Origin of the sequence: Pseudomonas rhodesiae (assembly GCF_007858255.1) — a bacterium.
Taxonomy (GTDB): domain Bacteria; phylum Pseudomonadota; class Gammaproteobacteria; order Pseudomonadales; family Pseudomonadaceae; genus Aquipseudomonas; species Aquipseudomonas rhodesiae.
On record NZ_VFEU01000004.1, the window covers coordinates 173,015 to 229,664 of the forward strand.

At 60.9% G+C, this 56,650-nt stretch carries 55 protein-coding genes (2 of these 55 cut by a window edge); 14 read left to right on the forward strand and 41 right to left on the reverse strand.

What is annotated here, in order from left to right; all coding sequences use genetic code 11:
* The 29 genes from fliM to FIV35_RS07860 form a co-directional block, all read right to left on the reverse strand.
* On the reverse strand, positions 1-348 hold the start of the coding sequence (gene fliM, locus FIV35_RS07720; RefSeq protein WP_034138840.1) for a flagellar motor switch protein FliM. Its footprint begins 621 nt before the window's first position; 348 of the gene's 969 nt are visible here — the first part of the coding sequence; its start codon is at positions 346-348; the stop codon falls past the left edge of the window.
* Positions 349-357: 9 nt separating this feature from the next.
* Positions 358-861: a flagellar basal body-associated protein FliL gene (fliL, locus tag FIV35_RS07725; RefSeq protein WP_034138841.1), complete on the reverse strand. Its 504-nt coding sequence runs from the start codon at positions 859-861 to the stop codon at positions 358-360.
* A 331-nt stretch (positions 862-1,192) separates the two neighbouring features.
* Positions 1,193-2,539: a flagellar hook-length control protein FliK gene (locus FIV35_RS07730; RefSeq protein WP_034138842.1), complete on the reverse strand. Its 1,347-nt coding sequence runs from the start codon at positions 2,537-2,539 to the stop codon at positions 1,193-1,195.
* A gap of 102 nt (positions 2,540-2,641) precedes the next feature.
* A complete protein-coding gene (locus tag FIV35_RS07735; protein ID WP_034138843.1) occupies positions 2,642-2,986 on the reverse strand; it encodes an Hpt domain-containing protein in 345 nt (114 codons plus the stop codon).
* 30 nt (positions 2,987-3,016) lie between these two features.
* A complete protein-coding gene (locus tag FIV35_RS07740) occupies positions 3,017-4,735 on the reverse strand; it encodes a fused response regulator/phosphatase (protein WP_034138844.1) in 1,719 nt (572 codons plus the stop codon).
* A complete protein-coding gene (locus FIV35_RS07745) occupies positions 4,732-5,037 on the reverse strand; it encodes an STAS domain-containing protein (protein ID WP_034138845.1) in 306 nt (101 codons plus the stop codon). The genes FIV35_RS07740 and FIV35_RS07745 overlap by 4 nt, the downstream gene beginning before the upstream one ends.
* Positions 5,038-5,115: 78 nt before the next feature.
* Positions 5,116-5,565 carry a flagellar export protein FliJ gene (gene fliJ, locus FIV35_RS07750; RefSeq protein WP_034099491.1) on the reverse strand — a complete coding sequence of 150 codons (450 nt, stop codon included), beginning with the start codon at positions 5,563-5,565 and terminating at the stop codon, positions 5,116-5,118.
* 3 nt (positions 5,566-5,568) lie between these two features.
* Positions 5,569-6,927: a flagellar protein export ATPase FliI gene (fliI, locus tag FIV35_RS07755; protein ID WP_034099493.1), complete on the reverse strand. Its 1,359-nt coding sequence runs from the start codon at positions 6,925-6,927 to the stop codon at positions 5,569-5,571.
* Positions 6,917-7,681 (reverse strand): flagellar assembly protein FliH, encoded by a 765-nt coding sequence (gene fliH / locus FIV35_RS07760; RefSeq protein WP_083377786.1) that lies wholly within the window; start codon positions 7,679-7,681, stop codon positions 6,917-6,919. Before fliH ends, fliI begins: the two co-directional genes overlap by 11 nt.
* A 10-nt stretch (positions 7,682-7,691) precedes the next feature.
* Complete coding sequence (fliG, locus tag FIV35_RS07765) at positions 7,692-8,711, reverse strand: flagellar motor switch protein FliG (protein WP_034099497.1); 1,020 nt, start codon at positions 8,709-8,711, stop codon at positions 7,692-7,694.
* Positions 8,704-10,482: a flagellar basal-body MS-ring/collar protein FliF gene (gene fliF / locus FIV35_RS07770; protein WP_034138847.1), complete on the reverse strand. Its 1,779-nt coding sequence runs from the start codon at positions 10,480-10,482 to the stop codon at positions 8,704-8,706. Before fliF ends, fliG begins: the two co-directional genes overlap by 8 nt.
* A gap of 16 nt (positions 10,483-10,498) precedes the next feature.
* Complete coding sequence (fliE, locus tag FIV35_RS07775) at positions 10,499-10,828, reverse strand: flagellar hook-basal body complex protein FliE (protein ID WP_034099500.1); 330 nt, start codon at positions 10,826-10,828, stop codon at positions 10,499-10,501.
* 128 nt (positions 10,829-10,956) lie between these two features.
* Positions 10,957-12,333 (reverse strand): sigma-54-dependent transcriptional regulator, encoded by a 1,377-nt coding sequence (locus FIV35_RS07780; protein WP_034138848.1) that lies wholly within the window; start codon positions 12,331-12,333, stop codon positions 10,957-10,959.
* A 6-nt stretch (positions 12,334-12,339) separates the two neighbouring features.
* A complete protein-coding gene (locus FIV35_RS07785; RefSeq protein ID WP_034138849.1) occupies positions 12,340-13,551 on the reverse strand; it encodes a sensor histidine kinase in 1,212 nt (403 codons plus the stop codon).
* 110 nt (positions 13,552-13,661) lie between these two features.
* A complete protein-coding gene (locus FIV35_RS07790; RefSeq protein ID WP_034099504.1) occupies positions 13,662-15,137 on the reverse strand; it encodes a sigma-54 dependent transcriptional regulator in 1,476 nt (491 codons plus the stop codon).
* 169 nt (positions 15,138-15,306) lie between these two features.
* Positions 15,307-15,603, reverse strand: a complete 297-nt coding sequence (fliT, locus tag FIV35_RS07795; RefSeq protein ID WP_034138850.1) for a flagellar protein FliT — start codon at positions 15,601-15,603, stop codon at positions 15,307-15,309.
* 25 nt (positions 15,604-15,628) lie between these two features.
* A complete protein-coding gene (gene fliS, locus FIV35_RS07800; protein WP_034138851.1) occupies positions 15,629-16,033 on the reverse strand; it encodes a flagellar export chaperone FliS in 405 nt (134 codons plus the stop codon).
* A gap of 140 nt (positions 16,034-16,173) precedes the next feature.
* Positions 16,174-17,580, reverse strand: a complete 1,407-nt coding sequence (gene fliD, locus FIV35_RS07805; RefSeq protein ID WP_034138852.1) for a flagellar filament capping protein FliD — start codon at positions 17,578-17,580, stop codon at positions 16,174-16,176.
* An 81-nt stretch (positions 17,581-17,661) separates the two neighbouring features.
* Positions 17,662-18,012 carry a flagellar protein FlaG gene (locus FIV35_RS07810; protein ID WP_034138853.1) on the reverse strand — a complete coding sequence of 117 codons (351 nt, stop codon included), beginning with the start codon at positions 18,010-18,012 and terminating at the stop codon, positions 17,662-17,664.
* 74 nt (positions 18,013-18,086) lie between these two features.
* The gene (locus FIV35_RS07815; RefSeq protein WP_034138854.1) at positions 18,087-19,502 is read right to left on the reverse strand and encodes a flagellin N-terminal helical domain-containing protein; all 1,416 of its coding nucleotides are present in this window, start codon (positions 19,500-19,502) and stop codon (positions 18,087-18,089) included.
* Positions 19,503-19,777: 275 nt separating this feature from the next.
* Positions 19,778-20,707 (reverse strand): ketoacyl-ACP synthase III, encoded by a 930-nt coding sequence (locus tag FIV35_RS07820; protein WP_034138855.1) that lies wholly within the window; start codon positions 20,705-20,707, stop codon positions 19,778-19,780.
* Between the two features lie 280 nt (positions 20,708-20,987).
* Complete coding sequence (locus tag FIV35_RS07825) at positions 20,988-22,592, reverse strand: flagellar hook-associated protein 3 (RefSeq protein WP_034138856.1); 1,605 nt, start codon at positions 22,590-22,592, stop codon at positions 20,988-20,990.
* A gap of 14 nt (positions 22,593-22,606) precedes the next feature.
* On the reverse strand, positions 22,607-24,655 hold the full coding sequence (gene flgK / locus FIV35_RS07830; RefSeq protein WP_034138857.1) for a flagellar hook-associated protein FlgK: 2,049 nt from the start codon (positions 24,653-24,655) through the stop codon (positions 22,607-22,609).
* Positions 24,656-24,668: 13 nt separating this feature from the next.
* Complete coding sequence (gene flgJ / locus FIV35_RS07835; RefSeq protein WP_034138858.1) at positions 24,669-25,940, reverse strand: flagellar assembly peptidoglycan hydrolase FlgJ; 1,272 nt, start codon at positions 25,938-25,940, stop codon at positions 24,669-24,671.
* 4 nt (positions 25,941-25,944) lie between these two features.
* Positions 25,945-27,033: a flagellar basal body P-ring protein FlgI gene (locus FIV35_RS07840; protein WP_034139004.1), complete on the reverse strand. Its 1,089-nt coding sequence runs from the start codon at positions 27,031-27,033 to the stop codon at positions 25,945-25,947.
* A 27-nt stretch (positions 27,034-27,060) separates the two neighbouring features.
* Entirely contained in the window at positions 27,061-27,756 is a 696-nt protein-coding gene (gene flgH, locus FIV35_RS07845; RefSeq protein WP_034099521.1) for a flagellar basal body L-ring protein FlgH, read from the reverse strand.
* 52 nt (positions 27,757-27,808) lie between these two features.
* Positions 27,809-28,594: a flagellar basal-body rod protein FlgG gene (gene flgG, locus FIV35_RS07850; RefSeq protein WP_034099522.1), complete on the reverse strand. Its 786-nt coding sequence runs from the start codon at positions 28,592-28,594 to the stop codon at positions 27,809-27,811.
* 68 nt (positions 28,595-28,662) lie between these two features.
* Complete coding sequence (locus FIV35_RS07855; RefSeq protein ID WP_034138859.1) at positions 28,663-29,403, reverse strand: flagellar basal body rod protein FlgF; 741 nt, start codon at positions 29,401-29,403, stop codon at positions 28,663-28,665.
* A 415-nt stretch (positions 29,404-29,818) separates the two neighbouring features.
* Positions 29,819-31,381 (reverse strand): sigma-54-dependent phenylalanine hydroxylase transcriptional regulator PhhR, encoded by a 1,563-nt coding sequence (locus tag FIV35_RS07860; protein ID WP_034138860.1) that lies wholly within the window; start codon positions 31,379-31,381, stop codon positions 29,819-29,821.
* Positions 31,382-31,639: 258 nt separating this feature from the next.
* On the opposite strand from FIV35_RS07860, the gene phhA reads away from it, so the two are divergent.
* From phhA to FIV35_RS07875, 3 genes are all read left to right on the forward strand, one after another.
* Positions 31,640-32,431: a phenylalanine 4-monooxygenase gene (gene phhA / locus FIV35_RS07865; RefSeq protein ID WP_034138861.1), complete on the forward strand. Its 792-nt coding sequence runs from the start codon at positions 31,640-31,642 to the stop codon at positions 32,429-32,431.
* Between the two features lie 99 nt (positions 32,432-32,530).
* Complete coding sequence (locus tag FIV35_RS07870) at positions 32,531-32,887, forward strand: 4a-hydroxytetrahydrobiopterin dehydratase (RefSeq protein ID WP_034099530.1); 357 nt, start codon at positions 32,531-32,533, stop codon at positions 32,885-32,887.
* Positions 32,887-34,080 carry an amino acid aminotransferase gene (locus tag FIV35_RS07875; protein ID WP_034138862.1) on the forward strand — a complete coding sequence of 398 codons (1,194 nt, stop codon included), beginning with the start codon at positions 32,887-32,889 and terminating at the stop codon, positions 34,078-34,080. The genes FIV35_RS07870 and FIV35_RS07875 overlap by 1 nt, the downstream gene beginning before the upstream one ends.
* Positions 34,081-34,200: 120 nt before the next feature.
* Here FIV35_RS07875 and FIV35_RS07880 read toward each other — a convergent pair whose 3' ends face one another.
* Entirely contained in the window at positions 34,201-35,019 is an 819-nt protein-coding gene (locus FIV35_RS07880) for a UDP-2,3-diacylglucosamine diphosphatase (protein WP_034099534.1), read from the reverse strand.
* Between the two features lie 137 nt (positions 35,020-35,156).
* Between FIV35_RS07880 and FIV35_RS07885 the strand changes: the two genes are divergently transcribed.
* The 3 genes from FIV35_RS07885 (at position 35,157) to FIV35_RS07895 (ending at position 37,303) form a co-directional block, all read left to right on the forward strand.
* On the forward strand, positions 35,157-35,906 hold the full coding sequence (locus tag FIV35_RS07885; protein ID WP_034138864.1) for a helix-turn-helix transcriptional regulator: 750 nt from the start codon (positions 35,157-35,159) through the stop codon (positions 35,904-35,906).
* Positions 35,907-36,006: 100 nt separating this feature from the next.
* A complete protein-coding gene (locus FIV35_RS07890) occupies positions 36,007-36,891 on the forward strand; it encodes a DMT family transporter (protein WP_034138865.1) in 885 nt (294 codons plus the stop codon).
* 130 nt (positions 36,892-37,021) lie between these two features.
* Complete coding sequence (locus FIV35_RS07895) at positions 37,022-37,303, forward strand: hypothetical protein (RefSeq protein WP_034139005.1); 282 nt, start codon at positions 37,022-37,024, stop codon at positions 37,301-37,303.
* Positions 37,304-37,339: 36 nt separating this feature from the next.
* Here the strand turns inward: FIV35_RS07895 and FIV35_RS07900 are convergent, their stop codons facing one another.
* Entirely contained in the window at positions 37,340-37,627 is a 288-nt protein-coding gene (locus FIV35_RS07900) for an Rdx family protein (protein WP_034138866.1), read from the reverse strand.
* A gap of 84 nt (positions 37,628-37,711) precedes the next feature.
* On the opposite strand from FIV35_RS07900, the gene FIV35_RS07905 reads away from it, so the two are divergent.
* Complete coding sequence (locus FIV35_RS07905; RefSeq protein WP_034138867.1) at positions 37,712-39,901, forward strand: patatin-like phospholipase family protein; 2,190 nt, start codon at positions 37,712-37,714, stop codon at positions 39,899-39,901.
* 86 nt (positions 39,902-39,987) lie between these two features.
* Here the strand turns inward: FIV35_RS07905 and FIV35_RS07910 are convergent, their stop codons facing one another.
* Complete coding sequence (locus tag FIV35_RS07910) at positions 39,988-40,422, reverse strand: MarR family transcriptional regulator (protein ID WP_034099546.1); 435 nt, start codon at positions 40,420-40,422, stop codon at positions 39,988-39,990.
* Between the two features lie 123 nt (positions 40,423-40,545).
* Positions 40,546-42,672 (reverse strand): DNA helicase RecQ, encoded by a 2,127-nt coding sequence (gene recQ, locus FIV35_RS07915; protein WP_034138868.1) that lies wholly within the window; start codon positions 42,670-42,672, stop codon positions 40,546-40,548.
* Positions 42,673-42,946: 274 nt separating this feature from the next.
* Here recQ and FIV35_RS07920 point away from each other — a divergent pair, with 274 nt between their 5' ends.
* The 3 genes from FIV35_RS07920 (at position 42,947) to FIV35_RS07930 (ending at position 47,528) form a co-directional block, all read left to right on the forward strand.
* The gene (locus FIV35_RS07920) at positions 42,947-43,534 is read left to right on the forward strand and encodes a UPF0149 family protein (RefSeq protein WP_034099550.1); all 588 of its coding nucleotides are present in this window, start codon (positions 42,947-42,949) and stop codon (positions 43,532-43,534) included.
* Positions 43,535-43,554: 20 nt separating this feature from the next.
* A complete protein-coding gene (locus FIV35_RS07925; protein WP_034099551.1) occupies positions 43,555-43,938 on the forward strand; it encodes a YbaN family protein in 384 nt (127 codons plus the stop codon).
* Positions 43,939-44,057: 119 nt separating this feature from the next.
* Positions 44,058-47,528 carry a hybrid sensor histidine kinase/response regulator gene (locus tag FIV35_RS07930; RefSeq protein ID WP_034138869.1) on the forward strand — a complete coding sequence of 1,157 codons (3,471 nt, stop codon included), beginning with the start codon at positions 44,058-44,060 and terminating at the stop codon, positions 47,526-47,528.
* A gap of 20 nt (positions 47,529-47,548) precedes the next feature.
* Here the strand turns inward: FIV35_RS07930 and FIV35_RS07935 are convergent, their stop codons facing one another.
* Together FIV35_RS07935 and FIV35_RS07940 are read right to left on the reverse strand one after the other, a co-directional pair.
* Entirely contained in the window at positions 47,549-48,913 is a 1,365-nt protein-coding gene (locus tag FIV35_RS07935; RefSeq protein WP_169868058.1) for a DNA recombination protein RmuC, read from the reverse strand.
* Positions 48,914-49,088: 175 nt separating this feature from the next.
* On the reverse strand, positions 49,089-49,412 hold the full coding sequence (locus tag FIV35_RS07940) for an SEL1-like repeat protein (protein ID WP_034138870.1): 324 nt from the start codon (positions 49,410-49,412) through the stop codon (positions 49,089-49,091).
* 456 nt (positions 49,413-49,868) lie between these two features.
* Here FIV35_RS07940 and FIV35_RS07945 point away from each other — a divergent pair, with 456 nt between their 5' ends.
* From FIV35_RS07945 to FIV35_RS07965, 4 genes are all read left to right on the forward strand, one after another.
* Entirely contained in the window at positions 49,869-50,174 is a 306-nt protein-coding gene (locus tag FIV35_RS07945; RefSeq protein WP_034138871.1) for a hypothetical protein, read from the forward strand.
* Between the two features lie 441 nt (positions 50,175-50,615).
* Positions 50,616-50,840 carry a hypothetical protein gene (locus FIV35_RS07955; protein ID WP_007898912.1) on the forward strand — a complete coding sequence of 75 codons (225 nt, stop codon included), beginning with the start codon at positions 50,616-50,618 and terminating at the stop codon, positions 50,838-50,840.
* A gap of 280 nt (positions 50,841-51,120) precedes the next feature.
* Positions 51,121-51,603 carry a hypothetical protein gene (locus FIV35_RS07960; RefSeq protein WP_034138872.1) on the forward strand — a complete coding sequence of 161 codons (483 nt, stop codon included), beginning with the start codon at positions 51,121-51,123 and terminating at the stop codon, positions 51,601-51,603.
* Between the two features lie 146 nt (positions 51,604-51,749).
* The gene (locus tag FIV35_RS07965) at positions 51,750-53,030 is read left to right on the forward strand and encodes an OmpP1/FadL family transporter (protein WP_034138873.1); all 1,281 of its coding nucleotides are present in this window, start codon (positions 51,750-51,752) and stop codon (positions 53,028-53,030) included.
* A gap of 66 nt (positions 53,031-53,096) precedes the next feature.
* Here FIV35_RS07965 and FIV35_RS07970 read toward each other — a convergent pair whose 3' ends face one another.
* The 6 genes in view from FIV35_RS07970 to cobC are tightly spaced (at most 54 nt apart) and all read right to left on the reverse strand, a layout consistent with a single transcriptional unit that may run on beyond the window.
* Entirely contained in the window at positions 53,097-53,648 is a 552-nt protein-coding gene (locus tag FIV35_RS07970) for a glutathione peroxidase (RefSeq protein WP_034099565.1), read from the reverse strand.
* Positions 53,649-53,683: 35 nt separating this feature from the next.
* A complete protein-coding gene (locus FIV35_RS30085; RefSeq protein WP_259743746.1) occupies positions 53,684-53,806 on the reverse strand; it encodes a hypothetical protein in 123 nt (40 codons plus the stop codon).
* Positions 53,803-55,011 carry an MFS transporter gene (locus FIV35_RS07975; RefSeq protein ID WP_034138874.1) on the reverse strand — a complete coding sequence of 403 codons (1,209 nt, stop codon included), beginning with the start codon at positions 55,009-55,011 and terminating at the stop codon, positions 53,803-53,805. Before FIV35_RS07975 ends, FIV35_RS30085 begins: the two co-directional genes overlap by 4 nt.
* Before the next feature lie 54 nt (positions 55,012-55,065).
* The gene (locus tag FIV35_RS07980) at positions 55,066-55,470 is read right to left on the reverse strand and encodes a MarR family winged helix-turn-helix transcriptional regulator (RefSeq protein WP_034138875.1); all 405 of its coding nucleotides are present in this window, start codon (positions 55,468-55,470) and stop codon (positions 55,066-55,068) included.
* Between the two features lie 42 nt (positions 55,471-55,512).
* The gene (locus tag FIV35_RS07985; protein WP_034138876.1) at positions 55,513-56,241 is read right to left on the reverse strand and encodes an adenosylcobinamide-GDP ribazoletransferase; all 729 of its coding nucleotides are present in this window, start codon (positions 56,239-56,241) and stop codon (positions 55,513-55,515) included.
* A gap of 2 nt (positions 56,242-56,243) precedes the next feature.
* On the reverse strand, positions 56,244-56,650 hold the 3' portion of the coding sequence (gene cobC / locus FIV35_RS07990; RefSeq protein WP_034138877.1) for an alpha-ribazole phosphatase family protein. Its footprint extends 169 nt past the window's final position; only the last 407 of its 576 coding nucleotides appear in the window; its start codon lies off the right edge, out of view; it ends in the stop codon at positions 56,244-56,246.

The following is a 56,650-nucleotide window of genomic DNA, read 5'->3' on the forward strand; positions in this document are numbered from 1 at the left end:
GAACAGCGCGGTGCCGCGCAAGGGCTTGATCTTGACCAGGTTGAGGCTGGTGGGCACGTACAGCGAGTGCACGTATTCGCCGAACTTCATCACCTGCACGCCGCCCACCGCCACGTCCGCCGAGCGGCGCAGCATGTTGAACATGCTGATACGGGTGTAACGGGCGAAACGTTCGTTGATCATTTCCAGGGTCGGCATGCGTCCACGGACGATGCGATCCTGGCTGGTCAGGTCATAACTTTTGACACTGCCAGGCTCGGCAGCCATTTCGGTCTGTACCAGACCATCGTCGACGCCATGCAACAGCGCATCGATTTCATCCTGGGACAGCAGGTCCTGCACGGCCATGTCGTGATCCTACTGCAATACGAAGTTAGTGAAGAGCGCCTGTTCGACCACCGTTTTGCCCAGCTCTTTCTGGGCCACTTCCTGCACGCTGGCAGTGACCTTCTGGCGCAGCATTTCCTGGCCGACCGGCGTGGCCAGGGTGTCGAAACTCTGGCTGGAGAACAGCATCACCAGGTTGTTGCGGATCACCGGCATATGCACCTTGAGTGCATCCAGGTCCGACTGGTTGCGCGCCAGCAAGGTGATGCTCACCTGCAGGTAGCGCTGACGACCGTTCTGGTTGAAGTTGGCGACAAAGGCCGGAAGCATCGGCTCGAAGATTGCCGGTTGCTTGACGTTGGTGGCGGTTTCGGCGGCGGGTGCCGGTTTGCTTGCACTGCTGTGCATGATGTACCAGGTGCCACCCACCGAGGCGCCGATGGCCAGGAGCAGGCCCACGACTATCAACAGAATAAGCTTGAGCTTACCTTTGCCTGCGGGTGCTTTTGCTGCTGCGTCGTCGCTCTTCGCCATGCCAATAATCCGTCACTATTCGGGGATTCATAGATCTACGGGAAGGCAAGAGCAAGTGTTATGCCAGAGTTGTCTGGCTGAACACAGACAAGAGAACACCATAAAGTGTGGGAGTGGGCTTGCCCCCGGATAGCGGCGTATCAGTCAACTGATGTATGAACTGACACACACTCATCGGGGGCAAGCCCCCTCCCACATTTTGACCTCGTTTCGTCAATTGCCACTCAAGCTGGAATGCGATTCGAGTGGGACGGGGCTTGCCCCCGATAAGGGTCTGTCAGCTTATACATCGGCGGGCCGATACAGCGTTATCTAGGCAAGCCCCCTCACATCAGGCGTAGTAATCGACGGCACTGGAGCCGATCACTGTCGACGTCACGGGCGCCACAGCTTCAGCCACATCTACGTGACCACCGCTGTCGCCGATGTCACCACGCCCACCCCCACTGCTCACACTGCGGGTTTGCGCCTGCTGCTGTTGCTGCTCCTGGCCACGGGACTGGTCGGAGACGTTGACGTCCACCTGCCCCATGCCCTGTTGGGCAAACATCTCACGCAAACGCCCGGACTGGTTTTCCAACGCTTCGCGCACCACCGGGTGGGCGCTCATAAAGTTGACCTGGGCCTGCTGGTCGGCGGTCATGTTGACCTTGATATCCAGGCGTCCAAGTTCGGCCGGCTGCAACTGGATCTCCGCCGACTTGAGGTTGGCGCTGGAGAGGTACATGACGCGGTTGACGATCTCGTCGGTCCAGCCGCTCTGGTGCATGGCCAGCGGCGCATTCGCGACGGGCGGTAAGGCATTGGCGGTTTTCGGCGTGGCAGCCTGGGTCAGGGCGGCGAGGCGGTTGGCGAAGTCATCGACCCGGGTGTCGCTGCTAGCGCTCTTGAGATCCTTCAACCCCTCGTCGATCAAGCCGCTGAAAGCTTTGTCGCCGCCTTGGTCAGTGCTGTCCTTGGTGGCTTGCTGGTCGACCATATTGGCCAGGCCAGCGGCGAAGTTCTGCGCGGCGGTGGGTTGTTCCTGGGTTGGTGCCGGGGCGGTTTTCGCCGGGGCCTGGCTGCTGGCGGACACATGGCCGCCCTGCTCCATGGCCAGGCGCACGGCTGGCATTGCATCCAGAGGGTCGGCCTCGGGGTCGAAAGCGGGCTTGACCTCTTCACTGGCCGCCACCGGCGCGAGCGGCGCAAGCGGCGCGGCAACCGGCGGCTGCGTCTTATCATCGGCAGTGTCAACGACCGGAGCCGGGGTTTCCACCGGCACAGGCACCGCGACCGGCACGACAGCGGCGATCAACGCGGGGTCAACCGCAGGCTGCTGCGCCAGGCTCGGGTCGGCTGCGGCGGCGTCGTCCTGAGCGGCATCATCATCGGCTTTGGCCGGTGGATTAGCGGCAGGCAAGGTATTGCCGCTATCGGCAACCGCCGGTGTCTTGGCGGCAGGCTGATCACCCCCGGCGGCAGGTTTGGCGCTGGCATCGGCGGACTTGTCGCGAGAGGGTTTGACGCTGTTGTCATCGCCCTTGAGGCTGGGCTTGGAACCCTGGCTGGCGAACACTTGAGCGAAGCCAGGGCCCTTGTCCCGTGGCTCCGCCGCCACCGCCGGCGAGTTGGCGGCGGGCGCTTGGGCCTTGGCTGCGGGGGCAGCCTGAAGAAGCGAATTCGTGGCGACTGGCATGATAAAGGTCTCCACTGCATGGGGATCGAGGGATGCAGTATCGAGAGCTAAAGCAAGAGTCGGGCCAAGTATGGTTTCTGCCTTCGGACTGCGGGTTGACCGCTACACCTGAAACCGCTGACGCTCCGACTCATACAGCGGCTTGACCACCGCAAACTCATGATCGATCTGATCCACCAGCGCCTCCAGATTCGCGGTCGGCTCGCCGGATTCCAGCTCCAGCCGCTCGCACAACTGCGCCAGACGTACAGCCCCCAGGTTGCCGCTGCTGCCCTTGAAGCTGTGGGCGATCTTGCCTAATGCCTTGGCGTCATCCCGCGCCGTGCGCAGCGCTTCGATGCGTTTTTGCGAATCGTCGAGAAAGGTTTCGAGCAGCTTGGGGTACTCGCCTTCCATCACTTCCTGCAAACCCGACAACACGTCAGGGTCCAGATGAACATCGACCACTTGCTCGCTCCTTGATCAAGAATCGGCGGATTATGCCAGAGCCTCCCAGGAAAACTCCACGCAGACACAGCGCCCGCCATCGGACCAGCGTATGTCGCGGCTGAGCTGACGCACCAGGCCCAAGCCCCGACCGGACAGACGATCGATATCCATTGGCTGCGCCAGCACTTTTTCCACGTCAAACCCGGGGCCGCTGTCTTCGATCCGCAAGGTCATCGTCCCGCCCGCTCCATTGGGCACCACCTGCACCTGCACCCGCACGTAACCACTGTCCAGTTGAGCCAGGCGCTCGTTGCGCTGGCGATAATATTCGGCAAAGCCCTGGGCATCGCGCTTGAGCAAAGAGTCCAGGCCGAGTACGCCGTGCTCCAGCGCGTTGGAGTACAGCTCGGCCATCACGCTGTAGAGCGCGCCGCTCTGTGCACGCAGGCCGTGGATCTCCAACAGCAGTTGCAACAGGTAGGGCAACGGGTTGTAGCGCTTGAGGGTTTCGGCGCGAAATTCGAAATTCACCGACCAATCCCGTGGGCACGACTGGCCGCTGTCGGCATACAACGGCCCGGTGGCGCGCGTCGCCAGACCCGACCGCAAGGTGATCTCCACCATGCTCACGTCATCACGGGCTTCACCGCGAAACGCGACCAGGGCCTGTTCGATGTCGTCGAACAGACGATCGGGCTCGCGGTTGGTGTCGAATACTTGTTGCAGGCGTTCAACCCCAAACAATCGATCATTGGCGTCGGCGGTTTCCAACACCCCATCGGACAGCAGAAACACCCGATCGCCCAGGGCCACGGGCCAGACTTCAGTGCGGTCGTCGAACAGTTCCGCCGACAGTACCCCCAGCGGCAAATGCCGCGACGCCAATGGCGTGCGTTTGCCGGTGGTCACTTCAAGCACGTAGCCCTCGGGCATGCCGCCGTTCCACACCTCGACCACGCGCCGATCGGTACTCAGGCACAGCAGGGTGGCGCAGCAGAACATGTCCACCGGCAGGATGCGTTTAAGCTTGGCGTTCATCTCGCGCAAGATCTGCGTCAGGCCGTAGCCTTTGGCGGTCATGCCGTAGAACACTTCCGCCAGGGGCATGGCCCCCACCGCTGCCGGCAAACCGTGGCCGGTGAAATCGCCGAGCAGCACATGCATATCACCCGAAGGCGTGTAGGCCGCCAGCAGCAAGTCCCCGTTGAACAACGCATAGGGCGATTGCAGGTAGCGGATATTCGGCGCGGCATTGATACAGCCCGAATGCGCGACCTTGTCGAACACTGCCTTGGCCACCCGTTGCTCGTGCAGCAGGTAGTCATTGTGCTTGGCGATCAGGTCGCGCTGCTGCAAGACCGTGGCTTGCAGGCGGCGCAGGCGGTCCATGGCGTTGATCTTCGCGGCCAGGAGCAAGGGGTTGTAGGGCTTGGCCAGGAAGTCATCGCCGCCGGCGTCCAGGCACTCGGCCAGGTCGGCGCTGTCGGTCAGGGAGGTGAGGAAGATGATCGGCACCAAGGCTTCGCCGGACAGCTGCTTGATCCAGCGCGCGGCTTCGAAGCCGTCCATCACCGGCATCAGCGCATCCATCAACACCAATTGCGGACGCGCGCGCGTGAATACCTCGACCGCTTCGCGCCCATTGGCGGCGGTGAGCACTTGATGCCCCTGACGTCGCACAATGGTCGACAGCAAGAGCAAGTCAGTGGCGCTGTCATCGGCGATCAGGATCGTAAGCGCCTCATGGGCGGGGGCCAGGGCGCTCAATTGATGTCGAACAGCTTGTCGAAGTTGGAGATGGCGAGGATTTTGCGCACGTCAGAGTTGCTGTTGATGACCCTGACCTCAGATTCGTCGCCCCCCGCGTGGTCCCGCAGCAACAGCAGCATGCCCAGGGCGGAACTGTCCAAATAGGTAGTGTCTTTGAGGTCGACGATATAGGTATCCGGTGCCTTGTAGAACGGCTCGTAAGCGTCACGAAAGAGCTGGTGGCTGCTGAAATCGAAGCGGCCTTTGATAACGATGGTCAACTTCTTCCCGTCCGGGGATACAACTGACTCGACTGACATATGACTGCTTCCTTGTCGTGGGGGGCGTACACACAAGGTTTAGCAGTTGAACCGAGTACGGGCAACACAGCCCGTCATTTAGAACTGTTCCGGACGCGGCAGGCGTTGGGACAGTTCATCCAGCAACTTCTGCTCGCGCTTGTCTTCAATCGCCCGCGCTTCATCGATATAGCGCTGCACCAGTTTGCGCAGACCTTCGACGCGGGCGAATGCCTGCTGCCAGCTCTCACGGGCCTTGTCGAGGTTGTTCTGGTGCCAGGCCAGGCTTTGACGCTGCTGGCCGACGGCGGTTTCCAACTGGTTGAGAAAGCCCTGATAGCCCATCAGCCATTGGCCCGATACGCCTTTGGCGCCGCGCTCGATCCACTGCTGCTGGTACTCGCCGCGAAAGCGCTCCAGGTCGCCCAGCTTGCTTTCGGCCAAGCGCACTTGGCCCTGGAAATACCCCAGGCGCTGCACCGCGGTTTTTTCGGCCTTTTCGGCCATGTCCACCACCGGGGCCAAGCGTGACGCGCGACTGCTGGCCATGGCTTAGCCGCCTGGCGCCGGGGCGAAGATCGACTGCAAGTGCGCTTCGCTTTCGCCCATGCTGATCTTGTCGTTGAGGCCCTGGCGCAGGTACGTCACCAACTGCGGTTGCAGGGCGATGGCCAGGTCGGTATCGCGATCGCCGCCGGCCACATAAGCGCCGACGCTGATCAGGTCGCGACTCTGCTGATAACGCGACCACAGCTGCTTGAACTGCTGCGCACGGGTCATGTGCTCGGGCGTGACCACCGCCGGCATCACCCGGCTGATGGATGCTTCGATGTCGATGGCCGGGTAGTGCCCCTCCTCCGCCAGGCGCCGCGACAACACGATATGGCCGTCGAGTACGCCCCGGGCCGAGTCGGCGATGGGGTCCTGCTGGTCGTCGCCTTCGGACAGCACCGTGTAGAACGCGGTGATCGAGCCCCCACCGGCCTCGGCGTTACCGGCGCGCTCCACCAGCTTAGGCAGCTTGGCGAACACCGACGGCGGGTAACCCTTGGTGGCCGGCGGCTCACCGATGGCCAGGGCGATTTCCCGCTGGGCCTGGGCGAAACGGGTGAGCGAGTCCATCAGCAACAGGACGTTCTTGCCCTTGTCGCGAAAGTATTCGGCGATGCGCGTGCAATACATGGCGGCGCGCAGTCGCATCAGCGGCGCATCGTCGGCAGGGGATGCAACCACCACCGAGCGTTTGAGACCTTCCTCGCCGAGGCTGTGCTCGATGAACTCCTTCACCTCCCGGCCCCGCTCGCCGATCAGCCCAACCACGATGATGTCGGCCTCGGTAAAGCGCGTCATCATGCCCAGCAACACCGACTTACCCACGCCGGTACCGGCGAACAGGCCCAGACGCTGGCCGCGACCGACCGTCAATAAACCGTTGATGCTGCGAATCCCCACGTCCAGCGGCACGCTGATGGGGTTACGGTTGAGCGGGTTGATGGTGGGACCGTCCATCGGCACCCAATCTTCGGCCTTCATACCGCCCTTGCCGTCCAGCGCGCGCCCGGCGCCGTCGAGCACGCGACCGAGCATGCTCATGCCCATGGGCAGGCGGCCGGTATCGGCCAGGGGCACCACGCGGGCACCGGGGGCGATGCCCGCCAGGCTGCCCACGGGCATCAGGAAAATCTTGCTGCCGGAAAACCCCATGACCTCGGCTTCAACCTGCACCGGGTGATAACTGTCGTCGTTGATCACCATGCAGCGGCTGCCCATGGCGGCGCGTAAACCTTCGGCTTCGAGGGTCAGGCCAACCATGCGCAACAGCCGCCCTTCCAGGATCGGCTGGCCGGGCAATTCAGTGGCTTCGGTGTAAGCGCTCAAGCGCTTGGTGAAGCTGGTGCGATCAAGGCGCATCGGGGGCGTCCAGGTCAATGCTCAGGTCAGGTTCGGCCGGGTTCAGCACCTGCTCGTGCTGTTGATCGAGCAACTTGGCCATGATCTGGCTGATGCGGGTTTCCACCGTGGCATCGATGCGGCTGTGCTCGGTCTCGACGCGGCAACCGCCGGGCTGCAACGCGGCGTCTTCGACGATGCGCCAGGTTTCTTCATGGCGCTCGCGCAGGGCTTTGACCTGTTCGAAATCCTGCGGGTTGATGTACAACCGCACATTGCCGACGCCCAGGGGCAGCAGCTTGAGGGCTTCGCGCATGACGCTTTCGATCTGGCTGGAGTCCAGCGCCAACTCACGCTGAATCACCTGACGCGTCATGTGCTCCACCAGGCGCACCATGGCTTTTTCGATCTGGGTGTCCTGTTCGGCGATAGGCTCGAACAAGCTACCCATCAAGCGCTCCAGGCTGGCCAGTTTCACCGCCAGCGCGGCCTCGGCTTCCTGGCGCACCTTGAGGGTGGTGCTGCGAAAACCGTCTTTCTCACCGGCAGTGAAGCCCTCGTTGTAAGCCTCCTGACGGATGCTTTCCAGCTCTTCCAGGGTCAGTGGCTGGACTTCTTCCAGCGGCACTTCTTCCATTTCCACCGGCGGCTCTTCCACCGGTTCCGGCTCGGGCTCAGGCACATGCGGGTCGAAGCTGGGCAGCGACCAGATGTCGAACCCGCCGACATCCCGTGCGCGAATCAGATCGCTGGGTGCCTCATCTTTGCTCGACATGGACAACGCCTTAGATCATTTCTTCGCCGCCCTTCCCACCGAGAACGATTTCTCCGGCTTCGGCCATACGGCGGGCAATGGTGAGGATTTCTTTCTGCGCGGTTTCGACGTCGCTGACGCGCACCGGGCCCTTGGCTTCCAGGTCGTCGCGCAACAGTTCGGACGCGCGCTTGGACATGTTCTTGAAGATCTTTTCCTTGACGCCGTCGTCGGAGCCTTTGAGTGCCAGTACCAGTACGTCGGAGGACACTTCGCGCAGCAACGCCTGGATGCCACGGTCGTCGACATCGGAGAGGTTGTTGAACACGAACATAAGGTCTTCGATCTGGCCGGACAGGGTGTCGTCGATCTCGCGGATCGAGTCCATCAACTGGCCTTCGACCGAGCTGTCGAGGAAGTTCATGATGTCCGCCGCGCGCTTGATGCCACCCAGGGTGGTACGCGAGGCATTGGAGTTGCCCGAGAACTGCTTCTCCAGGATGGTGTTCAGTTCTTTCAGGGCGGCCGGCTGCACGGTATTGAGCGACGACACGCGCAGGATGATGTCCAGACGCACTTTATGGTCGAAGTGGCCCAGCACTTCACCAGCCTGGTCGGGGTCGAGGTACGCCACCACGATGGCCTGAATCTGCGGGTGCTCGTAGCGGATCACATCGGCCACGGCGCGCGGTTCCATCCACTTGAGGCTGTCCAGGCCGCTGGTATTGCCGCCCAGCAGGATGCGGTCGATCAGGCCGTTGGCCTTGTCTTCGCCCAGGGCCGAGGTGAGCATCTTGCGGATGTAGCTATCGGAGCCGACGCCCAGGCTGGTCTGATCGCCGACAATCTCGACGAACTCGCTCATCACCTGTTCGACTTGCTCGCGGTGCACATTGCGCATTTGCGCCATGGCCACGCCCACCCGTTGAACCTCTTTGGGCCCCATGTGGCGCAGCACTTGGGCGGCGTCGGTTTCCCCCAGCGACAGCAGCAGGACTGCGGCTTTGTCGACCCGGGAGAGCTTGGCAACAGCGGCTCGATTATCACTCATCTGCGTTAATCCACTCTTTCACGACCTGAGCCACACGGCCCGGGTCTTCTGCTACCAGACTCTTGATTGCGTTCAACTGCGCGTCATAGCCTTCGCTCGGGCTTGGCAACAGAATGCTTTGCGGGCCGCCGAGGCTGACGCGGTCGTTGGCCAGTTCGCCGTCCAGGCCGCCCATGCCACCCAACTCGACATCGCTGCCGCCGGCCAGGGCCAGTTGCTTCTTGCCGTTGCCGGTGATGTTGTTGAGCACCGGGCGCAGCACGCCGAACACCAGTACCAGGATGAACAGCACACCCAGCACTTGCTTGACGATGTCCCAGAACCACGGCTGCGAGTAGAACGCTGGCTCGGCAATCACTTCGCCACGCTCGGCGGAGAACGGCATGTTGATCACGCTCACGCTGTCGCCACGGCTGGCGTCGAAGCCGACGGCGTCCTGCACCAGGCGGGTGAAGCGCGCCAATTCGTCGGCGCTCCACGGGGCACGGGTGACCGCGCCGTCTGCGGCATTGACCTTGACTTGATCGTCGACCACCACCGACACCGACAGGCGATTGACACGGCCCTGCTGCTGCTTGGTGTGGCTGATGGAACGGTCCAGCTCGAAGTTCTTGGTGGACTGGTTACGCTTGTCCGCCGGGTACGGGGCGAGCATCGGCTGGCCGGTGGCCGGGTCCATGATCTGCTGACCGTTGGCGTCCAGCAGCGGTTGCCCAGGCTGGATCGCGCCGGCGGTAGCGGCGGCGCCACCGGTGGTTTGCGGGGCCGAGGCTGGCGATGGCGGCTGATTGCTCAGGGCCCCCGGCACACCTTGCGGGCCATTGCTGGCGGTACGTTGTTCGCTGGTGGACTGCTCGCTGCGCAGGGCCGGCTGGTCCGGGTTGAACTGCTCGGAGGTGGACTCCACAGCGCTGAAATCCACATCGGCGGAGACTTCGGCTTTATAGCGATCATTGCCCAACACCGGTTGCAGGATGTTGTGCACGCGCTGGGTCAGCATGCTTTCCACGCGGCGACTGTAATCGAACTGCTTGCCGGCCTGGGTCAGCGCGGAGTTCTCGGCTTGGTCGGAGAGCAGGTTGCCCTTTTGATCCACCACGGTGATCTGGGATTTGCTCAGTTCGGGAACGCTGGTAGCCACCAGGTTGACGATGGCATTGACCTGACCGGGTTCCAGGGAACGACCGGCGAACAGCTCAACCAGTACCGAGGCGCTGGGCTTGCGCTCATCACGCACAAATACCGAGCTTTTCGGAATGGCCAGGTGCACGCGGGCACCCTTGACGTTATTGAGGCTGGAGATGGTACGCGCCAGTTCCCCTTCCAAGCCGCGCCGATAGCGGGTGGCTTCCATGAACTGACTGGTGCCCAGGCCCTGGTCCTTGTCGAGGATCTCAAACCCGATATTGCTGTCGGACGGCGTCACACCGGCAGCGGCCAGCTTCATGCGCGCACGGGCGACGTCATCGGCCTTGACCAGCAGAGCCCCGGAGTTGGGCTCCACGGTGTAGGCGATGTCAGCGGCGGCCAGGGTTTCCATAATCTGTTTGGAATCCAGGCCAGCCAGGCTGCCATACAATGGCCGGTAATCGGGTTGCTGCGACCACAACACCACGGCAAAACCAATCGCCACGCTGGCAGCCAGGCCGACCAACAGGCCAACCTGACGCAACATGGTCATTTCCGAAAGGTTTTCCAGGAACGACAGGCCAAACAGCGGCGGCTTGCCTTCTGTCTTGGCGGGTACGTTGTCCACGACTGCTTCTGCCATGACTTAAATCTCGCCCTTAAACCGGCATCTGCATGATGTCTTGATAGGCCTGAACCAGCTTGTTACGCACTTGGGTCAGAGCCTGAAAGGAAACGCTGGCTTTTTGCGAAGCGATCATCACGTCGGTGAGGTCCACACCGCTCTTACCGATCTCGAACGCGCTGGCCAACTGGCTGGAGGCTTGCTGGGTGTCACTGACTTTGTTGATGGCCTGACCGAGCATGTCGGCAAAACTGCTTTGGCCCAATTCCGGCGCTGGCGCGACGGATTTCGGTTGAGCCATGGCATCCATCTGCATGGAGCGCATATCCAACATCAACCGATTGAACTCAATACCCTGGCTCATGACCTTCTCTCTCCGACCCGCAAAAATTTGACACTACGCTGCAGTTACTAGGGGAGGTAGCAACAAGGGTGCCAGATCCGTGGCGACTCGTAAGAAAAGGCGACAAACCTTGTACGCCTTGGCTATTTTCAGGTGGCGAAAAGATACGCTTCCACATCCATGCCGGCGTCGCGCATCTGCGCCAACTTGTAGCGCAAGGTGCGCGGGCTGATGCCCAGGCGTTCGGCGGCCTCTTTGCGGCGGCCGCGCTCGGCGCGCAAGGTATCGATGATCATCTGGAATTCGCGGCGACGCAGGTCATCGCCCAAAGCGCTGGCGGTTTCCACCTCGGCGACCAACGGTGCGGGGGCCAGTGTCGGCAGCGGCGCCGCGCCACTGCCCATGGCCAGACAGAAATCCTGGGGCTGAATCAAACCGCCCTGCTGCAAGATCAGGGCACGTTGGATCGCGTTGTCCAGTTCCCGCACATTGCCCGGCCATGGATAGGCGATCAGGCACGCCTGCGCCTCGGCCGAAAGCCGCGCCTGGGCGTGCTTCATTTTTTTGACGTGGTTGTTCAGCAGGCGCTCGGCCAAGGGCACGATATCCGCCGGACGCTCGCGCAAAGGGCGCCAGGCCAGCGGAAACACCGACAGGCGATAGAACAAGTCTTCACGGAAGCGCCCCGCCGCCACTTCGCCGGCGAGATCGCGGTTGGTGGTGGCCACTACTCGGATATCCAACTGGATCGGTTTGCGCGCGCCGACGCGCTCCACTTCGCGCTCCTGCAACACACGCAGCAACTTGGCTTGCAGGCCCAAGGGCATCTCGGAAATCTCGTCGAGCAGGATTGTGCCGCCGTCGGCCTGCTCGAACTTGCCGGCTTGCGCCGCAATAGCACCGGTGAATGAGCCCTTTTCATGACCGAACAGCGTGGCTTCCAGCATGTTGTCGGGGATCGCCGCGCAGTTGATGGCGATGAACGGCTGCTTGGCGCGGGTCGACTGCTGGTGAATGTAACGCGCCAGCACTTCCTTACCCGTACCGGACTCACCGGAAATCAGCACCGTGGAATCGCTGCGCGCCACGCGGGCCGCCAATTCCAGCAACTGGGCGCTGGCTGGCTCGATGGCAATCGGACCCTCGCCTTCGTGCGCCGAGATCACGCCAAGAGCGTGGCGCGCTACCAACTCGATCAGGGCCTTGGGCTCAAAGGGCTTGACCAGGTAATCCGCCGCGCCCTGGCGCATCGCATCCACCGCGCGCTCCACGGCTCCGTGGGCAGTCATCAACAACACCGGCAGTTGCGGCTGGCGGGCGCGCAGCAGGGCCAGCAATTGGTGACCGTCCATGCCGGGCATATTGACGTCGCTGACCACCAGGCTGAACGCCTCCTGTGCCACCGCGTCCAAGGCCTCTTCGGCAGACCCGACCGCCCGGTAGTCATGGCCCGCCAACAGCAGCGTGTCAGCCAATGCTTCACGCAGGGCGCGATCGTCTTCCACCAGTAAAACCTTGATAGCCATGACTCTTTACTCCGCGCTTGCCGCGCCTGAAAACAGCGGCAAGCTCATCAATGCACAGGTGCCGCGCCCCAACCGGGAACGCAGCTGCAATTCTCCCTGATGGGCGCGCGCCACGGCCTTGACCACGGTCAGGCCCAGGCCGGTTCCGTTGGTCTTGGTGGTAAAAAAGGGCTCGCCCAGACGCCGCAGCACCTGCGGGTCGATGCCACTGCCATTGTCGCTGACGCACAGGCGCAGCGAATCTTGACGGCGATATAGGTGCACCTTGAGCCGCGCACCGGGGCCGCTGGCCTGGGTGGCGTTTTCGATCAGGTTGAGCAGCGATCCCACCAGGGTGTCGCGATTGCACAGCAACTCGCCTTGGTGGCTGTCGCACTGCCAGCGCACCTGCGCGTCTTGAATGTGAGTGGCGGCCGCCGCCTGCAGGGTCTGCATCAACTCGGCCGGAGTGATGCGGTCGGTCAACGGCAGTTCGCCGCGAGCGAACACCAGCATGTCGCGTACCTGATGCTCCAATTCGTGCAGACGCTCTTTTAGGCGCCCGGCAAAACGCTGATGGGTAGCGGCCGGCAACTGCTCATCAGTCAAATGACTGGCGTAGATCAACGCCGCCGACAAGGGTGTACGGATTTGATGCGCCAGAGAAGCGACCATGCGCCCCAGGGACGACAAGCGCTCATGGCGCGCCAACTGGTCTTGCAAGTGGCGGGTTTCAGTCAGGTCGTTGAGCAGCACCAACTGGCCGGGCTCGGCGTCCAGGGAACGGGTGGAAATCGACAGGCGACGCCCATCCTTGAGGGAGATTTCATGACCATCATCTTCGCGCGGGGCGAAGCAGCGGGTGATGACGTGGCGCCACAGCTCGCCTTCCAGCGGCAGTCCCAGCAGGTCGCAGGCGGCCGGGTTGGCTTCGCGCACGCGGCCCTGGTCGTCAATCACGATCACGCCGCCGGGCAACAGGTCGAGCAGGTTTTGCAAGCGGTTGGCCAGGCGCTCTTTCTCGGCCAGCTCCTGCATACGCTGAGCACTGACCACCGCCAGCTCGCCTTTAAGCTCCGAAACCCGAGCTTCCAGCAGACTATAGGAGTCGCTCAGTTGGCTCGACATCTGGTTGAACTGCGAGAACGCATGTTCAAGACCCTGCCGGGCGAGCGGCTCTGCGGAGGGAACAAGCCCCTGGATGGCAGGGGCTGAGGCTAATTGGGCGGCGTGGGGCATGATGCTCTCTCGCTTGGCTGACCGTCAGTTAAACGGAACGTTGCGAGGGCTGTAGCAATACCCGTGCCTAAAAAAATAGGCTTAGTTTTCAGTCAGTTGAAAAACAGGCGTCAATCATCCGCCTGTTCGTCACCTTCGCGGCGGCTCATACCGTACTTGCGCATCTTCTCTACCAGGGTGGTACGACGAATGCGCAGGCGCTCGGCGGCACGGGCGACAATGCCACCGGCATCGTCCAGGGCTTGTTGGATCAGACCCTGCTCCAGGTTACCGAGGTAGTCCTTCAGGTCCAGGCCCTCCGGCGGCAGCATGGCGGTGGAACCGAAGTCCGGGGTGTGGCCGTTGATGGCGACCCGTTCTTCCATGTCACTGCGCAGACTGTCGACCAATTGCTCATCTTCGTCGTCGACATAGCGGAATTTCTTCGGCAGCTCGACCACGCCGATCACACCGTAGGGGTGCATGATCGCCATGCGCTCCACCAGGTTGGCCAGCTCACGCACGTTGCCCGGCCAGCCGTGGCGGCACAGGGACATGATTGCGGCGGAATTGAAGCGAATCGAGCCACGCTTTTCGTGTTCCATGCGCGAGATCAGTTCGTTCATCAGCAGCGGGATGTCTTCCACGCGCTCACGCAGCGGGGCCATCTCGATGGGGAATACGTTGAGGCGATAGTAGAGGTCTTCGCGGAAGCTGCCGATCTCGATCATGCTTTCGAGGTTCTTGTGGGTCGCGGCGATGATGCGCACGTCCACGCTCTGGGTCTTGTTGCTGCCCACGCGCTCGAATGTGCGCTCCTGCAACACACGCAGCAGCTTGACCTGCATCGGCAGCGGCATGTCGCCGATTTCGTCGAGGAACAGGGTGCCGCCGTTGGCCAGCTCGAAACGCCCGGCACGGCTGGTAATGGCGCCGGTAAAGGCGCCCTTCTCGTGACCGAACAGTTCGCTTTCCAGCAGCTCTGCCGGGATCGCCCCGCAGTTGACCGGTACAAAGGGCCCGTCGCGGCGCTTGGAATGGTAATGCAGGTTGCGCGCGACCACTTCCTTGCCGGTGCCCGACTCGCCGAGGATCAGCACGCTGGCGTCAGTGTCGGCCACTTGCTGCATCATCTGGCGCACATGCTGGATGGCGCGGCTGGTGCCGACCAGGCTACGGAACAGGTTGGGTTCGCGATGACGACCGCGCTCGCGAGCCTGGTCGTACATCTCGCGATAGACCTGGGCACGGTGCAGGGAATCGAGCAATTTGCTGTAGCTGGGCGGCATTTCCAGGGTGGAAAGGACGCGCCGGCGCTGGTCTTCGGGCAGGTCGAGCGAAGAATTTTCGCCCATTAGCAACACGGGAAGGAACTCATCCCAGGTAGACAGTGTCTTTAACAAGCCCAAAACAGCGCCAGGAGCGTTTACCGTCCCGATCAGCACACAAATGACTTCACGGCTCGACGACAACGAGCTGACCGCCTGCTGCCAATCGTGGCTGCCGCAGGGCAAATTTTCTTCGCCGAGAAAATTCAAAATCACCGCCAAATCGCGGCGACGGACGCTATCGTCATCAATCAGCAGAATTTTGGTTTCACGCCACATGCAATAGCAACTTCCCTAGTAAAACTTCCTGCCCAAATGTAGGGGCAATCGAGACGGCTGTAGGACTTCTTACTCTATAGACGTCTGAACTCTGAAAACAGCACTAGTTAAGTCAAAAAAGCTGGCACGGTCAAATTTATGACGCGCCGGTCGGATTAACTGCGTCTGTTCAGCCGAACAGATGGTAGACCTTTGACGCATTCTTCGCTTGGTTGATCTGCGACATCTCTTCGAAAATCGCCTGGCGCTCGCCGGTCGTTACCGTTAATAACTGCTGATACACCGCCAACAGGCTCTCTAGCTTTTCCCGCAGCGCATTTTCATCCACCGGTGCCTCGTTGAGCACTTCGTCGATCACGCTGCGACAGCCCATATCCAGTTCGCCGATGGCTTCCCAGTTGCGTTCCGCCAACGCGCCGATCAGGGCTTCGCGGGTTTCATCAATGCGTTGCAGTGCATGGCTCATGACGAGTTCCTCAAGGCCTGTGGCCTTATTGTGCGACGCCCTGTGGCGCCCCGATGGCATCCCAGCCTTCTTTCACGGTAATCAGCAGTTGCGCGACCTCGTCGAGCATGTCGGCGTCGTTGTGCAGATTGGCTTCCATCAGACGGTTGCTCATGTACACATACAGGCCTTCCAGGCGCTGGACGTATTCCTTGTTGTCGCTTTTTTCCGCATTCAGGCCATCACGAAGACCGATAATGATGTCCGTGGCCTTGCCCAGCATCAGGCCCTTCTGAGCAATGTCACCGCGCGCCAGGGCCCCTTTGGCTTGCGCAATACGGTCAAGGCCGCCTTCGAGCAGCATCTGCACCAGGCGGTGCGGGCTGGCTTCGGAGATCTGGGCGTGGGAATTGACCTTCTGGTATTGGCGAAGGGCTCTCATGGGATTCATGTTTCTACCTCGTGACAAGCAACAGCGAGAAGGATTTCATTAACCAATATATCGACTGGATTGCGCAAAACTTTAACCCGTCGGCCGCTTGAAAAACAAAGCCCAGGTCAATGAACCTGGGCTTTTTTTCGACCGTTCGATCAGCTATCGCTTTTGGAATTACTGATCGCACTGAGCGTGCCGAGAATGCTGTTGCTCTGCTGCCGCAACTGCGCTACCAGGGTGTCCATGGCGGTGTACTTGCGAGTCAGGGCGTCCTGCATGGTGGTCAAACGCTCATCCAGGCTGATCTGGTCTTTGTTCAGGTCTTTAAGGCTTTCGGACAACGACGCGGTGCGCGTGGCCAGAATGCCAGTGGAGGCCTTGGCATAGGGCTCGGTCGCCGTCTTAAGACGCGCCAACAGACCTGTCTTGCCACTGAAGATGCTGTTGATATCCGCCGGATTGCTCAGCACGGCTTTGTCCCACTGCTTGGCGTCGATACTCAGCGCCCCCGTGTCTTGGTCGCTAGTCACACCGAACTGCGCCAGAGACTTCAAGGTACCGTTGCCGGACAACATATTGAACTCGTTGCGGATCGCCGATTGCAGGGTGCGCATGGTCGAGTCGCCGGTCAGCGTTGCCGCGACCGAGTTGCCGGCGGCGTCCTTGGTCACTTTGGTCTCGGCGTTCATCGCCTTGAGCAGAGCATTGTAGGTGTCGACAAACCCCTTGACCCCGGACTTCAGTGCGGTAGTGCTAGTGCTTACCGAGATGGTCAGGGCGGTACGAACCGGATCAGTAGTATTCGGATCGTTAGCAACGAGCGTAGGCGACACGGCCAGCAATTTGATACTGACACCACTCACCGCATCACTGATGCTGTTGGACTTCGATTCCGCCGCAATGCCATCGATGGTGTACTTGGCATTCTGCGGCACATCGACCACCTTGTAGCCAGTGTCGATCCCGGAGTTACCCGACATGGTCAAGTCAGACCCTACCCCGCCATTGGTGGACGTCAGGATCAGACGCGAACCGTTGGAGTCGGTGAGAATGTTGGCACTCAGACCGGCAGTGCCGAACTGCGAGTTGATCGAGTCGCGTACCTGTTGCAAGGTGGCCCCGGCCGGAACACTCAGGTCGAAGTTCTTACCCGACTGAGTGATGGTCAGCGTCGTCGCTTTGCCCGTGCTGTTGACGACCGTGGATTGGCCACCGGCAAAACTGATGGTCGACAGCTTCGAGGGCTTGGCAAGCTGGTTGACGACCAGCGAGAAACTACCGTTGGCCGCGCCCTGGTTAGCCGTCATGGTGGCGACTTTTTCATCCGAGGACGTACCGGTCAAGCCACTGAAGCTATTGTCGGTGACCATGCTGTCCAACGCGCCACGGAACGCATCCAGGGCCGCCTGAATTTTGCCGATCGACGACAGCTGGGTCGTGGCCTTTTGCGATTGTGCGTTGATCTGCGCCTGTTTCGGCGCGCGTTCGGCATCCACCAGGGATTTCACAATTGCCTGGGTGTCGAAACCAGACCCCACGCCAGTAATCGTTGTACCCGCCATCATCTTTCTCCTAGTCCGGTGGCTGCCGTTATCTTGACGAATTACGCATCAGACAGTAGCAGCAACAAGTTTCATGCCAGATCAAGCCTTGTCGTCAAACAGCACATGACTGGCGCTGGACAAGCTTTGCGCCAATTTCAAGGCCGTTTCCGATGGGATCTGGCGGATCACTTCACCGGTGTCGGTGGCAATGACCTTGACCACGACCCTGTGAGTGGAATCATCAATGGAAAAATCCAGATTGCGCTGGGCCGCTTGTACGAATTCTTTAATATCGGTGACCGCTTTTTCCAGATCGCCAGGTTTGGCTTTATCCGGGGTTGGCGCAACCGCTTCAACTTTGCTCTTGTCTTTATCCACAACCACAGGGGCCACCGCGCCTTGCGGGGCCAGCGACGGATAAGACAAGTTCAAATTCACATTCATGTCCATGCCCAATCTCCTCTGATTGGAAAAGACGAAAGGGCACGTAAACGCGCCCTTCCGTCAGCTACCAAGCGCTTGTATTACTGAAGCAGCTTCAGTACAGCGGATGGCAGTTGGTTGGCCTGAGACAGGATCGCGGTGGAAGCCGACTGCAGAGTTTGCTGCTTGGTCAGTTCAGCGGCCTCGGAAGCGAAGTCGACGTCCTGAACAGTACTACGGGCAGCAGTGGTGTTTTTCTGGATGTTGGTCAGGTTGTCCACAGTGCTGGTCAGACGGTTCTGAACAGCACCCAGACCCGAACGGGCGCTGGAGATGGAAGCGATAGCCTGGTCGATCACAGCCACAGCGTTCTGCGCCTTGGTGGCGTCGGTCACGTCGGTTTGCGACACAGTGGTCTTGGCCGAAGCAGCCGAAGTGGCGGCGCCGAACAGACCAGTCACACCAGCGCCTTCCAGGGAGTAGCCCTTGGAGGAGTCCATGTTCACAGCACCGGTAGCGATGACGCCGTCAGCCAAGGCGGCAGCAGTGCCGTAAGTGCCCGAACCGTCTTTGGTGGCGACAGTAATGCTGCCGGCATCGGTCGAAGCGCTGAAGGCCAGGCTTTCACCGGTATCGGATTTAACCGACAGAGTGCCTTTGGACTCATCGTAGTTAACGCTGATACCCAGTTTGGCGGAGTTCGACTTCAGTTGGTCAGCCAGGCTGGCGGTATCCCTTACACCGACGAACGTGGTGGCTTGGCCGCCAACAGTCATGGTGAACGAAGCTGGAGTGGTTGCAGCGGCAGCGCCGACCACGAACTGAGCTTCAGTGCTGGCGGTAGCGTTCAGGCCACCGATGGCGCCGTTCAGTTGGGCCGCGATGGTTTTTGCCGAAGCAGCGGCAGCTACGGTGACGCTGTTAGTCTGGCCGTTACCGGTCACAGCGATTACGCCGCCAGCAACACCAGCACCTGGGGTGATGCCAATGCTCTTGACTTGCTGCGAACCAATGTTGTTGGCTGCAACGTTGTCCAGGCTGACGTTGATGGTTTCGTTAGCGTTGGCGCCTACTTGGATGGCTTTGGTACCGTACGAACCGTCCAGCAGTTTCTGGCCACCGAAAGTGGTGGTTTGCGAGATACGGGTCAGTTCCGAAGTCAGAGCCTGGTATTCATCGTTGTTCGACTTACGGTCGTCGGTGCTCAGGGAGCCGGTAGCCGAGGACAGAGCCAGGGTACGCATTTTTTGCAGAATGTCGGTCGAAGCCTGCATTGCGCCTTCAGCGGTCTGCGCGATGGAGATACCATCGTTGGCGTTCTTCACTGCTTGACCCAGGCCGTTGATCTGGCTGGTCATACGGGTAGCGATACCCAGGCCGGCAGCGTCGTCTTTAGCGCTGTTGATACGCAGGCCGGAAGACAGGCGCTGCATGGAAGTGGCCAGGGCGGTGCCAGCTTTGTTCAGGTTGCCCTGAGTGGAGACCGAAGCAATGTTGGTGTTTACTGTTAAAGCCATGACGAAATCCTCGTTGGATGGATACTGCGGCTTCCGGCCCTGGCAACTGCCGGGTGTGGCCTAGAGAACCTACGTAATAGTTATCGTCGTGGTAGCCGGTTGCTTGAGGGTTTTTTTGATTTTTTTTACTGGCGCCGTGCCACCCCTTGTAATTCAAGGGTTTAGGCATACGCCAAGCCGCGATTTCAGCGGTTTTTTTGGCGCCAAATAAAAAACGCCGATGATCTTTCGATCATCGGCGTTTGCTTTTGCGGTGTACGCAGTCTACCGACGCGTCACGGACGATGCAGAATCGCCGAGCCCCACGACAGGCCCACACCGAATCCACTGATCGCCACGCGTTTCCAGGTGGCGTCCATCACATGCTTTTCCAGCAGCAATGGAATGCTCGACGACACGGTGTTGCCGGTCTCGACCATGTCCTTGATGAACTTGTCCACCGGCGCCTCTTCGAAGCGACGGGCTACGGCGTCGACAATCGCCGCACTGCCCTGGTGAATGCAGAACGCATCGATGTCATCGGCCTTGAGGTCCGACTCATTGAGCAGCTCGTGCAAATGCGCCGGCACTTTGAGCAAGGCAAAATTGAACACCTGGCGACCGTTCATAAAGAACACGCCATCGCTGACCTTCAGGTGCGGTGCGCCGGAACCGTCGGTGCCGAACTTGGACTTGCCCAGCAGCCACGAGGCATCTTCGCCCATCCAGGTCGCGGTGGCGGCGTCGCCGAACAGCATGGTGGTGTTGCGATCTTCCGGGTCGACGATCTTGGAGTACGGGTCGGCGGTGATCAACAGGCCATTTTTCAGGCCGGCGGCCTCCATGAAACCCTTCATCGCGTAGATGCCGTAGACGTAACCGGAGCAGCCCAGGGAAATATCAAACGCGGCGACATGGGTCGGCAGCCCCAGTTTGTCCTGGACGATGGCGGCTGTATGGGGCAAGCCCTCTTCGTCACCGTTCTGGGTCACGACGATCAGCGCGTCAATCGATTCGCGCTTGAGATCCGGGTTGTTGGCAAACAAGGCGTTGACCGCTTCGACACACAGATCGGAGGTTTCCTGCGCAGCTTCCTTGCGCGGCAGGAACGCCGAACCGATCTTGCCAATGATGAACTCTTCATCCTTGGCGAATTTGGCACCCTGGGCGTAGTTATCGATACCGTCCGCCGGCACGTAACTGGCGATGCTTTTTATGCCAATCATTGTGGCTTCCCAATACTAAATAGCTGGAGAACACCCCACGGCTGACGCCTGGAGTGCTGACAATAAAGGGGGTAACCCCATAAAAATCTCGCTGAAAGCCGCCCCGCAAGGACCCTGTGACGACTTATCCTTTTCACACGATACAGTGAAGATGCGCTTTATGACTCACAGGTCACTCAATTTTCTGCGGTTTATGCAAAACCTTTAAACAATTGAGCCCCCTGAAACGACAGCGGCCCCGCCTGTTTCCAGGCGGGGCCGCTGTGCTGACGCGGTGAAATCACATCTTGTTGAACAAGCTCAACTGCGAAATCTTCACAAAGGCCAGCTGCGAGGCTTGCAGCATGGTTTGTTGCAGCGACAGGTTGATTGCCGCCTCGCCCATGTCGATATTGGCCAAGTCGCTCATGGTGCTGGTGTTGGCAATGCCGATACTGGCATTTTCATCGGACTGGATCGTCAGGGCCTGGCCGCGCGCACCGATGGAGCCGCGCACATTGACGATCTGGGACGTCGAGTTGGCCAGGTTGGCGATCGACGTATCCAGCACATCCTTCAGTTTAACGGTCGCTGCCGGGTTGCCGTCGGCCGGCAACTCCAGGGCTCGACGCAACTGACCCAAGGTATCCAGCGCATTCTGGGTCTTCTGGGTGTTGGCCCCGACGGAGAACTGATCACCCGGCTGCGGTGGCCCGGCACTCACATCGAAGGTCACGCCGGCCGCTGTCACCGTGGTACCGCCACCGGTATCACCGGTGGCAATGGTCTTGCTGTCGGTGGTGTACGGCTGGGCATAGACCTCATAGGCCGTGGCACTAGTGAACTTGATGATCGCGCCGCTGTTGGTCGGGAAGGTGCTGGCATAGTCCACCTGGCTTGACACCTGAGCTCCCGTCAACTGCGCGCTTGAGGCGTTGCTCGGGGTACGCGAGACGCTGAACGTATCGGGCTTGGATTCCAGGCTGAAAGTACGGTCCTTGACCAGCGCATCGGACGGCGCGCCAGGCGCGACATCGTCGCCCAGCTTCAGGGTGATGTCGAACTTCACACCACGTAGCGCAATGCTGGAGCTGCCTTCCTTGGTGGCATCGAACGTGCCGTTGCCAGGGATCTCGGAGGTGATGTCGGTACCGTTCTTGTCCTCCACCTTATATTGCGTACTGCTGGTGAAGGTGAGCTTGTACGGCTGGCCGTCGGCAAATTTACCCGAATAGTCAGCGCTGGACGTGACCAGGCCGGCGGACAACGCCACCTTGTTGTCGTTGACGGTCGGCGGCACTGTCTGCGGCACCGGCGCCAGCCACGGGGCCTGGGTGCGGCCCGAGTTGGCAGCACCTTCCAGTACGGTCTTGCCGGTATCGCCGGCATTGATTGTCAGCGTGTTGGAAACCTGCAGGCTCAGCGGCGTTTCATCACCCTGGTAGCTGTAGGTGCCATCGTTATTACGCGCATAAGGCGGGGTTTGGGTCTTGGAGCCCGAAAACAGATAGTTGCCCGAAGAGTCCTTGCTGTTGAGCAAACCCAGCACCTGATCCTCGATCGCGCCGACTTCGCTGGCGATCGAGCGCCGATCCGCATCGCTGATCGAACCACCGGCACGCAGCGCCAACTCGGTGGCGCGCTGCATGGCATCGCTGATTGCGGTCAGCACGCTCTCTTCGTTGGTCAGCTTGTCCTTCAGGCTGGTGATGTTGCCGTTGTACTGGGTCAGCATGTCCTTCTGCTGCTGAAGCATCAATAAACGTGCCGCCGCCACTGGATCATCCGCGGCGGTTTGCACGCGCACGCCGCTGCTGGCCTGGTCTTGAGCTTTCACCACGCCCGAATAGTTGTTCGAGTACTTGGTGGAACTGGTCTCGAAATATTGCTGCGTAGAAATGCGCATCGTCCCTGGCTCCCTTAAAGACTGTTAATCAGCGTGCTGAAGGTTTCTTGCGCAGCTTTGATGATCTGCGACGAGGCGGTGTAGTACTGCTGGAACTTGATCATGTCACCCGCTTCCTCATCCAGGTTGACCTGGGACACCGAGTTACGCGCGTTCTTATTGGCGCTCAACAGCGCGCCAGTGGCAGTGGTATCGGTGCCGGCCGCGGCGGCCTTGGCACCGACGGTCGATACCAGTTTGCTGTTGGCGCCCACCAGGCTGGTGCCGCCCGTGCCATCGGCCGCCGTGCCAATGGTCGCCTTGGTTTGCAGATTCAATAGCTGCAGAGCATTGCGGTTGTCGGACTTTCCGCCGGCATTGAACGAGAAAGAGGTGCTGTCACCATCAGCTGGCACACCACCCACCGTGGTGTCGAAGCTGAAACTGGTGGCCGGCACCACCAAGGCACCGCTGGCATCGCGCATCGGCACGTTAATGGTGACCTTGTTGCCCTGCCCCGGGACGATGGTGCCGGTGCCGATCGGGTTGCCCTGGGAATCATTGAGCGTATACGGCTGGGTGCCATCTGCCGCGGGCTTGCCGAACACCATCTTCACTGGCATCGAGTTTTCAATCCCGACGCGCAACTGAGCGGTGGCGGCGCCGCCCTGAATATCCAAAGGTACGGTAAGCGCCGGCGGCGTGAAGTTGCCGGTGCCCTGGTTGGTCTTGCTGGCTTCACCCAACAGCGGCGCTGCAAAGGCGAGCTTGGTGGGGTCGGTGAGGACCGTACCGATTTCCTTGGCACCGTTGGCAGTGGGGCTGACCTTGAAACTGTCACCGGCCTGGACCGCACCGCTTTTGACCGCCAGGGTGAACCCGTCGATGACCGGCGGCGGCGTGGCGCTGAGGTCGTAAACCCCCATGGCCTTGCCGTCGGAACGCAGCACGGTCGCCTTGGTGAGATCGGTGCTGTCGTTGAAAGAAACCTTGTAATCGTAATTGGTCAGCTTGCTGGTGTCTTTGATCGTTACGCCCAAGGCACCATCCCCGAGGTTGCCTTGTGCAGCCTGGCTGCGCAGGGCAACGGCCGAGGCACTGTTGATGTCCGTGAACAACGAAGAACCGAACTCGCCGTTGAGGTCCAGGCCCTGACCCAATTGGCTGTTGACCACATCAGCCGTCGCCACGGCAATGCGCCCCAGGTCATTGATCGCCGGGATCAGCGCGTCGCTGCGATAACGCAACAGGCCACCGATGCTGCCGCCGCTGATCACATTCCCCAGGTCGAGCTTGGTGCCGCCGGGGGCATTCAGCTCAATGGTGTACTGGCTGGTGTCGCCTTTGCTCGGCACGGCGGAAATGGTGCTGAACTGATCACCCAGCACCAAGGACTGGCCACTGCCGGTGCTGACACTGAACACGCCATTCTTTTCCACCGCGGTCACGCCGATCAGCTCATTGAGCGAACGCACAGCCTCGGCGCGCGAATCAAGCAGGTTGGCCGGAGTGGTATTGGTCGAACCCTGCACCTGATTGATCTGCTTGTTGAGCGAAGCAATCGACGCTGTCAGTTGGTTGACCTGATCGCTCATCGAGCTCAACTGGCCATTGATGGTTTCTTTCTGCTGGCTCAACTGCGAGGAAATCGCGTTGAAGCGGTTACTCAACGTCTGAGCATTGGTGACCATCACTTGGCGCGCAGTCACGTCGCTCGGGTTGCTCGCCGCCGTCTGCACCGCCGCAAAAAACGAACTGAGCACTGCGGACATGCCCGTGGTCTTGTCCGACAAGGTCTTATCGACGGCACTGACCTGATCCTGATAAGCCTTGGCGTCGGCATTCAGCGCAGTGCTGTTCTGATAAGCCGTGTCGAGGAATTCGTTGTACACCCGGCGCACATCGGCCAGGGTCGTGCCGCTGCCGATGTACACGCCGCCAAACTGGTTCACGGCATTCGCGGTTTGCGTGGTCTGCTGACGCGAATAACCCGCGGTATTGGCGTTGGCGATGTTGTTACTCAAGACCGACAACGATCCTTGAGCGGCGTTAAGCCCCGACATCCCTATATTGAGCAAACTCATGGTGGTTCAGACCTTATAAAAGAGTGGTCGCGCCCGCGGCGGCATAGTTCTGGTAACTGCTCATCGAATTGGCGATCTGCGAGATCTTGTTGGCGTAGTTCGGGTCGGTGGCGTAACCGGCTTTTTGCAACTCGCGTACAAAGCGTTCTGGGTTATCGGCCGATTTCACCACGTCTTTATAGCGATCGTTGCTTTGCAGCAACGTCACCAAGTCGTGGAAGCTGTCCTGGTAAGAGTCGTAGGAACGGAACTGCGCCGTCTCCTTGACCATCGCCCCGTCGCGGAACTCGCTGGTGATCGCGCGGGCCTGGCCGCCCTGCCAGCTCTTGCCAGCCTTGATGCCGAACAGGTTGTGGCTGCTGCTGCCGTCTTCGGCGCGCATCACCGATTTGCCCCAACCGGTTTCCAACGCGGCCTGGGCCACCAGGTACTTCGGATCGATGCCGATACGCTTGGCGGCCGCTTCGGCCATCGGCAGCATGGTGGCGACAAATTCGTCCTGGGAGCTGAAGGCTTTCTTGGCCGGCGCCAATGGTGGCTGGGCCACGGCGCGGCCATAGACCTGCATGCTGCCGTTGGCCGCGGCAACACTGCGTGCGCCGCTGTTGATCACGTTGTCTTGCAGGGCGCTGTTGCGCAGCGGCGCGGCCTTGGCCTCGGTGGCGACCTGGGTGCTCGGCACGATGCCGGCCAGCAGGCGATCGGTCAGCTTGCTCGGCAAGGCGATACGGCGCTGGTTCATCAGCTCCATGTCGTTGCTGTGGGTAGCGGCGGCGCCGGCTTGAGGCTCGGCGACACGGAACGCCCACAACGGACGCTGACCATTGGAGCGCCCCAACGGGCCATCGGCCTGGGTGCCGGCGGCGATCTCGGTCGGCACATCGACTTTCTTGACCGCCTCGGCCGCTGCAGGCCCCTGCAAGGTGGCCGCCTGGGCGTCCACCGGTTTGTTCTTCTGCATCTGGCGCATCAGCACGTCGGCCAGGCCGATGCCGCCGCCCTCGCGGGACAGCGAGACCGCCAATTGCTGGTCGTACATTTCCTGGTACTGCTTGGCCGCCGGGGTGTTCATCGGGTTATCTTTGCCCAGCGCCTCGGTGGCCGAACGCATGGACTTGAGCATCTCGCTCAAAAACAGCGACTCAAACTCCTGCGCCACTTTGCGCATGTTGCCTTCGCTGTTTTTGTCAGCACCGACCTTGAGCTGGTTAAGCCGGTTCAAGTCGGAGTAAGACCCCGAGTCCGCCGAACTGACAATGCCGCTTTTGTGCATATCCATGGCCATGGCCTCAGATCACGATCAGGTCGGCTTGCAAGGCGCCGGCCTGTTTCAATGCTTCAAGGATCGCCATCAAGTCGCCGGGCGCCGCGCCCACCTGGTTCACCGCGCGGACAATCTCGTCCAAGGTGGTGCCGGGGCCGAATTTGAACATCGGCTTGGCTTCTTGCTGAGCGTTAACCCGCGAGCGTGGCACCACTGCGGTCTGGCCGTTGGACAACGGCCCAGGCTGGCTGACGATCGGGTCTTCGGTAATGGTCACCGTCAGGCTGCCGTGGGTCACCGCCGCCGGCGAGACTTTGACGTTCTGGCCGATCACGATGGTACCGGTGCGCGAGTTGATGATGACTTTGGCCACTGCCTGGCCCGGGTCGACTTCCAGGTTTTCCAGGATCGACAGGTAATCGACGCGCTGGCTGGGGTCCAGCGGCGCGGTCACACGGATCGAACCGCCGTCGATAGCCTGGGCCACGCCTGGGCCGAGCATGTCGTTGACCTTGTCGACCACGCGCTTGGCGGTGGTGAAGTCCGAGCGATTGAGGTTCAAGGTCAGGCTGTTGCCCTGGTTGAAACCGCTGGGCACGGTGCGTTCCACCGTGGCCCCGCCAGGGATGCGACCGGCCGACGGCACGTTGACGGTGATCTTGGAACCGTCGCGACCTTCGGCGTCGAACCCGCCCACCACCAGGTTGCCCTGGGCAATGGCGTAAACGTTACCGTCGATACCCTTGAGGGGCGTCATCAGCAAGGTACCGCCGCGCAGGCTTTTGGAGTTACCGATGGACGACACGGTGATGTCCACCACCTGACCCGGCTTGGAGAACGCCGGCAAATCAGCACTGATCGACACCGCCGCGACGTTTTTAAGCTGCACGTTGCCCGACCCCGGCGGCACTTTGATGCCGAACTGCGAGAGCATGTTGTTGAAGGTTTGCAGGGTGAACGGGGTCTGGGTGGTCTGGTCACCCGTACCGTTGAGCCCCACCACCAGGCCATAGCCGATCAACTGGTTGGAGCGCACGCCGGAAATGCTGGCGATGTCCTTCAAGCGTTCGGCCTGGACGACGGCGCTCAAGGAAAGCAACAGGGCCGCCGCCATCAGCTGTTTGAGTTTCAAAGTGGCCACCTAGAAAGGGAACAGCGGGCTGAGGAAGAAACGGTCGAACCAACCCGGCTGGCTAGCATCGGCAAACGAACCCGTCCCCGAGTAAGTAATGCGTGCATCGGCGATTCGCGTCGACGAAACAGTGTTGTCGGTAGAGATATCGTCGGCGCGCACCATGCCGGCAATTCGCACCAGCTCGTCGCCAGTGTTGAGGGTCATCCACTTCTCACCGCGCACGGCGATGATGCCGTTGGGCAATACATCGGCCACGGTCACGGTGATCGAACCGGTCAGGCTGTTGCCCTGCCCCGCCGCACTTTTGCCACTGGTCGCACGGTCGCCGCTATAGCCAGCGTTGAGGCTCAAATCGCCGTCACCCAACGGGTTGTTGGTGTTAGGTACGGCACCGAACAACGAGGTCAGGCCAATGCCTGCCTTGCTGGTCTTGCCGACCTGGGAGTTGGCGTTCTTGCTGGCCTGGGTCTTCTCGTTCAGGGTGATGGTGATGATGTCACCGACCCGGAAGGCCTTGCGGTCGCTGTATAGGTTCTGTTCGAAGCCGGCCTGGTAGATCGAGCCATTGTTGGCCGCCGCCGGCAGCGGCGTGCGTGGCAACACCGGCGCGTAGTACGGGTCATTGGGTTTTGGCGTCGGGGCGACACAGCCCGCGAGCACGGCAATCCCACTCAATGCCAGAACGGAAACATAGCGATTCATGACCCTTACCTCACGGTGTTGCAGACGCTTTCAGGGCGCCCCATAGACTTGATTACAGATTCTGCGTTACGAACGAGAGCATCTGGTCGGCGGTGGAGATCACCTTGGAGTTCATCTCGTAAGCGCGCTGAGTGGTGATCATGTTGACCATCTCTTCCACGGTGCTGACGTTGGAGGTTTCCAGGGTGCTTTGCAGCGTGGTGCCGAAACCGTTCAGACCAGGGGTGCCGATCTGTGGCGCGCCGCTGGAGGCGGTTTCCAGGAACAGGTTGTTGCCCATGGCCTGCAAGCCGGCCGGGTTGATGAAGTCGGCGGTCTGCAGGTTGCCGATCACTTGCGAGGCGGGGTTGCCGGCCACGGTGATGGACACGGTGCCGTCGTTGCCGACGGTGAAGGTCTTGGCATCGGCCGGCACTACAATCGCCGGTTCCAGGGCAAAACCGTTGGCGGTGACGATCTGGCCGTTGGAGTCCAGGTGGAATGTACCGTCGCGGGTGTAGGACGTAGTGCCGTCCGGTTGCAGGATCTGGAAGAAGCCACGGCCGTTGATGGCCATGTCCAGCGGCTGACCGGTTTGTTGCAGGTTACCGGCGCTGAAGTTCTTCTGGGTGCCGACGATCTGCACACCGGTACCCAATTGCAGGCCCGACGGCAGTTCGCTGTCCTGGGTCGACTGAGCGCCCGGCTGCTTCTTGATCTGATAGAGCAAGTCCTGGAACTCGGCGCGGTCACGTTTGAAACCCGTGGTCGATACGTTGGCCAAGTTGTTGGAAATGGTGGTCAGGTTGGTGTCCTGGGCGGACAGACCGGTTTTGGCAACCCATAGAGCCGGAAGCATGCTGTTCTCCTTCGTGCGCCTGTTTGTTGGCGCTGCGCTGCAAAATTAGTGGTTCAGTGAAACCGCGATCAGCTCATCTGCATGACGCGTGTCATGGCCTGGTCGTCTTCCTTGGCGCTGTTCATCATTTTGATGTGCAGCTCGAACTGCTTGGAAAGCGCCAGCACCGCCGTCATTTCTTCCACGGCATTGACGTTGCTCGCCTGCAGGAACCCTGAGGTCAGCCTGACGCCTGCGTCGGCCTGAGCCGGCTGGCCATCCTTGGTGTGGATGGTGCCATCCAGGCCCTTATTCATGTTCTTCAGGTCCGGCTGAACCAGCTTGATGCGGTCCACTTCGGCCATCACCCGTGGGCCTTCGCCCATGGCACGGATGCTGATGGTGCCGTCGGCACCCACTTCGATCTTCTGCTGCGGCGGCACCGCGATAGGGCCGCCGTTGCCCATGATCGGCATGCCGTTGCCGGCACGCAGCACGCCCAGGGCGTCCACGTTCATGCTGGCGCTGCGCACGTAGGCTTCGCCGCCATCCGGGGTTTGCACGGCCAGCCAGCCGTCGCCATTGACGGCCACGTCCAGGTCGCGACCGGTTTCGATCATCGCGCCAGGCGTGAAGTCGGTGGCGGGACGCTCAGTCATGGCGAAGGCCCGCGCCGGAAAGCTGTCACCGAACACTGGCATCGAACGCGCCTGCTCCAGGTCGCGTTGGAAACCGTTGGTGGAAATGTTCGCCAGGTTGTTGGCATGGGCCTTCTGCGCCAGCGCATTCTGGCTGGCGCCGGTCATTGCCACATAAAGGTACTTGTCCACGCTCTTTCCTCTTTATGACGGACGCTTGCCGCCCACCGCTGTACTGCTGAGGCTTAAGCAATTAGCGAACCAACTTTCAAAAAGTCAGGAAAGTCCAGGCGGGACGGGGGTTTGCGAGCTGCCTTCACATTTTTCAAAAGAGGAGAGAGTCGAAAAAACGGCGGACTACTGCCGCTTACGGCAAGGGCCGTCTTACGGGTGACAGAGAACCCATCCGGGAGCGGGCAAGCCCTAATGCCAGTCAGTTCAGGACTCAGTTGATCCAGCCTAGGCAATGACTATCAAAAGTGGGAGGGGGCTTGCCCCCGATAGCGATGCGTCAGTGACAGTTGGGCTGACTGCCCTACTGCCATCGGGGGCAAGTCGAATTGTCGCACCGCCCCTCCCATATTTTTGCCACCGTTGTGTCAGTTGATTATTTATCGGTCTTGAGGATTTCGTAATCGCGCAATTTATTGGCGATGGTGGTGTGCGACACGCCCAGGCGCTTGCCCAGTTGTCGACTGCTGGGATGTTCGACATACAGGCTTTCCAACACCGCTTTCTCGAAGCGCCCGACAATCGCCTCCAAACCGCCGTCCAGTGAAAAATCGCCAAGGGGCTGACGCACGCCGTAATCCGGCAGACGAATATGCTCGACCTTCACCGTGCCGCCGTCGCACAACGACACCGCCTGGAACAGCACGTTTTCCAACTGCCGCACATTGCCCGGCCAGTGATAATGGCTGAGGCGCTCCATCGCCGCCGGTGCCAACGTGGGCAACGGGCAGCCGATCTGGCGGCTGGCCTGGTCAAGAAAATGCTCCACCAGCGGCGCCAGGCCATCCAGGCATTCGCGCAGGGGTGGGATATGTAGGGACAGCACATTGAGGCGGTGGTAGAGGTCCTGGCGGAATTCGCCGCGCGCGCAGAGTTCGGACAGGTCCACCTGAGTCGCGCAAATCACCCGCACATCCAGGTACACCTCTTCGTCACTGCCGACGCGGCGGAAGCAACCGTCCTGCAAGAAGCGCAGCAATTTCACCTGCAGGCGCGCGCTCATTTCGCCCACACCGTCGAGAAACAACGTACCGCCCGCAGTCAGCTCCAGCAGCCCCAACTTGCCTTCCGCCCGGGCGCCTTCGAACGCGCCGGGGCCGTAGCCGAACAGCTCGGTCTCGGCCATCGACTCCGGCAGGCCGGCGCAGTTGAGGGCCATCAGCGGCGACTGCCCGCGCGGACTGGCCAAGTGGCAGGCGCGCGCCAACAGTTCTTTGCCGGTGCCGGTCTCGCCTTCTATTAATAGCGGCGCGTCCAACGGGGCCATGCGCCGTGCTTCACGCACCACGGCGGCCATCACCTTGGAGCTTTGGAAGATGCTGTCAAAGCCGCGCAGTTCCTGCTTGCGCACGTTGTAGATGCGCTCGCCGACCCGGTCCGCACGATGCAACGTCAGCACGGCGCCGGCCATGGCTTCACTGTCATCGTGTTCGGAGGATTGCAGCGGCGCGATATCCGCCAGGAACACGTCGCCCTTGACCTTGACCCGCAGGCCGTTGATCCGCGACTTGCTGGCGCGCACCAGTTCCGGCAAATCGAAATCCTCGGCGTAGCGTGACAACGGAATGCCCGGCACCTCGTCCACCCGCACCCCCAGCAACTGCGCCGCCGCACGGTTGGCGGCGACGATGGAGCCGCCCATGTCGATGGACAGCACCGGAAAGTCCAGGGCGCCCAGCAAGGCATTGAGTTCCATGTGTCGCCGCTCGCTGGGCATCAGCCCTACCCGCTTGACCCCAAACACCCCGGCAATCGCCTCGAACTGCGGGCGCAACGCCTGGAATTGCATATTCACCAGGTTCGGACAAAACAGGTAGATAGCATTGCCGTGCTCACCGCCCACCTCGCCTTTGGCAACGTTGACGCCGTACTCCACCAGCAGGTTGAGAATGTCCCGCAGGATGCCGATGCGGTTCTGGCAATGCACTTTGATACGCATGAATGAGGCCCGAAAAGAGGGAAGGCGCCGCGTCTTTTTGTCGCTGGGCGCAGAAAGTCGTCAAGATTATGTGACAGTGCGACAGCTTTTCCCAGCCCAACACCACGAGCAGACGCCTGCTCGTAACGAATACTTTACAAAAAACGGTAAATTTTCCTACGTTGCACTGCCACAGGTAGCTGGCATCCGCACGCCATCGGGTTATCAATAGGCCTATCGCAGGACATAACAAGAACGAATGCCTAGCAGGAGAGCCGTATGAAGCAGACGCACTACGTGGCCCGCGAGCCCGATGCGCAAGGGTTTATCCACTATCCGCCGGAAGAACATGCGGTGTGGAACACCCTGATCACGCGCCAGTTGAAAGTTATCGAAGGTCGCGCCTGCCAGGAATACCTGGACGGCATCGACAAGTTGGGCTTGCCCCTGGACCGAATCCCGCAACTGGGCGAGATCAACCAAGTGCTGGCCGAGACCACCGGTTGGCAAGTCGCTCGCGTGCCGGCGTTGATCCCCTTCCAAACCTTCTTTGAATTACTCGCCAGCAAGCAGTTTCCGGTGGCGACGTTTATCCGCACCCGCGAAGAACTGGACTACCTGCAAGAGCCGGATATTTTCCACGAGATCTTCGGCCACTGCCCGCTGCTGACCAACCCTTGGTTCGCTGAATTCACCCACACCTACGGCAAACTCGGGCTGGCGGCGACCAAAGAGCAACGAGTCTACTTGGCGCGCCTGTATTGGATGACCATCGAGTTCGGCCTGGTGGACACGCCGGCCGGTCGGCGCATCTACGGCGGCGGGATTCTGTCGTCGCCCAAGGAGACGGTGTACAGCCTATCCTCCGAGCCCGAACACCAAGCCTTCGACCCGCTGGAAGCGATGCGCACGCCGTACCGCATCGACATCCTGCAACCGCTGTACTTCGTGCTGCCCGACCTCAAGCGTCTGTTCGAGGTGGCGCAGGAAGACATCATGGGCATGGTCGAGCGTGCCATGCAGCTGGGTCTGCACGCGCCGAAATTCCCGCCCAAACCAAAGGCTGCTTGAACCGTGCCTTTTAAGGCCAGGTGAGTCTGTTCCCTGGCGCCGCGTTGCTTTAGGGTGACGCCACTGACCTTCACTTATTCGAATTCAGGACATTTCCACATGACCACCTTGAACCAAGCCCACTGCGAAGCCTGCCGCGCCGATGCCCCGCAAGTCAGCGATGAAGAACTGCCGGTACTGATCAAGCAGATCCCTGACTGGAACATCGAAGTGCGCGACGGCGTGATGCAGCTGGAAAAGGTTTTCCTGTTCAAGAATTTCAAATTCGCCCTGGCCTTCACCAATGCCGTGGGTGAGATTTCCGAAGCAGAAGGCCATCACCCGGGCCTGCTCACCGAATGGGGCAAAGTCACCGTGACCTGGTGGAGCCACTCCATCAAGGGCCTGCACCGCAACGACTTCATCATGGCCGCGCGCACCGATGAAGTAGCCAAGACCGCCGAGGGTCGCAAGTAATGCATTTCGATGCCATTGGCCGCGTGCCCGGCGACCCGATCCTCGGGTTGATGGACCTGTACGCCCAGGATGCCAACCCGCACAAGTTCGACCTGGGCGTAGGCGTCTATAAGGACGACCAGGGCCTCACGCCGATTCCGCCGTCGGTGAAGCTCGCCGAACAGCGCCTGGTAGACCAGCAAACCACCAAGACTTACATCGGCGGTCATGGCGACGCCGCGTTCGGCCAACTGATCAGCGAACTGGTGCTGGGCGCCGAATGCGCGCTGTTGCACGGGCGTCGTGCTGGCGCCACCCAGACCCCGGGCGGGACCGGCGCGCTGCGCTTGAGCGCCGATTTTATCGCTGCCAACTTGCCAGGCCGTGGTGTCTGGCTGAGCAACCCGACCTGGCCGATCCACGAAACCATCTTCGCCAAGGCCGGGCTGAAGGTCAGCCATTACCCCTACGTGGGCGCCGATAACCGCCTGGATGTGGCGGCGATGCTGGCGACCCTCGCCACCGTGCCGGAAGGCGATGTGGTGTTGCTGCATGCCTGCTGTCATAACCCGACCGGCTTCGATCTGTCCCACGACGATTGGCGCCAGGTGCTGCAGATCGTGCGCGAACGCCACCTGCTTCCGCTGATCGACTTTGCCTACCAGGGCTTCGGCGATGGCCTGGAACAGGACGCCTGGGCCGTGCGCCTGTTTGCCGCCGAATTGCCGGAAGTACTGATCACCAGTTCGTGCTCGAAGAACTTCGGCTTATACCGCGACCGCGTCGGCGCATTGATCGTGTGCGCGGCGGATGCCGAGAAGCTGACGGATGTGCGCAGCCAATTGGCGAATATAGCCCGCAACCTGTGGTCGACCCCGCCGGATCACGGCGCGGCCGTGGTGGCGACCATCCTCGGCGATGCCCAGCTCAAACAGCAGTGGAGCGCAGAAGTCGAAGCCATGCGTGGGCGCATCGCGCAGTTGCGTTCCGGGCTGGTGGAGGCCCTGGCGCCCCATGGTCTAGCGGAGCGATTCGCACACATTGGCGTGCAACGTGGGATGTTCTCCTACACCGGCCTGAGTGCCGAGCAGGTCAAGCAACTGCGCGAGAAGCACAGTGTGTATATGGTCAGTTCGGGGCGGGCCAATGTGGCGGGAATTGATGCGACACGCTTGGCGTTGCTGGCCGAGGCTATTGCCGACGTCTGCAACTGAACACTGCACATCTAAGTCAGTGATCGGTTGACTGATACACCGCTATCGGGGGCAAGCCCCCTCCCACATTGGAATGCGACCAAATGTGGGAGGGGGCTTGCCCCCGATGGCGATCTGAAGTTACAGAAGGTGTGCCTGAGCCACCTCGGCCTTCAGCTGCGCTTCTTTGGCCTGGGCATCCGCCAGCCGATACAACTCGATACTGCCATCCCAGTGCTCGATCAGCGCCGTGCAAGACTCCACCCAGTCCCCGCAGTTGAGGTAATCCACCTCGCCCACCTTGCGAATCTCCGCATGGTGAATATGCCCGCACACCACCCCATGCAATTCACGCCGGGTCACTTCGTGGGCGATCGCTTCTTCAAAATCGCTGATAAAACTCACCGCCGTCTTGACCTTGTGCTTGAGGTACGCCGACAGCGACCAGTAACCATAGCCATAGCGCGCACGCCAGTGGTTCAACCAGCGGTTCAAGGTCAGGGTGAACTCGTAGGCCGAGTCGCCAAGAAACGCCAGCCAGCGGTGATAACGGGTAATCACGTCAAACTGATCGCCGTGGATCACCAGCAGGTGGCGACCGTCAGCGGTCACATGCACGGCTTCGTCGACCAACTGGATATTGCCCAGGATCAGCTTGGAATAACGGCGCAGGAATTCATCGTGGTTGCCGGTGACATAGATCACCTCGGTGCCGCGCTTGGCCATGGTCAACAGGCGGCGGATCACGTTGGTGTGCGCCTGGGGCCAGTACATGCCGCCGCGCATTTTCCAGCCGTCGATAATGTCGCCCACCAGGTAGACCTTATCGGCGTGATAGCCCTTGAGGAACTGCGAAAGATGGTCGGCCTGGCAATCCCGGGTGCCCAGGTGCACATCGGAAATCCACAGGGTACGCACCCGTTGTTTGCGGCTGGGCTTGGCGAACTCGGCACTGGTCATGGGCATCCCTCGACGGTGTTTTCGCGAGCTTGCGCCATGGCGGTTAATGGCCCATGACAAGTGTGGGTCAGTCTGATGACAGCGACCGGCGCCCACGATGCGTTGTAGACTGGCGCCTCGCCCCCAGGGAGACCGTGATGAGACCGTCCCTTACCCTACGCCACTACCTCGAAGCGCCCATCGCCCACAGCCATGCGCATGCGCAGTTGGTGTTCGGCCTATCCGGGCATCTGGATCTGGAGGTCGATGGCCGTGGCAGCCAAGTGCGCGAAAGCAGCGTGATGGTACTACCCTTCTCTGCCCATCACGCCTGCGGCAGTCGCGATGGCAGCCGCTGCCTGGTGCTGGACATACCCACCGAACATTGGCTGCTGCAGTCCCTGGGCGAACATGCAGACGCGAGCCGACGCCTGCTCGACCAGCCCGCGCGCCTGGCCCTGGATGCACGTCAGCACCAGTTGGTGCAGTGGCTGGCCCACAGCCCGGTGGACGACCCGCTGATCGTGCAGCAAGGCTCGGTGTTGCTGCTGGCCAGCCTCAATTCTGCGCAACCCCAGCCCGTGCCAAGTCGACGCTTGCCCTATCCGGCCTTCAATGCCCATATCGAACGGCACGTGGCGCACCCCTTGCAAGTGGCCGATCTGGCGCGCATCGCCGGGCTGTCGGTGGCGCGTCTGCACGCGCGGTTCGTCGTCGAGTGCGGACAGACGCCGATGGACTACATCCGCAGCCGACGCCTGCATAAAGCCCTGAGTCTGCTGCGCGATACCGCCCTGCCCATCGGCGAAGTCGCCGAGCGGGTCGGCTATAGCTCCCAGAGCGCGTTTGCCGCCGCTATGTCCCGTGAGTTCGGCGCGTCTCCCGGCGCGTTGCGGCGCTCGCCTTAGGGCGAGCCCTGCGCTAAAACGCGCGAGCCTCACGACAGACGCCAGCCATCCCAAGCCACTAGACTGCGAGCCTGTCACTCTCGTGGTTTGAAGGAACGCAATGACTCCCCGCACAGCCCTCGGCGCCCTGCATATCGGCGCACTGATGTTTGGCCTTACCGGCGTATTCGGCAAACTGGCGGCCGCTTCGCCGGCCATCATCGTGTTTGGTCGCGCCGTGTTTGCCGTGCTCGCCCTGGCGGTGTTCGCCCGGTTCGCCAGCCGCGCTCCGTGGAAGCACCTGGAGCGGCGCGACTGGCGTCGGCTGCTGGTCAGCGGCGTGTTGCTGGCGGCGCACTGGGTGACATTTTTTCTTGCGGTCAAGGTGGCCGGTGTGGCGGTCGCGACCCTGGGGTTCACGGCGTTCCCGGCGTTTACGGTCATTCTGGAAGGGCTGATATTCCGCGAGCGTATTCGCGCCAACGAAGTACTGCTGGTGGTACTGGTCACGGTCGGCCTGGTGCTGGTGACCCCCGACTTCAACCTGGCTAGTGAAGCCACCGGTGGCCTGCTCTGGGGCATCCTTTCCGGCTTGCTGTTTTCCCTGTTGTCGCTGAACAACCGCGCCGGCTCCGGGCGCATTCCGGCGGTGCAGGCGGCGCTGTGCCAGAACCTGGTAGTCGCGGCGTGCCTGTTGCCGGTGGCCGCACCGGGCCTGGCGCATGTGCGAGCGCTGGACTGGTTGTGGATCGGCCTGCTCGGCGTGTTCTGCACCGGCCTGGCCCACAGCCTGTTTGTCGCCAGCCTGGCGGTGATCAAGGCGCGTACGGCGTCGGTGGTGTTTGCCATGGAGCCGGTCTACAGCATCACAGTGGCGTGGCTGCTGTTTGCCGAAACGCCGACCCTGCGCATGCTGCTGGGGGGCGCCTTGATCATCGTCGCCATCGTGATTTCCGGCCTGATGAGCAGTGCCGGCCCAGCCAAACAACCGACCGCAGCGCCCTGATCTATACTCCGGGCATCCGCAACAGTCTGTCGTCGTTCAACGGATAATGGCTCCTCGACGACAGCCAGAGCATTTTCCGCAGTTGCTGCAAGCGAGTGGTCACTCCCTTAACGCTATGCAGGACTTGATCATGGAAATGCTCATTAACGTGTTGGTTCAGATCATCAGCGGTGCCGTGGGCGGGAATGTAGCCGGCATGACCAAACAAAGCCTGGGTACCGGGCTTAACACACTGCTGGGCGGTGTCGGCGGGCTGGTTCTGGGCCAGCTTGTCTCGGCATTGACCGGTACTTCGGGCGGCGAAGCCCTGGATGTGGCGGCCGTTGGCGGCAATATCCTCGGCGGCGGCGTAGGCGGTGCGGTGTTGACCTGGGTTGTCGGATTCATCAAACAGAAGTTGGACGCCAGATAGCGCTCAGTTCACCGCCCCTTGCACGGGGCGGTGACGTCATTGGGTACGGTCGTTGTGGCCCAGATCGCGCGCCGGGGCGATCTGGTCGCGCACCCGCTGCTTGAGCACCTTGGCCTCGGGGAAACCGCCGTCGGCCTTGCGCTCCCAAATCTGCACACCGTCACAGGTGATATGGAACGTGCCACCGGTAGCCGGCACCAGTGAGACCTTACCCAGGTCATCGGCGAATGTGCTCAGCAGTTCCTGGGCCAACCACGCGGCACGCAGCAGCCACTGGCATTGGGTGCAATAGGTGATGACGACCTCGGGTTTAATCGACGACATAATTTGACAGGTTCCTGGCATAACGGGTGCGGAGGATCGGGTGGCTATAATAGCGGCCTTTATCGTCCAGCTCCGAGATTCAAGATGCGCCGCCTGCTGTCCTGCCTGTTTCTGTGCCTGCTCCCCCTCCTTGCCCATGCCGTGGACGCTCCGCGCCCGAAGGTCGGCCTGGTGCTGTCTGGCGGCGCCGCCCGAGGCCTGGCGCATATCGGGGTGCTCAAGGCGTTGGAAGAGCAAGGCATCCAGATCGATGCGATCGCCGGCACCAGCATGGGCGCGGTGATTGGTGGGCTGTATGCCTCCGGCTACAAGATCGACGAGTTGGAAAAACTCGCATTGAACATCGATTGGCAACAGGCGCTCTCCGACGCACCGCCGCGCGAAGACGTGCCGTTTCGCCGCAAGCAAGATGACCGGGACTTCCTGGTCAAGCAGAAGCTCAGTTTCCGCGATGACGGCAGCCTCGGCCTGCCGCTGGGGGTGATCCAGGGCCAGAACCTGGCGCTGCTGCTGGAAAGCATGTTCGCCCACAGCAGCAACACCCGCGATTTCGACAAACTGCCTATCCCTTTCCGCGCGGTGGCCACCGATATCACCACCGGTGAAAAAGTTGTGTTCCGCAAGGGCCACTTGCCCAAGGTGATCCGCGCGAGTATGTCGATCCCAGCCGTGTTCGCCCCGGTGGAGCTGGACGGCCGGCTGCTGGTGGACGGCGGCATGACCGATAACATCCCGCTGGATGTCGCGCGGGAGATGGGCGTGGATATCGCCATCGTGGTGGACATCGGCACCCCGCTACGCTCGCGCAAGCAATTGGCCACGGTGGTGGACGTACTCAACCAGTCCATCACCCTGATGACCCGGCGCAATTCCGAAGAGCAACTCAAAGCCCTGCAACCCAGGGACGTGCTGATCCAGCCGCCGCTGGCAGCCTACGGCGTGACCGATTTCGGCCGCGCCAAGGACATGATCGACGCCGGCTACCGCGCCACCCGCGCCCTCGACGTGCGCCTGGCGCACCTGCGTCCGGCTGAGCCGATCGACCCGCAGCTGGTAGCCGCGCGCACGCCGGGCGAGCGCACCCCGGTCATCACCGCCATCACCGTGGAGAACGACTCGAAAGTCAGCGACGACGTGATCCGCTACTACATCCGCCAACCCTTGGGCGAACCGCTCAATCTGGGTCGCCTGCAAACCGACATGGGCACCTTGTATGGCCTGGACTACTTCGATCAGGTGCAATACCGCGTGATCAAGAAAGGCCAGGACAACACCCTTGTAATCAGCGCCCGCGGCAAACGCAGCGGCACCGACTACCTGCGCCTGGGGCTGAACCTGTCGGATGACATGCGCGGCGACAGCGCCTTCAACCTGGGCGCCAGCTATCGCATCAACGGCATCAACCGCCTTGGCGCGGAATGGCTGACGCGCGTGCAGATCGGCGACCGCCAAGAGCTGTACAGCGAGTTCTACCAACCGATGGACGCTGGTTCGCGTTACTTCGTCGCGCCCTATATCAGCGCCCAGGCACAGAACGTCGAGCTGATCCTGGATAACGACCCCATCTCCGAATACCGCCTGGAACGTTACGGCTTCGGCCTGAATGTGGGGCGGCAGATCGGTAACAGCGGCGAGATTCGCTTCGGTGTCGGCGAAGCCTGGGGCCAGGCGGACGTACGCATCGGCGACCGCGACCTGCCGAGCGTGAGCTTCAGCGAAGGCTTCTATGAGCTGAAATACTCCTTCGACTCTCTGGACAACGTTTACTTCCCCCACTCCGGTGAAGACATCGGCCTGGCTTATCGCGAATTCGAACCGGGTTTAGGCTCGGATCAACGCTACCGTCAATGGGAGTTCAAACTCGACAAAGCCACGAGCCACGGCCCGGACACTCTGGTGCTGGGCGGACGTTACGGGCGCACCCTGGATGATTCGGACGTGGTGATTTCCAGCTTCCTGCTCGGCGGTGCCAGACAGCTGTCAGGCTTTCGCCAGGACGCGATCTCGGGGCAAAACATCAGCCTGATGCGCGCCGTGTACTACCGCCGGCTGACGCCGCGTTCGTACTTGCCGCTGGATTTCCCACTGTACCTGGGCGCGTCTCTGGAACGTGGGCGGGCGTGGAACAACGACAATGAATTCGACAGCGGCTATATCAACGCCGCGAGTGTTTTCCTCGGGTTCGACACGCCACTGGGGCCGCTGAATTTCAGTTATGGATTCAACGATGACAACCAGAAGGCGGTGTACCTGAACCTGGGGCAGACTTTCTAGGGGGCCTGCGCGCATAGGGTCAATGCGGCAGGTATTCAAGATGGGGTGAGCCTGCCCATCACAACAGGCTCAGCCATCTGCGCAGCTCAGGACTTTTCCAGATTCGCCAGAATGTGCGCATGCACCCGCATGCACACACGCAGGTCCGCCTCGTTTACGCCGGCAAACAGCTCGTGACGCAACTCGGTGGCAATGGTTTCAATTTGATCGATCAGAGGACGGGCGCTGTCGCAGAGCAAGATGCGCTTGGCGCGACGGTCTTCGAGCACCGCCTGGCGTTGCACCAGGCCCTGGCCTTCAAGGCTGTCGAGCAGCCTTGCGAGGGTCGGCCCCTCTACCCCGACGCTCTGGGCCAGCTCACGCTGAGTAGGGGCTTCTTCGAAACGGGCCAGGTGCAACAGCACCAGCCAACGCGCCTGGGACAGGCCCAGCCCCGCCAAACGGCGGTCCAGCTCGGCGCGCCAACCTCGGGACATCTGCGCCAGCTGCATGCCAAAACGGTGTTGATCGGTTAACGGCATAAAAAACTCATGTTTTAGACTGAAAATAAAAAATTTGGCTAATTATTAGTCAGCTAAGCATGAGCCTTGCCCTTAGGCAAGCGCCGCTCAGTACTGATCTGTGACATTGTCGTAATTGACACATTAAATTTCGAATTCTGACTGCAACGCGGCTCGCACGCAGTACAGAACCCCCTCCGGCACACGCCCGGTAAACAACGGTGCGATCTCCGCAACAGCTGGCAATTCGCCTTCGCCGTCAAGGAAAGCGTCTTGGATCTCACCCAGCAAATCTTCCGGTAAATCCAGTGCTTGCTCCAGCGACAATTGTTGCTTGCCGATGGATTCGGCAAGCAAGGTGTAGACGTTTTTTTCCGAGCATTGCAGTTGGCCGGCGATCTGGATCGGGGTCATGCCGGCGCGGGCCAGGCTGATCAATTCGTGGCGAATGTCGGCCACTTCCCTGGGCGCCTCGGCCTGACCACCGAGCACTTCGAGAAAGGCCTGGCCATAGCGCTCCAGCTTGCGCGCGCCCACGCCGCTGACGCGGGCCATTTCCGCCAGGGTGGCGGGTTGCTCGCGCAACATCTCCAGCAAGGTGGAGTCCGGAAAGATAACGTACGGCGGCACACTGTGTTCCTGTGCCAGTTTACGCCGCAGGGCACGCAAGGCTTCCCACTGCTCGCGCTCCTCCCCGCGCACCAGTTGGCTGGCCTGGCTGGTGCTGCTTTTGGCGGTGGTCTGCGGCTTGAGATCGCGGCGCAGTTCCAGGCTCACTTCACCCTTGAGCAGTGGCCGGCAACTGTCGTTAAGGCGCAGCCCGCCGTACCCTTCAAGGTCGATGTCCACCAGGCCGCGAGCCACCATTTGTCGGAACAACGAGCGCCACTCGCCTTCGGCGCGGGCCTTGCCGACGCCGTAAACCGAGAGTTTTTCGTGGCCAAAGCTGCGAACTTTTTCGTTGTCCTTGCCCAGCAACACATCCACTAGATGGCCCACGCCGTAACGCTGACCGGTTCGGTAGATCGCCGACAACCCCTGGCGCGCCGGTTCGGTGGCGTCCCAGGTCTGCACGCCGTCCACGCAGTTGTCGCAATGCCCGCAGGGCTCGGGCATGTCTTCGTCGAAATAGGCCAGCAGCGTCTGACGGCGGCAACGGGTCTCTTCGCACAGCGAGAGCATGGCATCGAGCTTGTGCTGTTCCAGGCGCTTGTGGCGCTCATCGCCTTCGGAGTTCTGCAGCATTTGCTTGAGCATCACCACGTCTTGCAGGCCGTAGACCATCCACGCATCCGCCGGCAGACCATCACGGCCGGCACGTCCGGTTTCCTGGTAATAAGCTTCCAACGACTTGGGCAGGTCCATGTGGGCGACAAAGCGCACGTTGGATTTGTCGATGCCCATACCAAACGCAATGGTCGCCACCATGATCAAGCCTTCCTCGTTGAGGAAACGCTTCTGATGATAGGCGCGCAGATCGTTCGGCAGGCCGGCGTGATAAGGCAAGGCTGGGTAACCCTGTTCACACAGAAACGCGGCCACTTCGTCGACTTTCTTGCGCGACAGGCAATAGACAATGCCCGCATCGCTGCGCCGCTCGGACAGGAACGCCAACAGCTGCTTGCGCGGCTGCTCCTTGGGCACGATGCGGTAAAAAATATTCGGCCGGTCGAAGCTCGACAGGAAGCGCTCGGCGTTCTGCAAATGCAGGCGTTCGACGATTTCTTCGCGGGTACGTTTGTCGGCCGTGGCGGTCAGCGCAATGCGCGGCACGTCGGGAAACAGTTCCGCCAGTTGGCCCAGTTGCAGATATTCGCGCCGGAAATCGTGGCCCCATTGCGAGACGCAGTGCGCCTCATCAATCGCGAACAGGGCAATTTCCAGTCCCTGCAGGAACGCCAGCATGCGCGGCTGCACCAGCCGCTCCGGGGCGAGGTAGAGCATTTTGACTTCACCGCGTTTGATCCGCGCGGCCAGGTCGCGTTGCTGCTCGGCGCTGAGGGTGGAGTTCAGGGAAGCAGCGGCCACGCCGAGTTCCTCAAGGGTTGCCACCTGGTCGTCCATCAAAGCGATCAACGGCGATACCACCACCGCCAACCCGTTGCGCAACAGCGCCGGCACCTGGAAGCACAACGACTTGCCGCCGCCGGTAGGCATCAGCACCAGGGCATCGCCGCCACTGGCCACGCGCTCAATGATCGCACCCTGACGGCCACGAAAACTGTCGTAGCCGAAGATGTCCTTGAGGACGCGTTGAGCCTGCTCGAGCATGTAGAACTCCAAAAAAGTGCCGAAACCCTCCGTATAGGCTGGCCGAAAAAAAACGCGGCCTCGGAAAATAATCCGTAAGCGAAGTTTTCTCGGGCGGGCTCCTGGCCGGTAGGGGCATCACAAAACGCGGCAGTATACCCGAGCGTCATCCGGCAAAGGGCGCCACTGACGAATTGCAGCCCGTCTTTAAAACCGGGCAAATGTGCATGGCGGCTGGCCTGTGGACGCAAGAACGCCTAGAATTCAGCATCGTTTATCCCCAAGGTAGTCCTTCATGTCCTTCGCTGAGCAACTAACCCGCCTGCAAGCCTTCCTCGACGCCGATGAGCTGCATGAGGAGGCGCTGGACTATGTGGCCGCCCACGGCTACCTGACCGCACTGTCCATCTGCTCCGAGGTCGTGCCCGACCGCGAATGGATCGACGCGCTGTTCGCCGAAGAACCCCACTACGCCGACGCCGCCCAGCGCGAAGAAATCGAGTCCACCCTGGTGGCCCTCAAGGCCCATATCGGTCGCCAACTGGCATCCGACGAGGAATTCGAGCTGCCGTGCGAGCTGGACTTGGGCGATGACCCGGACGACTCCGACCTGCGCGGCTGGTGCATCGGCTTTATGGAAGGCGTGTTCCTGCGTGAAGCGGCCTGGTTCGAAACCGCCGAGGAAGAGGTCAGCGAGATGCTGCTGCCGATCATGGTCGGTTCGGGCCTGTTCGAAGAAGAAGCGGAATTTTCCGACATCGCTTCCGACGCCAACCTGATGGACGACATGATCGTACAAATCCCGGAAGCCCTGACCGCCCTGTACCTGCTGTGCAACGCCCCTGATGAAAAACCGGCGATCCTCAAGCCACGTCACCACTGAGTCGCTCGCCCGTGACACCCATGGGCAAGCGTTCGCCGCTCCTGCGCTACGCACTGCTGGCCATCGGCTGGCTGAGCGTGGCCCTGGGCGTGATCGGTATTTTCCTACCGGTGCTGCCCACCACCCCCTTCCTCTTGCTCGCCGCCGCCTGCTTCGCGCGAAGCTCCCCGCGGTTCTACCAGTGGCTGGTGGAACACCCGCGCCTGGGCCCATGGATTCGTGACTATCTGGATGGCAATGGCATCCCGCTCAAGGGCAAGGTCTACGCCATCGGCCTGATGTGGCTGAGCATCGGTATTTCCTGCTATCTGGTGCCACTACCTTGGGCACGTGGGTTCATGCTGACCAGCGCCGTGCTGGTGACTGTCTATATCCTGCGCCAGAAAACCCTGCCGCCACGCTGAACGCCGTGTGCGACATAAGATCCCACACGACCTTGGTCGACACTGACTAACCCCGGGCATCGTGCGAGACTGTCCCACCGGGCCTGGAATGCCTGGGTGTTCTTTTGTTCGGAGTTCCCATGACGCTGTCCAGTGGGCTGATCGCCACCGTCGCCCTGGCCTATATGGCCATTATGTTTGCCATCGCTTTCTACGGCGACCGTCGCCATGCGCCACTGCCGCCGCGCATGCGTGCCTGGGTGTACAGCCTGTCGCTGGCAGTTTACTGCACCAGTTGGACCTTCTTCGGCGCTGTCGGCCAGGCTGCCGAACAGTTGTGGGCATTTATACCGATCTACCTGGGACCAGTGCTATTGCTGGTACTGGCACCTTGGGTCCTGCAAAAGATGGTGCTGATCAGCAAGCAGGAAAACATCACTTCCATCGCTGACTTTATCGCCGCGCGGTATGGCAAATCCCAGTCCCTGGCGGTGGTGGTGGCGTTGATCTGCCTGGTGGGCGTGCTGCCGTATATCGCCCTGCAGCTCAAAGGCATTGTGCTGGGGGTCAACCTGTTGATCGGCGCCGGGGCCGACACCACCGGCACGCGCGCTCAGGACACCGCGCTGATCGTGTCGCTGGTACTGGCGTTGTTCACCATCGTGTTTGGTACGCGCAACCTCGATGCCACCGAACACCATCGCGGCATGGTGTTGGCCATTGCCTTTGAGTCCCTGGTCAAGCTGTTCGCTTTTCTCGCGGTGGGTGCGTTCGTGACCTACGGCCTGTACGACGGTTTCGGCGACCTGCTCGACCAAGCGATGCTCACCCCTCGCCTGGAGGAATACTGGCAAGAGACCGTTAACTGGCCATCCATGGTAGTGCAGACCGGGGTGGCCATGATGGCGATCATCTGCCTGCCCCGGCAGTTTCATGTGACCGTGGTGGAAAATATCGAGCCTCAGGACCTGCGCCTGGCCAAGTGGGTGTTTCCGGCCTATCTGGTGCTGGCCGCGCTGTTCGTGATCCCTATCGCCCTCGGCGGCAAGATGCTGCTGCCGGCCTCGGTACTGCCGGACTCTTACGTGATCAGCCTGCCCATGGCCGAAGCCCATCCAGCGCTGGCGGTACTGGCGTTTATCGGTGGCGCGTCGGCGGCTACCGGCATGGTGATCGTGGCGAGCATCGCGTTATCCACCATGGTGTCCAACGACATGTTGCTGCCATGGCTGTTGCGCCGCTCCAGCGCCGAGCGGCCGTTCGAGGTGTTCCGCCACTGGATGCTGTCGGTGCGTCGGGTGAGCATCGTGATCATCCTGTTGCTGGCGTACGTCAGTTACCGCCTGCTGGGCTCCACGGCGAGCCTGGCGACCATCGGCCAGATCGCCTTCGCCGCCGTGACCCAATTGGCGCCGGCGATGCTCGGCGCGCTGTATTGGAAGCAGGCAAACCGGCGCGGAGTGTTTGCCGGTCTCGCCGCAGGCACGTTCCTGTGGTTCTACACCTTGGTCCTACCGGTTACCGCGAAAAGTCTGGGATGGTCGCTAAGCCTGTTCCCAGGGCTGACGTGGATGCATTCCCACCCGCTGGGGCTGTCCGTGACTTCGCTGACCCTGGGCACGGTGTTCTCCCTGGCGGGCAACTTCACGCTGTTCGTGTGGGTGTCGATGCTGTCGCGCACAAGGGTGTCCGAGCACTGGCAAGCCGGGCGCTTTATCGGCCAGGAAATCAGCCAACGCGCCACCGCCCGTTCGATGCTGTCGGTGCAGATCAGCGACCTGCTCAGCCTGGCCGCGCGTTTTGTGGGTGAAGAGCGCGCGCAGCAAAGCTTTATCCGTTTTGCCTATCGCCAGGGCAAAGGCTTCAACCCCAACCAGAATGCCGACAACGACTGGATCGCCCACACCGAACGCCTGCTGGCCGGCGTGCTCGGCGCTTCTTCGACGCGCGCGGTGGTAAAAGCCGCGATTGAAGGTCGGGACATGCAACTGGAGGACGTAGTACGCATCGCCGACGAAGCCTCGGAAGTGCTGCAGTTCAACCGCGCCCTGCTGCAAGGCGCCATCGAGAACATCACCCAGGGCATCAGCGTGGTGGACCAGTCTCTGAAACTGGTGGCCTGGAACCGGCGTTATCTGGAGTTGTTCAATTACCCGGAGGGGCTGATCAGCGTTGGCCGGCCGATTGCCGACATCATCCGGTACAACGCCGAGCGTGGCCTGTGCGGGCCGGGCGAAGCCGAGGTGCATGTGGCGCGGCGTCTGCACTGGATGCGCCAGGGCCGTGCGCACACGTCCGAGCGCTTGTTTCCCAATGGCCGCGTGATCGAACTGATCGGCAACCCGATGCCTGGCGGTGGCTTTGTCATGAGCTTCACTGACATCACCGCGTTCCGTGAAGCCGAACAGGCCCTGACCGAGGCCAACGAGGGCCTGGAACAACGGGTTACCGAACGCACCCATGAACTGTCGCAGCTTAACCTGGCCCTCACCGACGCCAAGAGCGTGGCCGAAACCGCCAGCCAGTCGAAAACCCGCTTTCTGGCGGCGGTCAGCCATGACTTGATGCAGCCGTTGAACGCCGCGCGCCTGTTCTCCGCCGCCCTCTCCCACCAAAGCGACGGACTCTCCGACGAGGCACGGCAATTGGTGCAGCATCTGGACAGTTCGCTGCGCTCGGCCGAAGACCTGATCAGCGATCTGCTGGACATTTCTCGCCTGGAAAACGGCAAGATCAATCCGCAACGCCAGCCGTTCGCTCTCAACGAACTGTTCGACACCCTGGGCGCCGAATTCAAGGCCCTGGCCCAGGAGCAAGGCTTGCGCTTCCGCCTGCGCGGCAGCCGTTTACGGGTGGACAGCGACATCAAGTTGCTAAGGCGCATCTTGCAGAATTTTCTCACCAATGCCTTCCGTTATGCCGACGGCCCGGTGCTGCTCGGCGTAAGGCGTCGCGGGGGCGAACTCTGCCTGGAAGTGTGGGACCGCGGCCCCGGTATCCCGCCGGATAAGCAAAAGGTGATCTTCGAAGAGTTCAAACGCCTGGACAGCCACCAGACCCGCGCGGAAAAGGGCCTGGGCCTGGGCTTGGCGATTGCCGACGGCCTATGCCGCGTGCTGGGTCACCGCCTGAGTGTGCGCTCATGGCCCGGCAAGGGCAGCGTGTTCAGCGTGAGTGTGCCGCTGGCGCGCAACCAGGCCAGCCCGCTACCCAAGCCAGCACAGGAAAACGGCTTGCCCCTCAGTGGCGCACAGGTGCTGTGCGTGGATAACGAAGAGAGCATCCTGATCGGCATGCGCAGCCTATTAACCCGTTGGGGCTGCGAAGTGTGGACGGCCAGGGATCAAGCTGAATGCGCGGCGCTGCTGGCCGAGGGGGTACGCCCACAACTGGCGCTGGTGGATTACCACTTGGACCATGGCGAAACCGGCACGGAATTGATGGGCTGGCTGCGCACGCAGTTGGCCGAACCGATTCCCGGCGTAGTCATCAGCGCCGACGGGCGCCCGGAGAGCGTGGCCGAAGTGCATGCGGCGGGCTTGGATTATTTGGCCAAACCCGTCAAGCCGGCGGCGTTGCGGGCGCTGTTGAGTCGGCATCTGCCGTTGTAGGGCAAGTGTGTGCGGGGCGATTATTCAGGCAGATGCGCCACGCCGTCCGCATCGGTCATCGCCCGCTCCAACAGATCCGCCGGCAGGCTTTTGCTGGCACGCGCCCCGAGCAATCTGAGCTGCTCGGTGCGGCTGACCAGGTTGCCGCGTCCATCTGTCAGCTTGTTTCGCGCGGCGCTGTAAGCTTTATCCAATTGCTGTAGACGGTTGCCCACTTCATCCAGGTCTTGGATAAACAGCACGAACTTGTCGTACAGCCAGCCAGCACGTTCGGCGATTTCACGGGCGTTCTGGCTTTGGCGCTCCTGCTTCCACAGGCTGTCGATCACCCGCAGCGTGGCCAATAACGTGGTGGGGCTGACGATGACGATATGCCGGTCAAAGGCCTCCTGAAACAGGTTCGGCTCAGCCTGCAGCGCGGCGGAAAAAGCCGCTTCGATCGGCACGAACAACAACACGAAATCCAGACTGTGCAGACCTTCCAGGCGCTTGTAGTCTTTGCTGGCCAAGCCTTTGACGTGATTGCGCAGGGACAGCACATGCTGTTTCAACGCCGCCTGGCCGATCACCTGATCTTCGGCCGCGACGAACTGCTGGTACGCGGTCAGGCTGACCTTGGAATCCACCACCACTTGCTTATCACCGGGCAGCATGATCAGCACATCCGGCTGGAAGCGCTCGCCGTCCGGGCCTTTGAGGCTGACCTGGGTCTGGTACTCGCGGCCTTTCTCCAGGCCCGCGTGCTCCAGCACCCGCTCAAGAATCAGTTCGCCCCAGTTGCCCTGGGTTTTCTGGCCCTTCAGCGCACGGGTCAGGTTGGTGGCTTCGTCCGATAGACGTAGGTTCAGTTGCTGCAGGCGTTCAAGCTCCTTGGCCAGAGAGAAACGCTCGCGCGCTTCGTTCTGATAGCTTTCTTCCACACGTTTTTCGAAGGACTGAATGCGCTCTTTCAGCGGATCGAGCAACTGGCCCAGGCGTTCCTGGCTGGTCTCGGCGAAACGCTGTTCACGCTCATCGAAGATCTTGCCGGCCAACTCGGCGAACTGCGCACGCAACTCATCGCGAGAGCCCTGCAAATCGGCCAAGCGTTGCTGATGGCTGTCCTGTTGCTCGCGCAGTTCAGCGCTCAGCGCGGCCGCCAACGCATCGAGACGACGCAATTCGGCCTCCTTGGCGCTGCGGTCGAGGTTCCAGGCGTGGGCGGCATCGCGGGCATTGTCGCGGTCGATCTGCAACAGTTCGACTTCGCGGCGCAGTGCCGCCAGGTCGGCCTGCTTGGCGGTGTTGGCTTGGCTCAGGTCGCTGATTTCATCGCGACTGGCATCCAGTTGCGCGGCGAGACCTTCCTGGGCCAACTGCGCGTTGGCCAAGCGTTCTTCGAGCACTTCCCAGCCGGCCATACGCGCGCTCAGTCGCCGCTGAAGCTGCCAGCACACTGCCAACAGCGGCACCGCGGCGCCTGCAAGGCCAAGGGCAATACTGGTCCAGTCAAAAGCCATCGCCATGTCTGCCATCACCGAAAAAGAGCAAGGTTAACCAAGCACAGGGTCAGAGGACAGCTCAGTCTTCGACCTGGCGCAATTCGCGCTGGGCCCGCACGTCGCCGGCACGGGCCGCCTGGCGCAGCAGATCATGGCCGATGCGACGGTCGCGGGCACTGCCGCACTCGCGGCACATCAATTGACCCAGACGGCTCTGAGCAGCGACTACACCTTCCCGGGCAGGCTGCTTGAGCAAGCGCCCGGCGAAATGTTTGACATTGGCGCTGTGCCCCAGGCGTGGGCTGTCGAGCAGCCACAGCGCGACTTTCAAGGAAAAACGCTTGGGTGCGGTAACAGTTTGGAGGGTATCGGTAACAGCAGGTGATACTGAGCGAAACTTCATAAAGCACTGTGGGACAGAACGGAAGGCGCGCCACTCTACTCTTTTTTTCGCACAGGTAAAGCTGAAAAAACCGTGCACGCCCGTGCTAGAGCAAGCGCTTGGGACAATCCACAGAAGCTGTGGATAACTCAGTGGACAACCCGCCCTCAACTGGCGCAAAGCCCCATGGAACGGGGCTCGCAGTCAAACTGACGATTTTTTCACCAATAAAAAAAAGCCAGATTTTTCATTGACTTAAATTTCCATTGCAGGCAAATGGCGGCTTTTGGCAGAAGTTGACAGCTTGGTTACACATGCCGCAACTAATGTGCACAAGTACCCAGGTGCCGGTTATATCGCCGCGACTTTTTAAGCGACAAGCGTCAGAAATGTTACCGTCCTATCCCATTAAGGACTTTTCAAATCTTCCCAGGCTGTCCACACTGCCGGACCTGCAATGCAACGCTGGGTGGGTCGATGAAGGGAATGCTGTTGTTCGCTGTGTTGTTACTGGCCATCTGCGCCATCTCCCTGGGCATCAATGCCGCCTTACCTTCTCCAGACGGAGCCTTGTTTGCCATCGCCATTCTGCTGTCAGCCACGTTCACTGCGGTTAGTTTGTGCATTGAGCTGGGGGAAGGACGCATCAACGACATGAGCGACCTGGTTACGGTGGTAGAAACCGGCCAATCCTTGCGTCTGACCCTGGCCGCCTACGCGTTGGGCTGCTCCTTGGCGGCGGCCGCCACGGTGCTGGTCTATCGCGGCCTGCTTGGAGGCTGACTGATTTTTTTGGCGAACACACTTCCCTTACCTGTTTCAATCCGTTACTATCCGCGGCGTTAGTACCAAGCTGAAAGTCAATTCTGGTCGAACAAATCCCCTGAAAACACGGGATCGACCACCTCGATGGTTTCCAGGTATCACTTGCGACGACACCGCCTTTGAACAAGCAAAGGGTGCCGCGAAGTCTCAATACTCTGACCGAACCAACCTGCAAATTGATCAGGATCTTCACCCCGGGCCCAGAACCTTTGCCCTTGTCGTGTTGCCTGCCCTCCTAAGTACCTACCTGCCAGCCCAAGCGCGCCTTATTGAATAGCGCTTCAAACTGGCTGCTTTGTTCCAGTCGGGTTCTTCGTTTGATCAATGGTGATCAACGTCACTGGAACGTTTTAACGTTGCACGGTTCTTAACCGTGTCATTTGTAGGAACACCAATAATATGTCCACTCAAATCCATACTCAGGATGCCATTCGCACCCTTACCAACGCTTTTGCTCCAATGAACTGCCTAATCATGGCCGCTCGCAAAGGCTGCTTCAGCTTCACCCTGGTCAACGAACATGGCATCGCCCGTCATAGCGAACGCCTGTACCCCGATCAATACTCCAGCGCAGAACCGCTGCAGGCCGTGATCGAGCGTACCCGCCAGGCACTGGTTGCCTGATCGACCCGAGTCGCTGAAACACAAAAAACCCTGTTTAACCCACAGGGTTTTTTATTGCCCGAAATAAATGTTCTACCGATTTCGGTTAAGTTCAATTAGATATAAACGATATAACTAAATGAATAAGATGTTTTAAAAACAGGCCTTTACATCACGAATATGACACTACACTTCAACTCAAGCGGCATGATCCGCTTCCGGCGAGCCTGAGATCCGATCCACCGCTGCCAAGCCCTACTGTCTCAGGCCTCGCCTACCCCTTTTATGGATTGAGACGTTTATGGGTATCGCTGCCAGCGATTTGTGTCGATATGTGATCCGGCCGACCTTGATGTATCTCGGCCGTCACGACCCGAACGCGGAGTCCCTGCTGCTGGGTATCGCTGCCAGCCAATCCGAATTGGGCTCGGCGCTGCATGATCGGCGTGGTCACGGCCTGTACAGCATTACCGAGCCGTGCCATCGCGCCCTGTGGGACACCTATTTGGCGCTGGACCCGGACCGGGCCAGCCTGGTGCGCGGCTTGGCCAGCCAGCACGCGTTTCTCAGCGCTCCTCAGCTTGAACTCACCGTCAACCTGCGTTACGCCACTGCCATCGCTTGGCTTCTGGTGGAACAACATGCCGCCGCCCTGCCACCGCCCGGCGATGTTTTAGGCATGGCGCGCATCTGGAAAGAAATATTTCATCCTCAAGGGAGACTGCGAGATTTCACCCAAGCCTGGCAAACCTGTGTTTCGCCCAAGAAACACATGGCCTGTTGACCGGGCAATTTGCAAGATTCGGCAAAAAACGCGAATTTTGGTCGGATTGTCCTACAAAACCGCTCTATCTCCAGCATTACAGCCTGTAGCGCGTTGTGTAATTTATTGATACTTTCCGCAGCGGTGATCACCACGGAGTTCTAATAATGAAAAAAGTAATGCTCAAGACCACACTTAGCCTCGCCGTTGCCATGGCCTCCTCCCAACTGTTCGCAAGCGGTTTCGCACTCAACGAACAGAGTGTCAGCGGGATGGGTACGGGTTTCGCAGGTCGCTCGTCCACTGCCGATGATGCAAGCACTGTTTACGGCAACCCTGCCGGTATGGCTCGCCTGAATGGCCAGCAAATCACTGGCGGCGTAGCAGCCATTGATGCCTCCACCGATATCAGCGACGTCAGCGGCCGCTCTCGCGGCAGCAACAAAGGCGATATGGTGCCTTTCACTGCCGTGCCTTTCGGTTTCTACACCAATAAACTCAACGATCAGTGGGCTGTCGGTTTTGGCGTGTACGCACCGTTTGGCCTGGTGACCGACTACGAGAAAGGCTTCCAGGGCCGTAGCTTCGGCAGCAACAGCGAAGTGAAAGTCATCACTTTCCAGCCGACCGTCAGCTACGCCTTCAATGATCGCGTTTCGGTCGGTTTCGGCCCGACCATCAACCGCATCGCCGGTACCCTGGAATCGGACCTGTCGTTCAACCCAGCGGCGCCAGACACCAACATCAAGATCAAAGGTGATGACACCGCGCTGGGCTTCAACGTCGGCGTACTGGTACAAGCCACCGACACCACTCGCGTGGGCCTGACCTACCACTCCAAAGTCAGCTACAAGCTGGACGGCCACACTGAGGTGAGCGCACCCGCCGCTACTTCGGGCCTGTTGCGTAGCAACCGCTACGACGCGTCCCTGAAGATCGACACCCCTGAGTCCTACGACCTGTCGGTGACTCAGGACCTGACCGACGCCTGGAAACTTTATGCCGGTGCCACCTGGACCCGCTGGAGCCGCCTGAAAGACATCACAGTCAAGAACGAAGGCGTCGTGGGTGGCGCAACGGGCGGCGCGCTGGCTCCCGCGCTGGTCGGCACCATCAAGGAAGAACAGAACTGGCACGATACCTGGGCCTACGCCCTGGGCACGTCGTATCAGTTGACCAAGCAGGTGGTACTGCGTACCGGCTTGACGTTCGACCAGTCGCCGACCAACAACACTGACCGTTCGCCGCGTATTCCTACCGGTGATCGCACCATCTTCAGCCTGGGCCTGGGTTACGAGGTCATGCCAAACATGACGGTCGACGTGGCCTACTCCTACCTGAAGGAAGAAGACGTCAAGATTGCGCGCTCCAACCAATTGGCCAGCTACAACGCCAAGTACGAAAACAGCGCCAATGGTTTCGGCCTGGGCATGACCTATCGCTTCTGATTTCACCGAGGCGTAAAAAAGCCCCGCTCTCCTGCAAAGGAGGCGGGGCTTTTCAATGGGTGTCGATCAGGGTTTGGAGGCCAGCGCCTGCTCCACCGCCTCGATCAGATCCGGACTGTCCGGCTTGGTCAGGCTGGAAAAATCGGCAATTACGTTGCCCTGGCGGTCAACCACGTACTTGTAGAAATTCCATTTCGGCGCATTGCTCTGCTGCGCCAGCACTTTGAACAAATGCACCGCGTCCGGGCCTTTGACCTTCTGCGGCTCGGTCATGGTGAAGGTCACGCCGTAGTTGACGTAGCAGACCTTAGCTGTCTCTTCGCCGGTCTTGGCTTCCTGCTTGAAATCATCGGAGGGCACGCCGATCACTTCCAAGCCCTGATCCTTGTAGCGTTGGTACAGCGCCTCAAGACCTTTGAACTGCGGGGCGAAACCACAGAAGCTCGCGGTATTGACGATTACCAGTGGCTTGCCGGCAAAGCGCTGGCACAGATCGATGGACTCCTTGGCGCGCAACTTCGGCAATTGCCCCTCCAGCAAGGGTGGGCAGTCGGCGGCCATCGCCACACCGCCAAAGGCCGCCATCAGCACGGGTACTGCAAGCCAGCGCATCTGCATGGGGAAATATCCTTTTAAGAATTCAGGGATCGAACTTAACAGATCGACATGCCCAGTTGCATCAACGCCAGACCGCCGCGCTGCCAACCCCACCAGGCCAGCGCCAGCAGCAGCGCCGTGGCTGCTGCGCCGCCGAGCCAATACCAGGTCGAACTCATGCCACCTCCATCTGCGCCTGCAAACGCGCCACCGGCCGCTCGCGCACCGGCCAGTTCAAGGCTGCGGCGAGCAGGCTCAATAGAATTGCCATCTGCCAGATCAAATCGTAGTTGCCGGTTCGATCATAGACCACCCCGCCCAGCCAGCCGCCGAGGAATGAACCGAGTTGGTGGAACAGAAACACGATGCCTCCGAGCATGGACAGGTTTCGTACACCAAACAGCGTCGCGACGGTGCCGTTGGTCAGCGGCACGGTGGACAGCCACAAGAAGCCCATGGCCATACCGAACAGGTACGCCGACATCTCTGTGACCGGCGCCCACAGAAACAGCACGATCACCACCGCCCGCAGCAGGTACAAAGCCGTCAGCAGGCGCGGCTTGGACATGCGCCCGCCAAGCCAACCGGCGGTATAGGTGCCGAAAATATTGAACAGACCAATCAGCGCCAGCACCGTGGTGCCGACGGTCGCCGGCAGATGCTGGTCCACCAGATAGGCCGGCAGGTGCACGCCGATAAATACCACTTGGAAACCGCACACAAAAAACCCAAAGGCCAGCAACCAGAACCCGGAGTGAGCGCAGGCTTCCTTGAGCGCTTCACCCAGGGTCTGCTGGCCGGCCATGACCGGCAGCGGCCGATCCTTGAGCATGCTGACCAGCGGCAGAATCAACGCCACCATCAAGCCCAGCGCCAACAATGCGGCGGACCAGCCCAGCCAACCGATCAGGCCCAAGGTGCCCGGAACCATGGCGAACTGGCCGAACGACCCGGCAGCGCTGGCGATGCCCATGGCCATGCTGCGTTTTTCCGGAGCCACGGCGCGGCCCACCACCCCCAGGATCACCGAGAATGAAGTGCCCGACAGGCCCATTCCGATCAGCAAGCCCGCGCTTAACGACAGCGACCACGCTGAATCGGACATGCCCATCAGCACCAGGCCCGCCGCGTATAAAACACCGCCGACAAACACCGCTTTGGTGGCGCCGAAGCGGTCCGCCAACGCGCCGGTGAACGGCTGCGCCAGGCCCCAGATCAGGTTCTGCAAGGCGATGGCAAAGGCGAAGGTTTCACGGCCCCAGCCGAATTCGGTACTCATCGGCGCGAGAAACAGGCCGAACCCGTGCCGCACACCCAACGATAACGCCAGGATCAGCGCACTCCCCAAAAGAACCCAGCCACTGGTGCGCCACATCGAGGTCATTTCTTATTCTCCGTTCGCGGGTATATACCCGCTTATCATCGAACGAACCCGCGTTCAGGCGAGTTCATCCAGCAAGGCCAACAGGGTTTCACGTTTTTGCGCGCCCAATTTATCGATCAGTTTCCGCTGTGCCGCTTCCCAGGCCGGCAACGCGGCGGCCAGGCGTGCTTCACCGGTTGCGGTGAGCTGCACCAGGCGATTGCGCAAATCATCGCCTTCCACCAGTTTGACCAGCCCTTCACCTTCCAGCACCCGCAGGTTGCGGCCCAGGGTACTGCGATCCAGCCCCATCGCATCGGCCAGGCTGGAAATACTCGGTTGATCCAGGCGTTGCAGGTTGCTCAACAAAGAATACTGGGCAACGTTGATCCCGAAGCCGTCGAGGGCGCCGTCGTAATGCCTGCTGACGCCACGGGCGGCACGTCGCAGGTTGGTGCATAAACATTGGGAGGCAAGCATGGAACGTGTATATACCCGCGATTGAGCAAATGCAAGAAAGTGTTACAGCGCCAAGCCGACCAATACCACGACTTCCAGCAGCTCCAGCAGCGCACCGGCGGTGTCGCCGGTGGTGCCGCCGAGGCGATTGATCATCAATTGGCGCAGGCCTACAAAGGCGATAGCCGCCAGCAGCACCGCAACCCCGCCGCCGAACCCACCGATTAGCAGGCACGCCAGACCGCTGAGGATCAGCACCTGCTGCCCCACAGCCCTTGGTAAATGCTCCGACAATGCCTGACCCAAGCCGCCGGCACGCACATAACGCGTACTCAGGAACAACGCGAGCATCGACGCCCGGCCGATCAACGGCGCGAGGATCAATGCCGCCGTGTTGTGCTGTTCGATCAAGGCAACCAACGCGCTGAATTTGAGCAGCAACACCAGGCCCAACGTCACCACGGCAATCGGCCCACTGCGCGGATCTTTCATGATAGTGAGGGTGCGTTCGCGATCACCGAAGCCACCCAGCCAGGCGTCAGCGCTGTCCGCCAGACCGTCCAGGTGCAAGCCGCCGCTGAGCAAGACCCAGGCCGTCAGCAGCAGCGCCGCGTGCAGCAGCAACGGCGCGCCCGTCAATGCGATACTCAGCCCCCACAACAGCACACCGAACACCCCACCGACCGCCGGGTAAAACAGCAACGAGCGTCCCATTTCCTGCGGCTGCGGCATGCCTGGCAGGCGAATCGGCAGGCTGCTCAGAAATTGCAAGGCGATCCAGAACGGCAACATCGTCAGCTTCCTTCCCACAACGCGCCATCGGCGGCGACACGCAGGCTGAACAACCCACCGTGGCCGACTTCGACATTCAATAAGTGCTCACGAGGCAACCCCCTCGCGCGGGCCAGCAACAGACGCATCACCCCGCCATGACTTATCAACAGGACGCGCTCACCGGCATACGCCTGATGCAGGCGTGCGACAGCACCTAGAACCCGCTGGGAAAAATCCTCAACCGGCTCGCCCTCGGGCGGCGTGAAGCGGTAGGGATCGGCCCAGAAGCGTCCCAACCCCTCGGCATCGGTTTGCATCAGCGCCGCTGCGCTCTGCCCTTCCCACGCACCGAAGTGCAATTCCTGCAAATCTTTTTCCAGACTCACCGGCACATTGAGCCGGGCCCCCAGCTCGTCGGCAAACCGCG

Bases quoted from the DNA above. Each gene is read 5' to 3' on its own strand.
- fliL (WP_034138841.1), bottom strand. From the start codon at position 861: ATGGCGAAGAGCGACGACGCAGCAGCAAAAGCACCCGCAGGCAAAGGT.
- FIV35_RS07730 (WP_034138842.1), bottom strand. From the start codon at position 2,539: ATGCCAGTCGCCACGAATTCGCTTCTTCAGGCTGCCCCCGCAGCCAAG.
- FIV35_RS07745 (WP_034138845.1), bottom strand. From the start codon at position 5,037: ATGTCAGTCGAGTCAGTTGTATCCCCGGACGGGAAGAAGTTGACCATC.
- fliJ (WP_034099491.1), bottom strand. From the start codon at position 5,565: ATGGCCAGCAGTCGCGCGTCACGCTTGGCCCCGGTGGTGGACATGGCC.
- fliI (WP_034099493.1), bottom strand. From the start codon at position 6,927: ATGCGCCTTGATCGCACCAGCTTCACCAAGCGCTTGAGCGCTTACACC.
- fliH (WP_083377786.1), bottom strand. From the start codon at position 7,681: ATGTCGAGCAAAGATGAGGCACCCAGCGATCTGATTCGCGCACGGGAT.
- fliG (WP_034099497.1), bottom strand. From the start codon at position 8,711: ATGAGTGATAATCGAGCCGCTGTTGCCAAGCTCTCCCGGGTCGACAAA.
- fliF (WP_034138847.1), bottom strand. From the start codon at position 10,482: ATGGCAGAAGCAGTCGTGGACAACGTACCCGCCAAGACAGAAGGCAAG.
- fliE (WP_034099500.1), bottom strand. From the start codon at position 10,828: ATGAGCCAGGGTATTGAGTTCAATCGGTTGATGTTGGATATGCGCTCC.
- FIV35_RS07780 (WP_034138848.1), bottom strand. From the start codon at position 12,333: ATGGCTATCAAGGTTTTACTGGTGGAAGACGATCGCGCCCTGCGTGAA.
- FIV35_RS07785 (WP_034138849.1), bottom strand. From the start codon at position 13,551: ATGCCCCACGCCGCCCAATTAGCCTCAGCCCCTGCCATCCAGGGGCTT.
- FIV35_RS07790 (WP_034099504.1), bottom strand. From the start codon at position 15,137: ATGTGGCGTGAAACCAAAATTCTGCTGATTGATGACGATAGCGTCCGT.
- fliT (WP_034138850.1), bottom strand. From the start codon at position 15,603: ATGAGCCATGCACTGCAACGCATTGATGAAACCCGCGAAGCCCTGATC.
- fliS (WP_034138851.1), bottom strand. From the start codon at position 16,033: ATGAATCCCATGAGAGCCCTTCGCCAATACCAGAAGGTCAATTCCCAC.
- fliD (WP_034138852.1), bottom strand. From the start codon at position 17,580: ATGGCGGGTACAACGATTACTGGCGTGGGGTCTGGTTTCGACACCCAG.
- FIV35_RS07810 (WP_034138853.1), bottom strand. From the start codon at position 18,012: ATGGACATGAATGTGAATTTGAACTTGTCTTATCCGTCGCTGGCCCCG.
- FIV35_RS07815 (WP_034138854.1), bottom strand. From the start codon at position 19,502: ATGGCTTTAACAGTAAACACCAACATTGCTTCGGTCTCCACTCAGGGC.
- FIV35_RS07820 (WP_034138855.1), bottom strand. From the start codon at position 20,707: ATGATTGGCATAAAAAGCATCGCCAGTTACGTGCCGGCGGACGGTATC.
- FIV35_RS07825 (WP_034138856.1), bottom strand. From the start codon at position 22,592: ATGCGCATTTCTACGCAGCAATATTTCGAGACCAGTTCCACCAAGTAC.
- flgK (WP_034138857.1), bottom strand. From the start codon at position 24,655: ATGAGTTTGCTCAATATAGGGATGTCGGGGCTTAACGCCGCTCAAGGA.
- flgJ (WP_034138858.1), bottom strand. From the start codon at position 25,940: ATGGCCATGGATATGCACAAAAGCGGCATTGTCAGTTCGGCGGACTCG.
- FIV35_RS07840 (WP_034139004.1), bottom strand. From the start codon at position 27,033: ATGGCGGCGGCCCTGTTGCTTTCCTTGAGCGCCGTCGTCCAGGCCGAA.
- flgH (WP_034099521.1), bottom strand. From the start codon at position 27,756: ATGAATCGCTATGTTTCCGTTCTGGCATTGAGTGGGATTGCCGTGCTC.
- flgG (WP_034099522.1), bottom strand. From the start codon at position 28,594: ATGCTTCCGGCTCTATGGGTTGCCAAAACCGGTCTGTCCGCCCAGGAC.
- FIV35_RS07860 (WP_034138860.1), bottom strand. From the start codon at position 31,381: ATGCGTATCAAAGTGCATTGCCAGAACCGCATCGGCATCCTGCGGGAC.
- phhA (WP_034138861.1), top strand. From the start codon at position 31,640: ATGAAGCAGACGCACTACGTGGCCCGCGAGCCCGATGCGCAAGGGTTT.
- FIV35_RS07870 (WP_034099530.1), top strand. From the start codon at position 32,531: ATGACCACCTTGAACCAAGCCCACTGCGAAGCCTGCCGCGCCGATGCC.
- FIV35_RS07875 (WP_034138862.1), top strand. From the start codon at position 32,887: ATGCATTTCGATGCCATTGGCCGCGTGCCCGGCGACCCGATCCTCGGG.
- FIV35_RS07880 (WP_034099534.1), bottom strand. From the start codon at position 35,019: ATGACCAGTGCCGAGTTCGCCAAGCCCAGCCGCAAACAACGGGTGCGT.
- FIV35_RS07885 (WP_034138864.1), top strand. From the start codon at position 35,157: ATGAGACCGTCCCTTACCCTACGCCACTACCTCGAAGCGCCCATCGCC.
- FIV35_RS07890 (WP_034138865.1), top strand. From the start codon at position 36,007: ATGACTCCCCGCACAGCCCTCGGCGCCCTGCATATCGGCGCACTGATG.
- FIV35_RS07895 (WP_034139005.1), top strand. From the start codon at position 37,022: ATGGAAATGCTCATTAACGTGTTGGTTCAGATCATCAGCGGTGCCGTG.
- FIV35_RS07900 (WP_034138866.1), bottom strand. From the start codon at position 37,627: ATGTCGTCGATTAAACCCGAGGTCGTCATCACCTATTGCACCCAATGC.
- FIV35_RS07905 (WP_034138867.1), top strand. From the start codon at position 37,712: ATGCGCCGCCTGCTGTCCTGCCTGTTTCTGTGCCTGCTCCCCCTCCTT.
- FIV35_RS07910 (WP_034099546.1), bottom strand. From the start codon at position 40,422: ATGCCGTTAACCGATCAACACCGTTTTGGCATGCAGCTGGCGCAGATG.
- recQ (WP_034138868.1), bottom strand. From the start codon at position 42,672: ATGCTCGAGCAGGCTCAACGCGTCCTCAAGGACATCTTCGGCTACGAC.
- FIV35_RS07920 (WP_034099550.1), top strand. From the start codon at position 42,947: ATGTCCTTCGCTGAGCAACTAACCCGCCTGCAAGCCTTCCTCGACGCC.
- FIV35_RS07925 (WP_034099551.1), top strand. From the start codon at position 43,555: ATGGGCAAGCGTTCGCCGCTCCTGCGCTACGCACTGCTGGCCATCGGC.
- FIV35_RS07930 (WP_034138869.1), top strand. From the start codon at position 44,058: ATGACGCTGTCCAGTGGGCTGATCGCCACCGTCGCCCTGGCCTATATG.
- FIV35_RS07940 (WP_034138870.1), bottom strand. From the start codon at position 49,412: ATGAAGTTTCGCTCAGTATCACCTGCTGTTACCGATACCCTCCAAACT.
- FIV35_RS07945 (WP_034138871.1), top strand. From the start codon at position 49,869: ATGAAGGGAATGCTGTTGTTCGCTGTGTTGTTACTGGCCATCTGCGCC.
- FIV35_RS07955 (WP_007898912.1), top strand. From the start codon at position 50,616: ATGTCCACTCAAATCCATACTCAGGATGCCATTCGCACCCTTACCAAC.
- FIV35_RS07960 (WP_034138872.1), top strand. From the start codon at position 51,121: ATGGGTATCGCTGCCAGCGATTTGTGTCGATATGTGATCCGGCCGACC.
- FIV35_RS07965 (WP_034138873.1), top strand. From the start codon at position 51,750: ATGAAAAAAGTAATGCTCAAGACCACACTTAGCCTCGCCGTTGCCATG.
- FIV35_RS07970 (WP_034099565.1), bottom strand. From the start codon at position 53,648: ATGCAGATGCGCTGGCTTGCAGTACCCGTGCTGATGGCGGCCTTTGGC.
- FIV35_RS30085 (WP_259743746.1), bottom strand. From the start codon at position 53,806: ATGAGTTCGACCTGGTATTGGCTCGGCGGCGCAGCAGCCACGGCGCTG.
- FIV35_RS07975 (WP_034138874.1), bottom strand. From the start codon at position 55,011: ATGACCTCGATGTGGCGCACCAGTGGCTGGGTTCTTTTGGGGAGTGCG.
- FIV35_RS07980 (WP_034138875.1), bottom strand. From the start codon at position 55,470: ATGCTTGCCTCCCAATGTTTATGCACCAACCTGCGACGTGCCGCCCGT.
- FIV35_RS07985 (WP_034138876.1), bottom strand. From the start codon at position 56,241: ATGTTGCCGTTCTGGATCGCCTTGCAATTTCTGAGCAGCCTGCCGATT.